55 protein-coding genes and 1 tRNA gene (2 of these 56 only partly in view) are annotated in these 55,521 nt (G+C 70.7%); 30 read left to right on the top strand and 26 right to left on the bottom strand.

Translation table 11 applies throughout. The features are described from left to right. Both ACFZA2_RS06150 and ACFZA2_RS06145 read left to right on the top strand, forming a co-directional pair. Positions 1-78, top strand: the final stretch of a protein-coding gene (locus ACFZA2_RS06150; protein WP_391402058.1) for a magnesium and cobalt transport protein CorA. The gene continues 921 nt to the left of window position 1, outside the view; only the last 78 of its 999 coding nucleotides appear in the window; its start codon lies off the left edge, out of view; its stop codon occupies positions 76-78. A gap of 127 nt (positions 79-205) precedes the next feature. Further along, positions 206-1,672, top strand: coding sequence for an amino acid permease (locus tag ACFZA2_RS06145; protein WP_391403394.1), 1,467 nt, complete (start codon positions 206-208; stop codon positions 1,670-1,672). Positions 1,673-1,850: 178 nt separating this feature from the next. Here ACFZA2_RS06145 and ACFZA2_RS06140 read toward each other — a convergent pair whose 3' ends face one another. After that, positions 1,851-3,158 carry a cytochrome P450 gene (locus ACFZA2_RS06140; protein WP_391402055.1) on the bottom strand — a complete coding sequence of 436 codons (1,308 nt, stop codon included), beginning with the start codon at positions 3,156-3,158 and terminating at the stop codon, positions 1,851-1,853. Positions 3,159-3,333: 175 nt separating this feature from the next. Here ACFZA2_RS06140 and ACFZA2_RS06135 point away from each other — a divergent pair, with 175 nt between their 5' ends. After that, complete coding sequence (locus ACFZA2_RS06135; RefSeq protein WP_391402052.1) at positions 3,334-3,723, top strand: ester cyclase; 390 nt, start codon at positions 3,334-3,336, stop codon at positions 3,721-3,723. Between the two features lie 21 nt (positions 3,724-3,744). Here the strand turns inward: ACFZA2_RS06135 and ACFZA2_RS06130 are convergent, their stop codons facing one another. Then, positions 3,745-4,458 carry a TetR/AcrR family transcriptional regulator C-terminal domain-containing protein gene (locus tag ACFZA2_RS06130; RefSeq protein WP_391402049.1) on the bottom strand — a complete coding sequence of 238 codons (714 nt, stop codon included), beginning with the start codon at positions 4,456-4,458 and terminating at the stop codon, positions 3,745-3,747. Positions 4,459-4,749: 291 nt separating this feature from the next. Here ACFZA2_RS06130 and ACFZA2_RS06125 point away from each other — a divergent pair, with 291 nt between their 5' ends. Then, positions 4,750-5,031 carry a hypothetical protein gene (locus ACFZA2_RS06125; protein WP_391402047.1) on the top strand — a complete coding sequence of 94 codons (282 nt, stop codon included), beginning with the start codon at positions 4,750-4,752 and terminating at the stop codon, positions 5,029-5,031. Continuing rightward, positions 5,028-5,465, top strand: coding sequence for a BLUF domain-containing protein (locus tag ACFZA2_RS06120; protein ID WP_391402044.1), 438 nt, complete (start codon positions 5,028-5,030; stop codon positions 5,463-5,465). The genes ACFZA2_RS06125 and ACFZA2_RS06120 overlap by 4 nt, the downstream gene beginning before the upstream one ends. 118 nt (positions 5,466-5,583) lie before the next feature. Here ACFZA2_RS06120 and ACFZA2_RS06115 read toward each other — a convergent pair whose 3' ends face one another. Together ACFZA2_RS06115 and ACFZA2_RS06110 are read right to left on the bottom strand one after the other, a co-directional pair. After that, entirely contained in the window at positions 5,584-6,282 is a 699-nt protein-coding gene (locus ACFZA2_RS06115) for an SGNH/GDSL hydrolase family protein (protein ID WP_391402041.1), read from the bottom strand. Positions 6,283-6,286: 4 nt separating this feature from the next. Further along, positions 6,287-6,877 (bottom strand): YdeI family protein, encoded by a 591-nt coding sequence (locus ACFZA2_RS06110; protein WP_391402038.1) that lies wholly within the window; start codon positions 6,875-6,877, stop codon positions 6,287-6,289. 124 nt (positions 6,878-7,001) lie between these two features. On the opposite strand from ACFZA2_RS06110, the gene ACFZA2_RS06105 reads away from it, so the two are divergent. The 3 genes from ACFZA2_RS06105 (at position 7,002) to ACFZA2_RS06095 (ending at position 8,927) form a co-directional block, all read left to right on the top strand. Further along, positions 7,002-7,364: a hypothetical protein gene (locus ACFZA2_RS06105; RefSeq protein ID WP_391402035.1), complete on the top strand. Its 363-nt coding sequence runs from the start codon at positions 7,002-7,004 to the stop codon at positions 7,362-7,364. Between the two features lie 227 nt (positions 7,365-7,591). After that, a complete protein-coding gene (locus ACFZA2_RS06100) occupies positions 7,592-8,353 on the top strand; it encodes an SDR family NAD(P)-dependent oxidoreductase (RefSeq protein WP_391402032.1) in 762 nt (253 codons plus the stop codon). A 40-nt stretch (positions 8,354-8,393) separates the two neighbouring features. Next, positions 8,394-8,927, top strand: coding sequence for a cysteine hydrolase family protein (locus ACFZA2_RS06095; RefSeq protein ID WP_363388689.1), 534 nt, complete (start codon positions 8,394-8,396; stop codon positions 8,925-8,927). 18 nt (positions 8,928-8,945) lie between these two features. Here ACFZA2_RS06095 and ACFZA2_RS06090 read toward each other — a convergent pair whose 3' ends face one another. Further along, the gene (locus tag ACFZA2_RS06090) at positions 8,946-9,665 is read right to left on the bottom strand and encodes a hypothetical protein (RefSeq protein ID WP_391402028.1); all 720 of its coding nucleotides are present in this window, start codon (positions 9,663-9,665) and stop codon (positions 8,946-8,948) included. Positions 9,666-9,811: 146 nt separating this feature from the next. Next, positions 9,812-9,885 (bottom strand) — tRNA-Gly (locus ACFZA2_RS06085). A 201-nt stretch (positions 9,886-10,086) separates the two neighbouring features. On the opposite strand from ACFZA2_RS06085, the gene dcd reads away from it, so the two are divergent. Beyond that, positions 10,087-10,692 carry a dCTP deaminase gene (gene dcd / locus ACFZA2_RS06080; protein ID WP_316003872.1) on the top strand — a complete coding sequence of 202 codons (606 nt, stop codon included), beginning with the start codon at positions 10,087-10,089 and terminating at the stop codon, positions 10,690-10,692. A gap of 146 nt (positions 10,693-10,838) precedes the next feature. Here the strand turns inward: dcd and ACFZA2_RS06075 are convergent, their stop codons facing one another. Next, positions 10,839-11,738 carry a MarR family winged helix-turn-helix transcriptional regulator gene (locus tag ACFZA2_RS06075; RefSeq protein ID WP_391402025.1) on the bottom strand — a complete coding sequence of 300 codons (900 nt, stop codon included), beginning with the start codon at positions 11,736-11,738 and terminating at the stop codon, positions 10,839-10,841. Between the two features lie 106 nt (positions 11,739-11,844). Here ACFZA2_RS06075 and ACFZA2_RS06070 point away from each other — a divergent pair, with 106 nt between their 5' ends. Beyond that, a complete protein-coding gene (locus tag ACFZA2_RS06070) occupies positions 11,845-12,354 on the top strand; it encodes a MarR family winged helix-turn-helix transcriptional regulator (RefSeq protein WP_391402022.1) in 510 nt (169 codons plus the stop codon). Between the two features lie 16 nt (positions 12,355-12,370). On the opposite strand, the gene ACFZA2_RS06065 is transcribed toward ACFZA2_RS06070, so the two are convergent. Next, positions 12,371-13,741, bottom strand: a complete 1,371-nt coding sequence (locus ACFZA2_RS06065; RefSeq protein ID WP_363578166.1) for an MFS transporter — start codon at positions 13,739-13,741, stop codon at positions 12,371-12,373. Between the two features lie 126 nt (positions 13,742-13,867). Between ACFZA2_RS06065 and ACFZA2_RS06060 the strand changes: the two genes are divergently transcribed. The 5 genes from ACFZA2_RS06060 (at position 13,868) to ACFZA2_RS06040 (ending at position 20,007) form a co-directional block, all read left to right on the top strand. Beyond that, positions 13,868-15,619 (top strand): DEAD/DEAH box helicase, encoded by a 1,752-nt coding sequence (locus tag ACFZA2_RS06060; protein ID WP_391402019.1) that lies wholly within the window; start codon positions 13,868-13,870, stop codon positions 15,617-15,619. Positions 15,620-15,981: 362 nt separating this feature from the next. Next, the gene (gene dnaK, locus ACFZA2_RS06055) at positions 15,982-17,853 is read left to right on the top strand and encodes a molecular chaperone DnaK (protein ID WP_076672979.1); all 1,872 of its coding nucleotides are present in this window, start codon (positions 15,982-15,984) and stop codon (positions 17,851-17,853) included. A gap of 9 nt (positions 17,854-17,862) precedes the next feature. Next, on the top strand, positions 17,863-18,477 hold the full coding sequence (locus ACFZA2_RS06050; RefSeq protein WP_391402015.1) for a nucleotide exchange factor GrpE: 615 nt from the start codon (positions 17,863-17,865) through the stop codon (positions 18,475-18,477). Between the two features lie 11 nt (positions 18,478-18,488). Further along, positions 18,489-19,472, top strand: coding sequence for a DnaJ C-terminal domain-containing protein (locus ACFZA2_RS06045; protein ID WP_391402012.1), 984 nt, complete (start codon positions 18,489-18,491; stop codon positions 19,470-19,472). 91 nt (positions 19,473-19,563) lie between these two features. Next, on the top strand, positions 19,564-20,007 hold the full coding sequence (locus ACFZA2_RS06040) for a heat shock protein transcriptional repressor HspR (protein ID WP_391402009.1): 444 nt from the start codon (positions 19,564-19,566) through the stop codon (positions 20,005-20,007). Positions 20,008-20,230: 223 nt separating this feature from the next. On the opposite strand, the gene ACFZA2_RS06035 is transcribed toward ACFZA2_RS06040, so the two are convergent. Further along, the gene (locus ACFZA2_RS06035) at positions 20,231-20,824 is read right to left on the bottom strand and encodes a hypothetical protein (RefSeq protein ID WP_391402006.1); all 594 of its coding nucleotides are present in this window, start codon (positions 20,822-20,824) and stop codon (positions 20,231-20,233) included. A 160-nt stretch (positions 20,825-20,984) separates the two neighbouring features. On the opposite strand from ACFZA2_RS06035, the gene ACFZA2_RS06030 reads away from it, so the two are divergent. The 4 genes from ACFZA2_RS06030 (at position 20,985) to ACFZA2_RS06015 (ending at position 27,666) form a co-directional block, all read left to right on the top strand. Next, positions 20,985-22,712 (top strand): ABC transporter ATP-binding protein, encoded by a 1,728-nt coding sequence (locus ACFZA2_RS06030; protein ID WP_315994264.1) that lies wholly within the window; start codon positions 20,985-20,987, stop codon positions 22,710-22,712. Continuing rightward, the gene (locus ACFZA2_RS06025; protein WP_391402001.1) at positions 22,709-24,871 is read left to right on the top strand and encodes an ABC transporter ATP-binding protein; all 2,163 of its coding nucleotides are present in this window, start codon (positions 22,709-22,711) and stop codon (positions 24,869-24,871) included. Before ACFZA2_RS06030 ends, ACFZA2_RS06025 begins: the two co-directional genes overlap by 4 nt. A 253-nt stretch (positions 24,872-25,124) precedes the next feature. Beyond that, the gene (locus ACFZA2_RS06020) at positions 25,125-26,366 is read left to right on the top strand and encodes a glycosyltransferase (RefSeq protein WP_391401998.1); all 1,242 of its coding nucleotides are present in this window, start codon (positions 25,125-25,127) and stop codon (positions 26,364-26,366) included. 4 nt (positions 26,367-26,370) lie between these two features. Beyond that, positions 26,371-27,666: a glycosyltransferase gene (locus ACFZA2_RS06015; RefSeq protein WP_391401995.1), complete on the top strand. Its 1,296-nt coding sequence runs from the start codon at positions 26,371-26,373 to the stop codon at positions 27,664-27,666. A 254-nt stretch (positions 27,667-27,920) separates the two neighbouring features. Here the strand turns inward: ACFZA2_RS06015 and ACFZA2_RS06010 are convergent, their stop codons facing one another. Then, positions 27,921-28,196: a hypothetical protein gene (locus tag ACFZA2_RS06010; protein ID WP_391401992.1), complete on the bottom strand. Its 276-nt coding sequence runs from the start codon at positions 28,194-28,196 to the stop codon at positions 27,921-27,923. A gap of 87 nt (positions 28,197-28,283) precedes the next feature. Here ACFZA2_RS06010 and ACFZA2_RS06005 point away from each other — a divergent pair, with 87 nt between their 5' ends. Both ACFZA2_RS06005 and ACFZA2_RS06000 read left to right on the top strand, forming a co-directional pair. Further along, the gene (locus tag ACFZA2_RS06005; RefSeq protein WP_391401989.1) at positions 28,284-29,282 is read left to right on the top strand and encodes a GlxA family transcriptional regulator; all 999 of its coding nucleotides are present in this window, start codon (positions 28,284-28,286) and stop codon (positions 29,280-29,282) included. A gap of 336 nt (positions 29,283-29,618) precedes the next feature. Beyond that, complete coding sequence (locus tag ACFZA2_RS06000; RefSeq protein ID WP_391401986.1) at positions 29,619-31,823, top strand: ATP-dependent Clp protease ATP-binding subunit; 2,205 nt, start codon at positions 29,619-29,621, stop codon at positions 31,821-31,823. Positions 31,824-31,891: 68 nt separating this feature from the next. Here ACFZA2_RS06000 and ACFZA2_RS05995 read toward each other — a convergent pair whose 3' ends face one another. The 3 genes from ACFZA2_RS05995 to ACFZA2_RS05985 form a co-directional block, all read right to left on the bottom strand. Further along, positions 31,892-32,512, bottom strand: coding sequence for a YdcF family protein (locus ACFZA2_RS05995; RefSeq protein ID WP_391401983.1), 621 nt, complete (start codon positions 32,510-32,512; stop codon positions 31,892-31,894). A gap of 200 nt (positions 32,513-32,712) precedes the next feature. Next, positions 32,713-33,297, bottom strand: coding sequence for a nitroreductase family protein (locus tag ACFZA2_RS05990; RefSeq protein ID WP_391401981.1), 585 nt, complete (start codon positions 33,295-33,297; stop codon positions 32,713-32,715). 95 nt (positions 33,298-33,392) lie between these two features. Then, on the bottom strand, positions 33,393-34,760 hold the full coding sequence (locus ACFZA2_RS05985) for a glucose-6-phosphate dehydrogenase (protein WP_391401978.1): 1,368 nt from the start codon (positions 34,758-34,760) through the stop codon (positions 33,393-33,395). Between the two features lie 114 nt (positions 34,761-34,874). On the opposite strand from ACFZA2_RS05985, the gene ACFZA2_RS05980 reads away from it, so the two are divergent. The 3 genes from ACFZA2_RS05980 (at position 34,875) to ACFZA2_RS05970 (ending at position 37,878) form a co-directional block, all read left to right on the top strand. Further along, entirely contained in the window at positions 34,875-36,647 is a 1,773-nt protein-coding gene (locus ACFZA2_RS05980; protein WP_391401975.1) for a glycoside hydrolase family 15 protein, read from the top strand. 135 nt (positions 36,648-36,782) lie between these two features. Continuing rightward, positions 36,783-37,481, top strand: coding sequence for a hypothetical protein (locus ACFZA2_RS05975; protein WP_391401972.1), 699 nt, complete (start codon positions 36,783-36,785; stop codon positions 37,479-37,481). Positions 37,482-37,497: 16 nt separating this feature from the next. After that, positions 37,498-37,878 carry a VOC family protein gene (locus tag ACFZA2_RS05970; RefSeq protein ID WP_315994275.1) on the top strand — a complete coding sequence of 127 codons (381 nt, stop codon included), beginning with the start codon at positions 37,498-37,500 and terminating at the stop codon, positions 37,876-37,878. 66 nt (positions 37,879-37,944) lie between these two features. Here ACFZA2_RS05970 and ACFZA2_RS05965 read toward each other — a convergent pair whose 3' ends face one another. The 4 genes from ACFZA2_RS05965 to ACFZA2_RS05950 form a co-directional block, all read right to left on the bottom strand. Beyond that, the gene (locus ACFZA2_RS05965; protein ID WP_391401969.1) at positions 37,945-39,060 is read right to left on the bottom strand and encodes an ABC transporter permease; all 1,116 of its coding nucleotides are present in this window, start codon (positions 39,058-39,060) and stop codon (positions 37,945-37,947) included. Next, the gene (locus tag ACFZA2_RS05960; protein ID WP_315994277.1) at positions 39,057-39,941 is read right to left on the bottom strand and encodes an ATP-binding cassette domain-containing protein; all 885 of its coding nucleotides are present in this window, start codon (positions 39,939-39,941) and stop codon (positions 39,057-39,059) included. The genes ACFZA2_RS05965 and ACFZA2_RS05960 overlap by 4 nt, the downstream gene beginning before the upstream one ends. A 178-nt stretch (positions 39,942-40,119) precedes the next feature. Then, on the bottom strand, positions 40,120-40,788 hold the full coding sequence (locus ACFZA2_RS05955; RefSeq protein WP_391401966.1) for a response regulator: 669 nt from the start codon (positions 40,786-40,788) through the stop codon (positions 40,120-40,122). Continuing rightward, positions 40,781-42,040: a sensor histidine kinase gene (locus tag ACFZA2_RS05950; RefSeq protein ID WP_391401963.1), complete on the bottom strand. Its 1,260-nt coding sequence runs from the start codon at positions 42,038-42,040 to the stop codon at positions 40,781-40,783. Before ACFZA2_RS05950 ends, ACFZA2_RS05955 begins: the two co-directional genes overlap by 8 nt. 147 nt (positions 42,041-42,187) lie before the next feature. Here ACFZA2_RS05950 and ACFZA2_RS05945 point away from each other — a divergent pair, with 147 nt between their 5' ends. Continuing rightward, on the top strand, positions 42,188-42,760 hold the full coding sequence (locus ACFZA2_RS05945) for an NADPH-dependent FMN reductase (protein WP_391401960.1): 573 nt from the start codon (positions 42,188-42,190) through the stop codon (positions 42,758-42,760). Positions 42,761-42,892: 132 nt separating this feature from the next. Here ACFZA2_RS05945 and ACFZA2_RS05940 read toward each other — a convergent pair whose 3' ends face one another. The 3 genes from ACFZA2_RS05940 to ACFZA2_RS05930 all read right to left on the bottom strand — a co-directional run bounded on the left by ACFZA2_RS05940 (position 42,893) and on the right by ACFZA2_RS05930 (position 45,544). Then, the gene (locus tag ACFZA2_RS05940; protein WP_391401958.1) at positions 42,893-44,140 is read right to left on the bottom strand and encodes an RNA polymerase sigma factor; all 1,248 of its coding nucleotides are present in this window, start codon (positions 44,138-44,140) and stop codon (positions 42,893-42,895) included. Then, positions 44,137-44,562 (bottom strand): YciI family protein, encoded by a 426-nt coding sequence (locus ACFZA2_RS05935; protein WP_315994282.1) that lies wholly within the window; start codon positions 44,560-44,562, stop codon positions 44,137-44,139. The genes ACFZA2_RS05940 and ACFZA2_RS05935 overlap by 4 nt, the downstream gene beginning before the upstream one ends. 136 nt (positions 44,563-44,698) lie before the next feature. Beyond that, positions 44,699-45,544, bottom strand: coding sequence for an exodeoxyribonuclease III (locus ACFZA2_RS05930; protein ID WP_391403389.1), 846 nt, complete (start codon positions 45,542-45,544; stop codon positions 44,699-44,701). 82 nt (positions 45,545-45,626) lie between these two features. On the opposite strand from ACFZA2_RS05930, the gene pyrE reads away from it, so the two are divergent. Further along, on the top strand, positions 45,627-46,205 hold the full coding sequence (gene pyrE / locus ACFZA2_RS05925) for an orotate phosphoribosyltransferase (protein WP_391401954.1): 579 nt from the start codon (positions 45,627-45,629) through the stop codon (positions 46,203-46,205). Between the two features lie 151 nt (positions 46,206-46,356). Here the strand turns inward: pyrE and ACFZA2_RS05920 are convergent, their stop codons facing one another. From ACFZA2_RS05920 to ACFZA2_RS05910, 3 genes are all read right to left on the bottom strand, one after another. Beyond that, entirely contained in the window at positions 46,357-46,500 is a 144-nt protein-coding gene (locus tag ACFZA2_RS05920; protein ID WP_315994285.1) for a hypothetical protein, read from the bottom strand. Between the two features lie 23 nt (positions 46,501-46,523). Continuing rightward, positions 46,524-47,354: an HAD-IIA family hydrolase gene (locus ACFZA2_RS05915; RefSeq protein ID WP_315994286.1), complete on the bottom strand. Its 831-nt coding sequence runs from the start codon at positions 47,352-47,354 to the stop codon at positions 46,524-46,526. 100 nt (positions 47,355-47,454) lie between these two features. Next, complete coding sequence (locus ACFZA2_RS05910) at positions 47,455-47,625, bottom strand: CsbD family protein (RefSeq protein WP_094734410.1); 171 nt, start codon at positions 47,623-47,625, stop codon at positions 47,455-47,457. Positions 47,626-47,815: 190 nt separating this feature from the next. Here ACFZA2_RS05910 and ACFZA2_RS05905 point away from each other — a divergent pair, with 190 nt between their 5' ends. Both ACFZA2_RS05905 and ACFZA2_RS05900 read left to right on the top strand, forming a co-directional pair. Next, complete coding sequence (locus ACFZA2_RS05905; protein ID WP_363388755.1) at positions 47,816-48,763, top strand: SDR family NAD(P)-dependent oxidoreductase; 948 nt, start codon at positions 47,816-47,818, stop codon at positions 48,761-48,763. A gap of 42 nt (positions 48,764-48,805) precedes the next feature. Continuing rightward, positions 48,806-51,676 (top strand): HAD-IC family P-type ATPase, encoded by a 2,871-nt coding sequence (locus ACFZA2_RS05900; RefSeq protein WP_391401949.1) that lies wholly within the window; start codon positions 48,806-48,808, stop codon positions 51,674-51,676. 45 nt (positions 51,677-51,721) lie between these two features. Here ACFZA2_RS05900 and ACFZA2_RS05895 read toward each other — a convergent pair whose 3' ends face one another. After that, positions 51,722-52,357 carry a metal-dependent transcriptional regulator gene (locus ACFZA2_RS05895; protein ID WP_391401946.1) on the bottom strand — a complete coding sequence of 212 codons (636 nt, stop codon included), beginning with the start codon at positions 52,355-52,357 and terminating at the stop codon, positions 51,722-51,724. 9 nt (positions 52,358-52,366) lie between these two features. Then, the gene (locus tag ACFZA2_RS05890) at positions 52,367-53,725 is read right to left on the bottom strand and encodes an Nramp family divalent metal transporter (protein ID WP_391401943.1); all 1,359 of its coding nucleotides are present in this window, start codon (positions 53,723-53,725) and stop codon (positions 52,367-52,369) included. Positions 53,726-53,899: 174 nt separating this feature from the next. Between ACFZA2_RS05890 and ACFZA2_RS05885 the strand changes: the two genes are divergently transcribed. Together ACFZA2_RS05885 and ACFZA2_RS05880 are read left to right on the top strand one after the other, a co-directional pair. Then, the gene (locus ACFZA2_RS05885; protein ID WP_391401941.1) at positions 53,900-54,652 is read left to right on the top strand and encodes a TrmH family RNA methyltransferase; all 753 of its coding nucleotides are present in this window, start codon (positions 53,900-53,902) and stop codon (positions 54,650-54,652) included. Positions 54,653-54,672: 20 nt separating this feature from the next. Next, positions 54,673-55,083: a RidA family protein gene (locus ACFZA2_RS05880; RefSeq protein ID WP_391401937.1), complete on the top strand. Its 411-nt coding sequence runs from the start codon at positions 54,673-54,675 to the stop codon at positions 55,081-55,083. Between the two features lie 67 nt (positions 55,084-55,150). On the opposite strand, the gene ACFZA2_RS05875 is transcribed toward ACFZA2_RS05880, so the two are convergent. Then, on the bottom strand, positions 55,151-55,521 hold the final stretch of the coding sequence (locus tag ACFZA2_RS05875; protein WP_391401934.1) for an MATE family efflux transporter. It continues 958 nt past the right edge of the window; the window shows 371 of its 1,329 coding nt (coding positions 959-1,329); the start codon falls outside the window, past its right edge; the stop codon is at positions 55,151-55,153.

Raw genomic sequence — 55,521 nt, 5'->3', positions numbered from 1 at the left:
TACCCGATGGCGCTCGGCCTCATGGCGGCGACCTCCTTCGGGCTCTGGCTGACGTTCAAGCGCAAGCACTGGCTCTGATCCCGAGCGGGCGAAGACGGCTGTGGATGCCGCGCTTCGCGGCGCGCTTCCTGGACAGTCGCTGCGCGAATCGCACGATGGGTAGGTGACTGACACCACCCCGGGCTCCGGCGACGCGGCCGCACCGATCCACACCTCGACCGTGCAGCTCGAGGACAGCGGATATCACAAGCGACTGACCTCTCGTCAGGTGCAGATGATCGCCATCGGCGGCGCCATCGGCACGGGACTCTTCCTCGGCGCCGGCGGACGTCTCGCCCAGGCGGGACCCGCGATCGTTCTGTCGTACGCCGTCTGCGGTCTGTTCGCGTTCTTCATCCTGCGCGCGCTCGGCGAGCTCGTGCTCCACCGGCCGACCTCGGGCTCGTTCGTCTCGTACGCGCGCGAGTTCTTCGGAGAGAAGGCCGCGTTCGTCTCGGGCTGGTTCTACTGGATCAACTGGGCCACGACCACGATGGTCGACATCACCGCCGCCGCGCTGTACATGAACTTCTTCGGCAAGTACGTGCCGTGGATCGCCGCGGTCCCGCAGTGGGCGTGGGCGTTGGCCGCGCTCGTCACCGTGCTCGCCGTCAACCTCGTCTCGGTGAAGGTGTTCGGAGAGCTCGAGTTCTGGTTCGCGCTCATCAAGGTCGCCGCCCTCGTGGCCTTCCTGCTCGTCGGCATCTACTTCGTCGTCTTCGGCACCCCCACGGGCGCGCCCACCGGCTTCTCGCTGATCGCCGACAACGGCGGTTTCTTCCCCAACGGCATCCTTCCCGCGATCATCCTCATGCAGGGCGTCGTCTTCGCGTACGCGTCGATCGAGCTCATCGGCACCGCCGCGGGCGAGACGAAGAACCCCGAGAAGGTCATGCCGCGCGCGATCAACTCGGTGATCATCCGCGTCGCGGTGTTCTACGTCGGTTCGGTGCTGCTGCTGTCGCTGCTGCTGCCGTTCACCGCGTACTCGAAGGACGAGAGCCCGTTCGTGACCTTCTTCGCCTCGATCGGCGTACCCGGGGTCGACGTCATCATGAACCTCGTCGTGCTGACGGCGGCGCTGTCGTCGTTGAACGCCGGTCTCTACTCCACCGGGCGCATCCTGCGCTCGATGGCCGTCGCGGGGTCCGCGCCGAAGTTCGCCGCCCGCATGAACAAGGCGGGCGTGCCCTACGGCGGCATCGCCATCACCGCGTTCGTGGCCCTCTTCGGGGTGGTGATCAACTACGTCAATCCCAGCGACGCGTTCGAGACCGTGCTGAACGTGGCCGCGGTCGGCATCCTGGTCACCTGGGCGACCATCATCGTGTGCCAGATGCGTCTGAAGCAGCTCGCCGACCGGGGCGAGCTCGTACGCCCCTCGTTCCGGCTGTTCTGGGCGCCGTACACGGGATACCTGACCCTGGTGTTCCTGGCCGTGGTGCTCGTGCTGGTGTTCGTCGATTCGCCGGCGACGCTCGTCGTGGCCGTCGTCGCGAGCCTGCTGATCACCGCGGGCTGGTTCGCCTGCCGCAAGCGCATCGCCGAGCTCGCCGCCGAGCGCGAGGGCTACACGGGCACGGTGCCGGTGGTGCCGAGCCCGTTCCCGCAGCCGCGCGACAAGAAGGACTGAGCCGGCGGCTCTCCCTCTTCGGCTCGTGGGTACGCGCTACAGCCCGAGCGGCGTCGCCGGGTGCGTTCCGCGGGCTGAGCCGCGGCATCCGTGTCGTGAGGACAGGGGATGCCACCGCGACAGGCCGCCTCTCCGCTGATCGCCCTGTTCTCGCGGTGCAGCCTGTCCCCGTGACGAGTCAGCCCCGGTGGAACGGGCAGCCCGACGGCGCGTCCGCGCGGCGCACGCGACCGCCGGAGCGCGGCTTCGTCGGCATCCGTCGCCGGTTCACGTCGAGACCGCGGCCCGAGATGCGCAGGCGCGGGTCGCTGAGCACGGCGATGGCTGCCGCGAGCCCGGCGATCGCGAGCTTCTCGCCCGGGCAGCGGTGGCCGGTGCGCACGTCGGCACCGCCGTGGGGGACGAAAGCGCGGATGGCCTCGTAGTCGTCGATACCGACGAAGCGCTCCGGGTCGAAGGAGGAGGGGCGCTCCCACTCGCGGGTGTCGGTGTCGGTGCCGAGGATGTCGAGCACGACCCGACCGCCCTTCGCCACGCGCTGCCCGTCGAGCTCGACATCGGTCTCGGCCCACGCCGGCAGCATCGGCACGAAGGGCGCGGTGCGGCGGATCTCCTGCGCGAAGGCCGTCGCAAGCTCCCCGCCGACGAGCGATCCGCGCTCCGCGGTCTCGGCGGCGATGCGCTCGCGCCACTCCGGGCGGTCGTGCAGCTCCTTCGCGGCGAACGCGACGAAACGCGAGACCGCGATCATCGGGCGGAAGCTGTTCTGCAGCTCGATGCCGGCGCGCTTCGCGGGCAGCAGGTCGCCGGAGCGGTCGCGGTGCCACGCCCAGGCGTGCAGGGCGGTGCCCTCGGCGGGGTCGAGCGTGCCCTCGCGCACGGCGTCGACGAGATCCGCGGCATGGCGGTCGGACCAGCGGCGGTTGGCCAGGGCCAGCAGGAACTCGGGTGAGTACGGCACACCGAAGCCGTCGACGATCTGCGCCTGACGCTTCGCCCACCGCGTCTGCGCCGCCGCCGTGCCCGGGATGCCGGCCCACCGCATGATCGCGCGCGCCAGTGCGCCCACGGCGGCGTCGTACGCCGACCGGTCGCCGCCGCCGACCCAGGCGTCGAGTTCGCCCTGCCACTGCCGCTCGAGCTCGGGCAGGAGGCGCGCGACCTCGGCGTCGTCGTAGAGCACGTCGACGAACGTCGCCTTGCGGTGGCGGTGCTCGTCGCCGTCGAGGCTGTGGACCGAGCCGTGACCGAACAGCGACTCCTGGATGAACGCGGGCATCGCCCCGTGCCGACGCGTGCGGGACTCGTCGTAGAAGAGCGCCACGCCCTCTTCGCCCCGCACGAAGAGCGCCTCGCGCCCGAGCAGGCGGAACGGGACGGCACGGGCGCCGCGGTCGGCGCGCCGCCAGAGGTGCGCGCCGAAGCCGTAGCCGCGCACGAGGAGCGAGAGCGAGTCGTCGCGGAGAAGGGCGAGGGGGGATGCCATGTCCCCACGGTTCCATGCCGGCGGGGAGATCGTGGAGGGGGCGGCGCGCGCCCGGTCGGTGTGTTAGTCGTGCCGCGCGGCGATGCCCTCCACCTCTGGATGCCCTGCGCCGCGCGTCGCGGCCGTCGCGGCATCCGCGGGCCGGTGAGAAGTGGCCGCCACCGATAATGGATCGATGGAACCGTGGGAGATGCGGGAGTGGTTCGCCGACTTCCTCGAGGCGCTGAACCGTCACGACATCGAGCGGGTCCGTGAGTTCCTGCACCCGAGCGTGCGACGCGCGCACCTGCCCGCGGGGGCCGATGCGTGGATCGCCGACTACGCGAACCTGCTGCACGGCTTTCCCGACTGGCAGTGGAAGCGCATTCAGCTCCTCGTCGAGGACGACCGCCTGGCCGTGCATCTGCGGGGCGGGGGGAGTCACACCGGTGCGTACGCGTTCGTCGCGCCGACGCGTACGCGCGTGAGCATCGCGTCGTTCGCGATGTACCGGGTGCAGCACGGACTGATCGTCGAGGCCACCGGCACCGACGACGTCGCGCAGATCCGCTCCGCGATCGCCTGAGCGAGGCCCGGGGCGGGGGCCTTACTGCGACAGCTCTCGATCGAGGCGGTCCAGCAGGGATTCGAGCGAGACTTCGAACTCCTCCTCGGCGCGATCTTCGCTGAGCAGAGCCCGCAGGTGGCGGACGGTGGGGGCGTCGGCGAGCGTGGCGTCGCCGTCGTGGGCCGGGATGTCGGCGTTCCCCTCGTCGAGCGGCTCCTCCACGGGCCCCGTCTCCGCCCCGCGGACGGCGGACTCCAGCAGCAGCTGGCCGAGGAGGAAGCTGCTGAACGCCCGATAGGCGCTCACGGCCTGGTCGTCGGTGAAACCCTGAGCGAGGAGCGTCGAGAGGAAGATCTCCACGACCTCGACGCTGCGCAGCGGAGGCCGCAGCCAAGGGGCGGCCGGATGCCGTGTGGCGACGAGCGGGAAGGCCCGCGGGTGTTCGACGGCGATGCGCCGCACCTCGTGCGCGGTGATCTGCAGGAAGCTCTGCCACTGCTGCGTCGAGGCGTCCTGGAGGGCCGTCATGAGGTCGCGCATCAGGAGGCGCACGATCGCCTCGAGCAGGTCTTCCTTGCCGTTGACGTAGCGGTAGAGCGACATCGCCTCGACATCGAGCTCCTGCGCCAAGGTGCGCATCGACAGGCCCGTCGCGCCCCGATCGTCGATCTGCGCGAGAGCGGTGGTGACGATGAGGTCGCGGCTGAGTCGGCGCACGCTCGAACGCGGTACGTTCCGCGCATCTGGGGTCATCGCATCCACCTCCGGGCGTTCAGTTTGACACCCCGGGAGGGCGCGAGATGCCGCTTCGAACAGGGGGAGCAGCGGATGCCGTCGGCTTACGGTGTAAGCAAATTTTCCCGATCGGCGGCATTTTCTCCGTCCAGCCGGGACCGGAGCGGTGATCGGGGCCCGCGCGTTCGGCATCCGCGCGGAAGGGGCGGAGACGCGTAGCGCGATCTGTCAAGGGCGGATGGGTGTCGGAGGGCCCGGGTACGGTCGCTGGTGCCCGGCGCGTCATCCCGGGCGGAAGGAGCGGTGAGCATGGTGTCTCCCGACCGCCCCGGTGCCGGCGTCATCTGGGCCCGCGTCGAAGAGGGCTTCCATGTCGGCAGCCGAAAGGGCATGTTCCTCGGCTACATCGACCGTCAGGCCGACGGGGGCTACCTCGCTTTCGACGGCTCGTCGCGCGTCGTCGGCCGATTCCGCACCCTCACGGCGGCGATGGCCGCGGTGACCAACGGCCAACCCCCACAGGACGAGGTCATCACCCTTCGGCAGGTTCGCGTCCCGGCGCCCCGCGCCATCGAGGAGGACACCGCATGAGCGCTCCGCTGACCGCCGTCTCATACGTCAGTCGGGCCGTCGACACCTTCGATGACGCCCGTCTCGCCGAACTCCTCGGCCAGAGTCGCCGCTCGAACCACGAGCACGACCTGTCGGGCATGCTGCTCTACCGCCGCGGGCGGTTCTTCCAGGTGCTGGAGGGTCCGAAGGACGCTGTGGACGAGCTGATGGCGAAGATCCGTCGCGATCCGCGCCACGATGAGATTCGGGTGCTGCTGACCGAGGAGATCGAGGAGCGCCGCTTCGAGGAATGGACGATGGGGTACGAACCCATCACCGCGCCCGCGACGCCGGCGCCCGAGGGGTTCCGTGACACGTTCGACGACCTCGAGTCCGACGACGACGAGGCGAGCATCCGCGCGGTCCGCGAACTGACCGTCTGGTTCCGCGCCCGCACGGCCGCGCCCGCCTGAGCTCCCCGAGGGGCAGCCCCGAGCTTCAGGGCCCGAGACCCCGGTCCGGGGCGCATTCCGGCGTTCGGGGCGCGAATCGCACGCCCCGAACGGAAGATCGCGCCACGGAGCTCGGCGATCAGAGCGGCGGATCCAGAGCGCGGAGCGCGGCATCCATCCGCTCCGCCATGACGGCGTAGCCGATGTCGTTCGGGTGCAGACCGTCGCCCGCCATCCAGCTGACCTGCGCGGTGGCGTCGTGCCCCTCGAGCCAGCGGCTGGCACCGCTGATGTGATCGGCACCGATGCGTGCCGCAGCGTCTTCGACCCATCCGGCGATGACGTCGACCGAGGCCGGCCTGTCGTCGGTGTACCAGAACGGCTCGACGACGACGATGCGTGCGTCGGGCAGTCCCTCGCGCAGACGGGTCAGGTCGCTGTCGATCGTCGCGCGGATGTCGTCGGCGCGCGTGTCGTAGCTGAAGGTGTCGTTGAGGCCCATGGTCACGAACACGATGTCGGGGTCGTCGGCGATCACGAGCGCGGGGATGTCGTCGAGTCCTCCGAGCATCGAGTCGCGGCGGTTCACGAAGCCGAGGCCGTTCTCGCTGCGGTTGATCTCCTGCCACCCCCGTTCGGCCGACACGATCGTCGACCAGCGCTTCTCCGACGAGCTCGCACCGGTACCGCGCGTGTACGAGTCGCCGTAGAACGACACCACCGGACCGTCGGCCGGAATGGCGGCGGACGACGCGGTCGGGCTCGGGTCGGCGCAGGCGACGAGGCCGAGGATCAGGGATGCCGCGAGCACGACACCGAGAGACCGTCGCACGCGCATGAGGTCATTGTCCTCCGGGCGTGGGTCGCTCGGTCGGTTCCACCGCGAGAGACGCGACATGACGAGCGATCCGGGCCGCGCGGGCGGCGTCGGTCGTGGCCGTGACGACCGGGTGCAGCACGGAGTAGCGCTCCGCCTTGGTGAGCGCGGCGAACGCGCGAGCGGCCGCCGGCACGGCATCCAAGGCCGCCTGCAGGTCGGCGGGCACCTCGATCGTGGCGGATCCGGCGTAGGCGCGATCCCAGCGTCCGTCCGCCTGCGCGCGGGCGATCTCGTCGGCGCCGCGCGGTCGCATCCGGCCCTCTTCGATCAGGCGCGCGACGATGTCGACGTTGCGCGCCGACCACATCGACCGCGCGCGCCGAGGGGTGAAGTGCTGGCGGAAGGTCGCGGCATCCCTCGACTGCTTGCGCCCGTCGATCCACCCGCTGCACAGCGCCTCGTCGAGGGCCTGGGCGTAGGTGAGGGTAGTGGGCGAGGTCGTACCCTTCTTGGCGAGCACGAGCCACACCCCGTCGCCCTCGCTCTCGTGAGCGTCGAGCCAGGCGCGCCAGGCTGCGACGTCGTCGACGGTCAGCTCGGGTGCGTCGGTCATGGTCTCGGCTCCTTCCGCGATGCTTCGGACCCTAGCGCCACCCTCCGACACCGCGCCCCTATCGGATGGGCGGTGCGGGGGCAAGCGACCCCCGCGGCGTCGACGCTGCCCCCAACATGAGGGAATGCGATGTGTGACGTACGCCGGCGAGACCGTGACCACGACCGACGACGTGGCGGAGGCGCTCGTGCAGCTCACCGCGTCGATCGCCGCCGACGGGCAGGCGGAGGCGGTCAGCATCCCGATCGTGACCGAGGCGGGCGACATCGAGGAAGCCGAACTCGTCATCGGCGTCGGGAACGACGTGCTCAGCGCCCCGGCGCACGACTGGACGGGCGAGGAGCCAGACTTCTCCTGGGCCGCCGAGGAGCTGCGTCAGCACAAGCGCTTCCCCCAGGCGCCGGCCATCGCGCACGAGCAGACCATCGACACCGATAACCCCGACGCGTTCTGGGACCCCGACCTCGACGGCTTCACCCGCGCCTGATCGCCGCCGGCCGTGAGTCGGTCCGCGGCGCGCGGCGCTGAGGCGACCCCCGCACCCTCGGGGGGAGCTCGTCAACCCCACCTCCGCCCCCGACCGCAGACGTAGCGTGGGCCCTCCACACCGGAAGCGACCGGTCATCGCCCCGGTGTGCGAGCCCCGGACAGTCCGGGTGGCACCGCCGTTTCGCGTGTGCCGCCCGGACGCTCGGCGTCCCGCAGGATGGACGTATGCAGCACTCCCTCGTCACCGGCGCGTCGCGCGGAATCGGTCGGGCCATCGCGATCGCCCTCAGCGAGAGGGGCGACCGCGTCGCCGTGCACTACGGGTCCGATCGGGATGCCGCGGAGCAGACGCTCGCCCTCCTGCACGGTGACGGGCATGTCCTCGTAAGCGGCGATCTCTCCGACCCCGCCATCGCACAGCGCGTGGTCGACGAGGTGCTCACGGCGTTCGGACGCATCGACGTGCTCGTGAACAACGCGGCGATCGCCCCGAGCTCCGAGACCTCGCATCCGATCGACACCGTCGACTACGCGACCTGGCACCAGACGTGGGAGCGCATGGTCGAGGTCGACCTGCGCGCTCCCGCCAACATGACCTACCTGGTCGCGCGGTCGCTGATCGACCGTGGTCTGCCCGGTGCGGTCGTGAACGTCGGCTCGCGCGGAGCGTTCCGCGGCGAGCCCGAGTTCCCTGCCTACGGCGCCGCCAAGGCAGGGCTCCACGCGATGGGCCAATCGCTCGCGGTCGCCCTCGCCCCGCACGGCATCGCCGTCACCAGCGTCGCCCCCGGCTTCGTGGGCACCGACAGGCAGCAGCAGAAATTGGACGGGCCCGCCGGAGACGGCATCCGGGATCAGAGTCCGTTCGGCCGTGTCGCCACTCCCGAAGAAGTGGCGGATGCCGTGGTCTACCTCAGCTCGCCGCGCTCGCAGTGGGCCTCGGGCGCCATCCTCGACCTGAACGGCGCCTCGCACCTGCGCAGTTGAACCGGCGCCCGGTCGCCGCGGCGGTGAGAGGGTGGAGGGCATGCAGCCCGTCCTCGTGATCATCGACATCCAGCGCGACTACTTCCCCGGAGGCCGTCACCCCCTGGTGAACCCGGATGCCGCGGCCGAGGCCGCCGCACGCGTGCTGACCCGGCAGCGTGACCTCGGGGCGCCCGTCATCCACGTGCGGCACGAAAGCCCCGCCGGCGGCGGCTTCCTCGAGGTGGACACCGATGGAGCCGAGATCGACCCCCGCGTCGCCCCCGAGCCCGGCGAGACGGTGATCGTGAAGCACGCGCCGAATTCCTTCGTCGGCACCGACCTGCACGAGCGCCTGCGCGAGCTCGGCGCGCGCGAGCTGCTCGTGGTCGGCATGATGACGAGCATGTGCGTGGATGCCACCGTCCGCGCCGCCATCGACCTCGGTTACGCCGTCACGGTCGTCGGCGACGCCTGCGCCGCCCCCGATCTCGCCTACGGCGGAGTCGAGGTGTCCGGCGAGGCCGTGCACGCGGCGTTCCTCGCCGCGTTGGGTGGGGCGGGAGCGCGGGTCGTGAGCGAAGCCGCCGCCTGACCGGGTGGATGACACTCGTCAGGACCGGTCGCGAAGCGTGTAGAGGCGGACGCTTTCCGACAGCCGTCGCGTGTCGAACCGGCTGAGGAGGATGTCGTTCATCTTCGCCGTGGACGGTTGGCCGATGACGACCCACGTGTCCGGATCCACTTGGGCGGTGACGTCGGCGGAACCGCACTGGGCGCCGGCGCCGTCGCCCGCACTCGAGAACACGACCACGAGGCACACCTCGCCGGGGACGTCGGGCTGACGCCCGACGTAGACGAGTCCGTTCTCGGTGCTCGCGACGAAGCGGACGGACGCGGGATCGAGCAGGCCCACCGTCTCGGGGAACGGCAGCCTGTCCTCGGAGGTCGCGGCGTAGCTCAGTTCGGGGATGTCGCCGCCGGCGCGCGGCGGGGTGAACGTCGCGCCGATGACCGCGCCGCCCACCAGCCCGGCGACCGCCGCGAGGAGCGGGATGACGGCTGTGCGACGTTCCACGGCAAGGGCCAGGCGACGACGGCGCGGTGAGGTCGGACCGGGCTCTGTGCTCTGCTCCGCCGCGGCCGGATCGGGCTCGTCGTCATCCGTCCGCGTGTACTCCTCGGTCGGCGCGGGGTCGGTCTCGGGCTGTATCCGCGCGCGGTCGTCCAGCTCACGGAGGCGGTCCACGAGCGCCTGGTCCGTGGTCGCGCCCTTGGCGTAGACGCGCGCATACAGGCGCGTGCGTTCCTCCCGCTCGGCGTCGCTCAGCATGGTCCCACCCTGCCGCATGGGTGGGTGGTCTCGGGCGAGGCGCCGGCGCACGAGGCTTCCTGCGGCGTGGGCCCCACGCGACCTCGTTTCGGACGGCACCCACGCGAAAGGCCCGCCCCACCGCCTGCGGCGGTGAGTCGGGCCTGTGGAGGGGCTGACGGGAATCGAACCCGCGCTGTCTGCTTGGGAAGCAGAAGTTCTGCCATTGAACTACAGCCCCGTGCGCCTCGCGGCGACCCGGCCAGCATAACAGCGTCTCCGGCGGCATCCCTCCGCCGTCGAGGACCCCGGCGCGGTCTCATCGTCGTCGAAATGACCCGCGTCTGCCGAGATGACTCGCCCGACACGCTCATTTCGGGTCTTCTCGGTCGTCGCGTGTCATCTCGGCAGGAGTCGGGACCGACCCCCCTAGGCTGATCCCGTGCTGCTCTCCGATCGCGACATCCGGGCCCACCTCGACGACGGCCGCCTGGGCCTCGATCCCTACGACCCCGCGATGGTGCAGCCCTCGAGCGTGGATGTGCGTCTCGACCGGTACTTCCGGTTGTTCGACAACCACAAGTACCCCTTCATCGATCCGGCCGAGGATCAGCCCGAGCTCACGCGCCTCATCGAGGTCGAACCCGACGAGCCGTTCATCCTCCACCCGGGTGAATTCGCGCTCGGGTCGACGTTCGAGCGCGTCACCCTCCCCGACGACGTCGCTGCGCGGCTCGAGGGCAAGTCCTCGCTCGGACGCCTGGGCCTGCTCACCCACTCCACCGCCGGCTTCATCGACCCGGGCTTCTCGGGACACGTGACCCTCGAGCTCTCGAACGTCGCGACCCTGCCCATCAAGCTGTGGCCGGGCATGAAGATCGGGCAGGTCTGCTACTTCCGCCTGACGTCGCCCGCCGAGAACCCCTACGGCTCCGGCCCTTATGGCAACCGCTACCAGGGCCAGCGCGGTCCGACCGCGTCGCGCTCGGCGCTCAACTTCCACCGCACCGACGTCGGCACGACCGACGCGGGGTCGGCCGGCCGCTGACCCGCGCGAGAACGGCCCCGTCGAGGAGACCTCGAGGGGGCCGTTCTGTCGCACTTCCCGGGGATGGCGCGTGCGGTGATGAACGCTGTTCCCGGGTAGAACGCCTCGTGAGCGCGTTTTTACCCACGAAGAGCGTTTATGCGAGCTCACGCGGACGGTGACGTGTCACCGGATGCCGACGCGTCACCGGATGCCGACGCTTCGCGGCCGCGGCGGAAACCGGCGTCGAACCCGCGTTCGTAGGCGCGCTGCGCCGACCGACGGTCGTGGTGACCGTGCCCGCGGTGGTGTCCGTGCTCGTGACCGGAGCCGTCACGGCGCGGGTCGCACCCGCGGCCGCGACCGGCCCGATGGTGCTCGCCGCGGCCCGCGGTGCCGAGGTGCCCGTGACCGGCGTCTTCGTGACCCGTCTCGCCGTGCGCGGAGCTGTGACGACCGTGTGCGCCCCGCCCGGCGTCGCCGGACGCGAAGCCGCGGTCGCCGTGCGCGAAGCCGCGCCCGTCGCGCTCGCCGTGCTCTCGCGGCCCGAACGGGTGCGGGTCCGCACCGAAGCGGGGGCCGAAGCCGCGCATCCCGGGCCCGAAGCCGCGTCCGAAGGGGCCGAAGCCGCGACCGGCGCCGGGTGCCGCAGGTCCGAAGTGGGGAGAGGTCTCACCCTCGTCGAGGCCGAGGGCGGCCGACACCGCATCGAGGGCGGTCGTCAGGTGCTCGAGCTCCTCGGCCGGAATCTCGGCGAGCAGCGCCGCGCGGGCGGCATCCACCCGGGCGAGAACCGCGCGGCCCTCGTCGGTGAGCGTCCACCCCGTGTCGCCACGGGCGATCCAGCCCTCGGCGACGAGCGAGCCGATGCGCTTCCCGCCGCGGGCGAGGCGCGCGGCGATCCACGGTGCGTCGACGCGACCGTCGACGGCACTGAGCAGGAACACGGTCTTGGGATGGATGCCGCTGTCGCGCAGCTGCGCGAAGAGGCGGTGGTGCAGCGCGTGGCCGACCGTCGTGAGGCGGTGGGCGAGGCTGCGGGGGTCCAGAGGTGTGGAGGTGTTCATGGGGGTCCTTTCGTCGGCGGTCGATCCGCCATTACATGTCACATGACAACAGATGTACTGTGACATGTATTCCCGATGCTTGTCAAGCGACATGTAAAGTCGAGGGATGGCATCCGACCCCGCCGACGACATCGCTGCGGCGCTCGCGCGCTTACGCGGTCGGCGCCCGCGCCCGCCTTTCCCGCCCGATGCGCACCACCACCCGCACGGTGGGCACGGCGGAGGTCCGTGGGGTCGTGGCGCGCCGCCGTGGGCCGATCCGGCGCGAGGACGCTTCGGGGGTCCCGCGCGACTGCGTCTGCTCGATGCTCTCGTCGCGGCATCCGGTCCGCTGTCGGTGAGCGAGATCGCCGAGGCGGTCGGCGTGGATCAGCCCCGGGCGTCGCGCCTGGTGCAGCAGGCCGAGCAGATGGGGCTGGTCGCGCGCGAGCCCGACCCCGACGACGCGCGCCGCACGCGCGTGCGCCTCACCGCCGAGGGGGAGGGGCTCGTCTCCGGCTTCCGCGGCCGGCGGCGGGATGCCGTGCGCTCCGCGCTCGAATCCTTCACCGACGCCGAGCGCGCGGAGTTCGCCCGCCTGTTGGCGAAGTTCGCCGACGCCTGGCCGAGCGACTGAGCCGGCGGCATCCGCGTCAGCGGATCACGGCCGCCGTGGTCTTCACCGGCAGCATCAGCAGCAGTCCGGCCCCGAGGATCAGCACGATGCCGAGGATGCCGAGGCGAGTGTCGCCCGTGATGCCGACGAAGAGCGCGAACAGGCCCGGGGCCAGGAACGACACCGCGCGACCGGTCGTGGCGTAGAGACCGAAGATCTCGCCCTCGCGTCCCTCGGGCGCCACGCGCGCGAGGAACGACCGGCTCGCCGACTGCACCGGTCCCACGAAGGCGCACAGACCCAGGCCGACGATCCAGAAGCCGGTCTGCGACGTTCCGATGAAGAGCATCGTCGTGCCGAGCACGATCAAGCAGACCAGGGATGCCAGGATCACGCGCTTCGGGCCGAACAGGTCGTCGAAGCGCCCGGCGACGAAGGTGCTGATGCCCGCCACGACGTTGGCTGCGACGGCGAAGTAGAGCACTTCGGTCGAGCTGAACCCGAAGACCTGGGCCGCGATGATCGCGCCGAACGTGAACACCCCCGTGAGGCCGTCGCGGAAGACGGCGCTCGCGACGAGGAACAGCAGCACCTGGCGGCTGTCGCGCCAGAGCGAGCGGAGCGTCCCCCACAACACGACGTACGAGCGGAAGAAGCCGACGCGCACCCGGCGCCGCTGGGCCGGGATCTCGGGCACCCGAACGAGGACCGGGATTGCGAACACCGCGTACCAGGCGGCGGATGCCAGGATCGCCAGCCGGATGTTCAGACCACCGTCCTTGCTCACGGCGAGCAGGCCGCCGGCATCCGGATCTGCGAAGCTCTGGATGAAGAGCACCAGCAGAAGCAGGAGGAGGACGATTCCGCCGACGTAGCCCATGCCCCAGCCGAAGCCCGAGACGCGGCCGATGTTCTCGCGCGTGGAGACCTGCGTGAGCATCGCGTAGTAGTTGACGCTCGCGAACTCGAAGAACACGTTGCCGACGGCGAGCAGTGTCGCGCCGAGGATCAGGTACGCGGGGGTGCCTTCCACGAAGAACATCGCCGCCATGGCGAGCACCACGACACCGGTATTGATGCCGAGCCACAGCTTGCGGCGACCCGTGCCGTCGGAGCGCTGACCAAGTACGGGGGCCACGAGGGCGACGACGATGCCCGCGATCATGAGGGCGACGCCGACGAGGCTGGCGTTGTCGGCGAGGGCGCGCACGAGCGCGGGGTTCGTGTCGTCGCCCCCGGCGGCGGAGACGACGGCCGGGTCGACGAAGAGCGAGCTGGCGAGATAGGTGCTGAAGACGAACGTCGTGACGACGGCGTTGAACGCCGCCGAGCCCCAGTCCCACAGGGCCCATGCCAGCACGGGACGTCGGCCGGCGGCAGGGGCGGAGGCGGTGCCGGGCGCGGACATGTCGGTCACGGTAGGGCCCTTCGGTGAACGCCGGGTGCCCCGGCACGACGCGGCAACGACGACGTCGCGCGGGTTCAGGCTAGACCCCGGCCCGCGCTCGGGCGCGCAGGAGACTACCGTGGAGTCATGGCATCCGAAACCCCCGTCGACTCTGCTGAGGCCGAGACCTCCCCCGAAAAGCTCACCTTCGCCGACCTGGGACTGGATGCCGCTGTGCTCAAGGCCCTGAAGGACGTGGGTTACGAGACCCCTTCCGCGATCCAGGCGGCCACCATCCCCGTGCTGCTGCAGGGTCGCGACGTCGTGGGCCTCGCCCAGACCGGAACCGGCAAGACCGCGGCCTTCGCGCTCCCGGTGCTGTCGCAGATGGAGACCGGCCACAAGAACCCGCAGGCCCTCGTGCTCGCTCCCACCCGCGAGCTCGCGCTGCAGGTGTGCGAGGCGTTCGAGAAGTACGCGGCGCACATCAAGGGCGTCTCGGTGCTCCCCGTCTACGGCGGACAGGGCTACGGCCAGCAGCTGTCGGCCCTGCGTCGCGGTGTCGACGTGATCGTCGGAACCCCCGGTCGCATCATGGACCACCTCGACAAGGGCACCCTCGACCTCAGCGAGCTGAAGTTCCTCGTGCTCGACGAGGCCGACGAGATGCTCAAGATGGGCTTCGCGGAGGACGTCGAGACGATCCTCGCCGACACCCCCTCGACCAAGCAGGTCGCGCTGTTCTCGGCCACCATGCCGGCGCAGATCCGCCGCATCTCGGCGCAGTATCTCAACGACCCCGAAGAGATCACGGTCAAGACCAAGACCACGACCTCGGCGAACATCACCCAGCGCTACCTCGTGGTGTCGTACCAGCAGAAGATCGACGCTCTCACGCGCATCCTCGAGGTCGAGAACTTCGAGGGCATGATCGTGTTCACCCGCACGAAGAACGAGACCGAGACGGTCGCCGAGAAGCTCCGCGCCCGCGGCTACACGGCCGCCGCGATCAACGGCGACATCGCCCAGGTGCAGCGCGAGCGGACGGTCAACCAGCTGAAGTCGGGCAAGCTCGACATCCTCGTCGCCACCGACGTCGCCGCGCGCGGTCTCGACGTCGAGCGCATCAGCCACGTCGTCAACTACGACCTGCCGATCGACACCGAGTCGTACGTGCACCGCATCGGCCGCACCGGTCGCGCGGGCCGCACGGGAGACGCGATCAGCTTCGTCACGCCGCGTGAGCGCCGCATGCTCACCGCGATCGAGAAGGCCACGCGTCAGCCGCTGACCGAGATGTCGCTGCCGAGCGTCGACGACGTCAACGCCACGCGTCTCACCCGCTTCGACGACGCCATCACGACCGCCCTCGAGGACACCGCCGCGATCGCGACCTTCCGCGACGTCGTCGCCCACTACGTCGCGCACCACGACGTGCCCGAGGCCGACGTGGCCGCAGCTCTCGCCGTGGTCGCCCAGGGCGACACGCCGCTGCTGCTCGAGGAGGAGACGATCCAGCAGCCGCGCTTCGACCGGGACCGCGATCGCGACCGCCCTGCTCGTGAGGGCGGAGACCGCGGCGATCGCCGCAGCGGCGGCGGACGCTTCGCGACGTACCGCATCGCCGTGGGGCGTCGCCAGCGCGTGGAGCCGCGCCAGATCGTGGGTGCGCTCGCGAACGAGGGCGGCCTGCGCCGCAACGATTTCGGCGCGATCCAGATCCGCCAGGACTTCTCGCTCGTCGAGCTGCCCGCCGACCTCTCGCGCGACACGATCGACCGCCTCGCCGACACCCGCATCTCGGGCCAGCTCATCGACCTGCGCCTCGATCAGGGCGGACGCTCCGCCAAGCGCAGCGACCGGCCGCAGCGCCGGTCGTTCGACCGCGACCGCGACTGAGCCTCCGCCCGGCCGCCGCGCCGGGCTCACGGCATCCGTTCGACGCCCCCGCCGACCTCCGGGTCGCGGGGGCGTCGTGGTCGCTGGGCACCAGTTCCAGGTTTGGGGCGCGTTTCTGCGTTTGGGGCGTGGTATTTCGCGCCCCAGACGGAGGAATGCGCCCCAAAACGGTATATAGGGGTGGGGTGGTGGGCGATGATCCGGAAGCCGTGACATCAGAAGTTGAGCCAATTCATATCAAGTCACCTTGACCTCCCGGCGGGGGTTCGATAACCTTGAGTCATCGCGGCTCAACCCGCGCAGAGACTTTCACCAGAACCCCGAGTGCGGCATCGGCCGTGCTCACAAGCAAGGAGACACATATGCCCCGTGCAGTGGGAATCGACCTCGGTACGACCAACTCCGTCGTGAGCGTGCTCGAGGGTGGCGAGCCCAAGGTCATCGCCAACGCCGAGGGTTTCCGTACGACCCCCTCGGTCGTCGCGTACACCAAGGACGGCGAGGTGCTCGTCGGTGAGACCGCCAAGCGCCAGGCCGTCACCAACGTCGACCGCACCATCTCGAGCGTCAAGCGCCACATGGGCACCACGTGGAGCTTCGATGTCGACGGCAAGAAGTGGACGCCGCAGGAGATCTCGGCCCGCATCCTGCAGAAGCTCAAGCGCGACGCCGAGGAGTACCTCGGCGACAGCGTGACGGATGCCGTCATCACGGTCCCCGCGTACTTCAACGACGCCGAGCGCCAGGCCACCAAGGAGGCCGGTGAGATCGCGGGCCTCAACGTGCTGCGCATCATCAACGAGCCCACCGCCGCGGCCCTCGCGTACGGCCTCGACAAGGGCAAGGAAGACGAGCTCATCCTGGTCTTCGACCTCGGTGGCGGAACGTTCGACGTCTCGCTGCTCGAGGTGGGCAAGGACGACGACTTCTCGACCATCCAGGTGCGCGCCACCTCCGGTGACAACCGCCTCGGTGGAGACGACTGGGACCAGCGCGTCGTCGACTACCTCATCAAGCAGTTCAAGGACACCACCGGTGTCGACGTCTCGGGCGACAAGATCGCTCTGCAGCGTCTGAAGGAAGCGGCCGAGCAGGCGAAGAAGGAGCTGTCGAGCTCGACCTCGACCTCCATCAACCTGCCGTACCTGTCGCTCACCGACTCGGGCCCCGTGTCGCTGAGCGAAACCCTCTCCCGCGCGAAGTTCGAGGACCTCACCAAGGACCTCCTCGACCGCACGCGCAAGCCCTTCTCCGACGTCATCCGCGAAGCCGGCGTGAAGGTCGACGACATCGCGCACGTGGTGCTCGTCGGCGGCTCGACCCGCATGCCCGCGGTCGCCGAGCTGGTGAAGAAGGAGACCGGGAAGGATGCCAACAAGGGCGTCAACCCCGACGAGGTCGTGGCCGTGGGTGCAGCCCTGCAGGCCGGTGTCCTCAAGGGTGAGCGCAAGGACGTCCTCCTCATCGACGTCACCCCCCTGAGCCTCGGCATCGAGACCAAGGGCGGCATCATGACCAAGCTCATCGAGCGCAACACCGCCATCCCGACCAAGCGCAGCGAGACCTTCACCACCGCCGACGACAACCAGCCGTCGGTTGCGATCCAGGTCTTCCAGGGCGAGCGCGAGTTCACCCGCGACAACAAGCCGCTCGGCACCTTCGAGCTCACCGGCATCGCCCCGGCTCCCCGCGGCATCCCGCAGGTCGAGGTCACCTTCGACATCGACGCGAACGGCATCGTGCACGTTTCGGCGAAGGACAAGGGCACCGGCAAGGAGCAGTCGATGACCATCACGGGCGGCTCGTCGCTGCCCAAGGAGGACATCGAGCGCATGGTGCGCGAGGCTGAGGAGAACGCGGCGGAGGACAAGAAGCGCCGCGAGTCCGCCGAGACCCGCAACCAGGCCGAGACGCTCTCGTACTCGATCGAGAAGCTGATCAAGGAGAACGAGGACAAGCTCCCCGCCGAGGTCAAGACCGAGGTGCAGGGCGATGTCGACGCGCTCAAGACGGCTCTCGCCGGTGACGACGACGACGCGGTCAAGACCGCGTTCGACAAGCTGAACGCCAGCCAGGGCAAGCTCGGCGAGGCCATCTACGCCTCGTCGCAGGCCGCCGGTGAGCCCGCCGACCCCAACGTGGGTCAGCCGGGCAACGGCGAGACGCCGAACCCCGAGGAAGACGTCATCGACGCCGAGGTCGTCGACGACGAGAACCCCGACGAGAAGAAGTAAGCAGAGAACATGGCACACAAGGACGACGAACAGCCCACGGGCTCGGGCGCCGGTCCTGACGAGACGGGGCCGGAGGAGAACACCTCCGGCCCCGCGCCGTCGGGCGAGCAGTCCGAGACGCCGGAACCGGATGCCGAGGGCCTGACCATCGACGACATCCTCGGGGCCGAGCAGACGCCCGAGGCCGCCGCAGAGGGGGCGGGCTCCGACAAGGAGGCCTCGCTACTGATCGACCTCAAGCGCCTGCAGGCCGAGTACGCCAACTACCGTCGGCGAACCGAGGAGCAGCGCGAGCGCGAGATCGAGCGCGCCAAGGGCGAGGCCGTCAAGGGCCTGCTGCCCGTCATGGACGACCTCGACCGCGCCGCCAAGCACGGCGACCTCGTCGAGGGCAGCCCCCTTGCCGCGATCGGCGACAAGGTGCGAGCCGTGGCCGAGCGCCTCGGCGTGGTGTCGTACGGCGCCGTCGGCGACGTGTTCGACCCCCAGCAGCACGAGGCGATCTTCCAGGCGCCGACCCCCGGTGTGACCGAGACGACGATCCTCGAGGTCGTCGAGGTCGGCTACCGCCTCGGTTCGGTCGAGCTGCGACCGGCCAAGGTAGTCGTCGCCGTGCCGGCCTAAGAGGAGGACGCATGGCGAGTCAGGACTGGTTCGACAAGGACTTCTACAAGGTCCTCGGTGTCGACAAGAGCGTCAGCGCTGCCGATCTGAAGAAGACGTATCGCAAGCTCGCGCGCCAGTACCACCCCGACTCGAACCCGGGTGACGCGAAAGCCGAGGCGAAGTTCAAGGAGATCAGCGAGGCCTATTCGGTGCTCAACGACCCCGAGCAGCGCGAGGAGTACGACCAGATCCGGGCCATGGGCTCGGGGGCGCGCTTCTCCGCTCCGGGGGCGAGCGGCGGCGGCGGTTTCGACGACGTCTTCAGTCGGTTCGGTCAGGGTCGCGGTCAGCCCCAGGGCGGCTTCGACGACTTCTTCTCGATGTTCGACCAGCAGGGCGGCGGGGGCTTCGGCTCCGGACGCTTCGGTCAGACGACGGGAGGGTTCCGCGGTTTCGGCGGCCCCCAGCGCGGGTCCGATGTGACGGCGCGGACGACGATCGACTTCGTCACCGCGGCGAAGGGAGAGACCATCACCCTGCAGGGCGAGGACAACGTCCCGTTCAAGGTGAAGATCCCGGCCGGCGTCTCGGACGGGCAGAAGATCCGACTCCGCGGTCGCGGACGCAAGTCCCCCGACGGCGGCGAGAGCGGAGACATCGTCGTGACGGTGGCGGTGCGCCCGCACCCCGTGTTCACGCGCGACGGCCTCAACCTGCGGGTGACGGTCCCCGTCACCTTCACCGAGGCGGCTCTCGGCGCCACGATCGAGGTGCCCACGCTGGGCGGCGAGACCGTTCGCCTGCGCGTGGCCCCGGGAACCCCCTCGGGTCGCGTGCTGCGCGTCAAAGGCCGCGGGATCGCGACCGCCAAGGGCACCGGCGACCTGCTCGCCGAGGTCCAGGTGGCCGTGCCCGCACACCTCGACGATGCGGCCCGCGAAGCCCTCGAGCGCTACCAGGCGCTCGAACCGAAAGAGAACCCCCGCGCCGACCTGATGGCCAAAGCGCGGTAGACACACGCGCGTCGCCATGGTTCTCGGCATCCGATGAGTCAGGATGCCGAGAACCCGGTGCCGCACCCGCCACGACGGAAGAAGGTGAGACGTGGCTGAGAGAGAGATCGACGAGGACGCCCCGATCTTCGCCATCGCCGCCGCGGCGGAGCTGTCGAACATGCACCCGCAGACGTTGCGACAGTACGACCGTCTCGGTCTCGTGGTGCCCGCGCGCACCCAGGGCGGATCGCGGCGGTACTCCAGCCGTCACGTGCAGCAGCTGCGCGAGGTCGCGCGGCTCTCCGGTGAGGGCATGAGCCTCCCCGCCATCGCGCGCCTGCTCGCTCTTGAGGAGCGCGTGCACGAGTTGGCACGTCGTGTGAACGACCTCGAGCGACAGCTCTCGGCCGAGCGGCAGTCGCGCCCCGGTGCGCGCGTCTTCGCGGCGGGCGCGACCGGCTCGGTCGTGACGTTGCGCCACGGCGCGCGCGTCCGCCGGGCGACCGACGTCGTGCTCTGGCGCCCGTTGGGCCCGTTCGATCACGAAGACTGAGACCGAGTCGCTCGCCTGCGCCGCGGAGGTCCCTGAGCCTGTCGAAGGGACCGGACCTCGCGCATCGCCCGCGCCGCGGAGGTCGCTGAGCTCGTCGAAAGGACTGGACCTCGCGCATCGTCTGCGCGGCGGAGGTTCCTGAGCCTGTCGAAGGGACCGGAACGCCGCGCGTGCCCGGTGGCTACGGCGGACGTGCCGACCCCTCCCGTGGGTCGCTGCCCGATCAGGCCGGATCGATGCGCAGCACGGTCGGCGACTCCCCGACCTGCAGGTCGTCGACCACGCGCAGCGTGCGTGCGACGTCATCCACCGCGCCGATGATGGTGCCGAAGCGCTGGCGGTCGGCGCAGACCGCGGTGACGGTGACGAAGTGCGAGCCGGTGTCCCACGTGTACGTCGCGAACGGCGGGGTCTTCGGGTCGGCGGGCAGGGGCATCGCGAGCTTCTCGCCGACGCCGAGGTGAGGGTTCCGGAACGACTCGGTGTCGTCGTACTCCATGGGCATCATGGCGCGAGCGGTGCGCAGCTGCGGCGTCGCCTCCTGCAGTTGCGCCATCACCACCAGCAGCTCCGGGTCGCTCTTCCACACCCACACCAGCACGCGCCCGGCGGCGCGGCGCATCAGCAGCGGGGCCGCCTGGCTGAGGATCCAGGCGAAGGCGCCGCCGCCCGGACGCGGTGTCGCTCCCGTCGCCTGGTTCGCCTGGCTCAGCAGCATGCCGATCGCCGCCTTGCGGTGGCGGCGGCCACGGAATCCGAGGGAGCCGGTCACCGGCACCCAGAGGTCGGCGGGGGCGTCGGCCTGCAGTCGGGACATGCCCCACAGCCTACGAGCCGCCTCCTGGGAGAGGGATGCCGAGTGCCGGCGTTCGCGAGCAGAGAACGCTCCCACGCGGGAAAGCCTCGCCGATGTCGGAGGTCGGTGCCAGGCTGGAACCGCGGTCATCGCGATCGCACTCGAACACCCGGAGGGTCCCGTGCTCGGCAAACTCCTCATGCGTTATCTGTCGCGGTATCGATGGCTGCTCGTCGCCATCCTCGTCTTCCAAGCTGCGTCCGCCCTGGCGACGCTCTACCTGCCGCGCCTCAACGCCGACATCATCAACCTCGGTGTCGCGCAGGGCGACACGGGGTTCATCTGGTCGCGCGGCGCCCTCATGCTCGTCATCTCCCTCGGCCAGATCGTGGCATCCGTCATCGCCACGTACTTCGCGGCGCGTGCCGCCATGGCCGCCGGCCGCGACATCCGGCGCGACGTCTTCGAGCGCGTGAGCGGATTCTCGGAGCGCGAGCTGTCGCAGTTCGGCGCGGGCTCTCTGATCACCCGCAACACCAATGACGTCCAGCAGGTGCAGATGCTGGCGATGATGGGCGCCACCATGCTCGTCAGCGCCCCGCTCCTCGCGGTCGGCGGGGTCATCATGGCCCTCCAGCAGGACGTCGGGCTCAGCTGGCTGATCGCCGTCGCGGTGCCCGTGCTGCTCATCGCGGCGGGGCTCATCATCGCTCGCATGGTGCCCCTGTTCCGCAGCTATCAGTCCAAGCTCGACGGCGTGAACCGGGTCATGCGCGAGCAGCTGACGGGGGTGCGCGTGGTCCGCGCTTTCGTGCGCGAGCGCATCGAAGAAGAGCGCTTCCGCCGCGCGAACACCGACATCCTCGTGGTGGGCCGCAAGGTCGGCTCCCTCTTCGTGCTGCTGTTCCCGCTGGCCATGCTCGTGCTGAACGTGACCGTCGTGGGGGTGATCTGGTTCGGCGGCATCCAGGTCGATGCCGGCGGAGTCGAGATCGGCACCCTCTTCGCGTTCATCCAGTACGTCGCGCAGATCCTCGGCGGCGTGTTGATGGCGAGCTTCATGACCGTGATGATCCCTCGCGCCGCCGTGTCGGCCGAGCGCATCGGCGAGGTCCTCGACAGCCGTTCGACCCTGCAGCGCCCCGAGAACCCGGTCAGCGTCTTCGCCGAGGCCGGCGCGGTGGAGTTCGACGACGTGTCGTTCGCCTACCCGGGCGCCGAGGCGCCGGTCGTGGCGGGTGTGACCTTCCGAGCGGCCCCCGGCGAGACCGTGGCCATCGTCGGATCGACGGGAGCGGGCAAGACCACCCTCGTGTCCCTGATCCCGCGCCTGTTCGACGTCACGGGCGGTGCGGTGCGCGTCGGCGGGGTCGACGTGCGCGAGGCCGACCTCGACGAGCTGTGGAAGGGCATCGGTCTCGTGCCGCAGAGACCCTTCCTCTTCAGCGGCACCGTGGCCTCCAACCTGCGATTCGGGCGCGAAGACGCCACCGACGACGAATTGTGGCACGCCCTCGAGATCGCGCAGGGCCGCGACTTCGTCGAGGCGATGGACGGAAAGCTCGAGGGGCGCATCGCCCAGGGCGGCACCAACGTCTCGGGCGGTCAGCGCCAGCGTCTCGCGATCGCGCGGGCGATCGTGCATCGGCCGCGCGTGCTGGTCTTCGACGACTCGTTCTCGGCGCTCGACCTCACCACCGACGCGCGCTTGCGGGCCGCACTCTGGCAGGAGCTGCCGGAGGTGACGAAGATCGTCGTCGCGCAACGCGTGTCCACCATCACCGGGGCCGACCGGATCGTCGTCCTCGAAGACGGGCGCATGGCCGGACTCGGCACGCACGACGAGCTGTTGCGCACGAGTCCCACGTACCGAGAGATCGTCGAATCGCAGCTCGGGGTGGAAGCATGAGCGCGCCCGACGCCCTCACCGACGAAGACCGCGCCGAGCTCGAGCTCGCCGAGCAGGCGCGACAGAACTCCGGCGACTGGAACAGCGTCGCGCCCGGCAAGGCCGCTGCCTTCGGCCCGAGCTTCCGACGCCTGATCGGTCTGCTGCGTCCCTCCGCGTGGGCGTTCGCCCTCGTCTCCGCTCTGGGAGCTCTCGGGGTGGTGCTCGCCGTCCTGGCCCCGCGTGTGCTGGGAGACGCCACCAACATCATCTTCGAGGGCGTCGTCTCGCGCGGGCTGGGAGAGGCCTTCCCCGCCGGCACATCCAAGGAGGCCGTCGTTGAGGCGCTGCGCGCATCGGGGCAGACCGACATCGCCAACATCGTCTCCGCGATGAACGGCTTCCAGGTCGGCGCGGGCGTCGACTTCGACGCGCTGCGCATCGTGATCGTCACCGTGCTGGCGATCTACGTCGGGTCGTCGCTGCTGTCGTGGATCCAGGGCTACGTCATCAACGTCATCATGGTGCGCACGATGTGGCGCCTCCGCGAAGACGTCGAGGCGAAGATCAACCGTCTGCCGCTGTCGTACTTCGACAAGGTCCAACGCGGCGAGCTGATCTCGCGCGTGACGAACGACATCGACAACATCACCCAGACCATGCAGCAGTCGCTCTCGAGCGCGCTGACCTCGGTGCTGACGGTCGTGGGTGTGCTCATCATGATGTTCACGATCTCCTGGCAGCTCGCGCTCGTGGCCCTGGTGTCGCTGCCGCTCATGGCGGTCATCTTCGGCGTGATCGGCCCGAAATCGCAGAAGGCGTTCGGCGAGCAGTGGAAGAAGGTCGGCCGTCTGAACGCCCGCGTCGAGGAGTCGTTCTCGGGGCACGCGCTGGTCAAGGTCTACGGGCGGGAGAAGGACGCCCGCGAGAAGTTCGAGGTCGAGAACGAGGAGCTCTATCAGGCGAGCTTCAAGGCGCAGTTCCTCTCGGGCATGATCATGCCGGGCATGATGTTCGTCGGAAACCTCACGTACGTCGGCATCGCCGTGCTCGGTGGCCTCATGGTGGCGGGCGGGCAGATCCGACTCGGCGATGTGCAGGCCTTCATCCAGTACTCGCAGCAGTTCACGCAGCCGCTGTCGCAGCTGGGCGGTATGGCGGCCGTCGTGCAGTCCGGAACCGCCTCGGCTGAGCGCGTGTTCGCCCTCCTCGACGCCGACGAGCAGGAGGCCGACGCGGCCGACGCGCCCGCAGCCCCCGAGGGTCGCGGCGTCATCGAGTTCCAGAACGTGCGTTTCTCCTACACGCCCGAGCGGCCCCTCATCACCGACCTGTCGTTCCGTGTCGAGCCCGGGCAGACCGTCGCGATCGTCGGACCCACCGGGGCGGGCAAGACCACCCTGGTCAACCTCATCATGCGCTTCTACGAGCTCGACGGAGGCCGCATCCTGCTCGACGGCCAGGACATCGCCGAGCTGCGTCGCGACGACGTGCGCTCCCGCACCGGAATGGTGCTGCAGGACCCGTGGCTGTTCGCGGGATCGATCCGCGACAACATCCGCTACGGCCGCGAGAGCGCGACTGACGACGAGATCGTCGAGGCGGCGGTGGCGACGCGTGTCGACCAGTTCGTGCACTCTCTCCCCGAGGGATACGACACCGTCCTCGACGAGGATGCCGCCAATGTCTCGGCCGGCGAGAAGCAGCTCATCACCATCGCGCGAGCGTTCGTGGCGCGGCCGTCGGTGCTGATCCTCGACGAGGCGACCTCGTCCGTCGACACGCGCACCGAGCTGCTGCTGCAGCAGGCGATGGCCGCGCTGCGCGAGGGTCGCACCTCGTTCGTCATCGCCCACCGCCTCTCCACGATCCGCGACGCCGACCTCATCCTCGTGATGGAGCACGGCGACATCGTCGAGAAGGGCACGCACGACGAGCTCATCGCCGCGCAGGGCGCGTATTACCGGCTCTACCGGTCGCAGTTCGAACAGGCCGCGGCCGACCTCGACACAGCGGGAACGGAACAGGAACACCCGGGCGAGCAGCGGCACGCGCGGATCACCGGCGAGAGCGAGGTAGTGTCGGCGATGGCGGCCGCGGCATCCGAGGTGGTGGTCCCGGCGGGTGTCGACGGGCCGCCGCGGCCGGCGAACGGTTCCCCGTCGCCGGAGGGGCGCTGACAGCGGCCCGTCGTGCGTCGCGGGCGCGGACCCGCGCCGTGCGACCCCCGGGCATCGAGGGGCGCGGGCATCGAAGGGCGCGGGCTTCCGGCCGTCGACGATCCGACTCACCCGGCGCCCGCCTGTGAACGGCTCCCGGGCGGCGGAAACCCGCCCGGGTACAGTGGATGACACGTTCACCGCTGTGAACCGCGCAGTTGCGCACCGCTCCATCCCAGCGACCTTTCCGCCGCACAGATAGGCCTCACCACACGTGACCACTCCTGCGACGCCCGCCGACACCCCCGCGCCCGCCGCCGAGTCACCCGGCTCGTCCGCGTCCGCCGACCGTCCGCTGAAGATCCTCATCGGCGCCGACACCTTCCTGCCCCACGTGAACGGCGCCGCCCGGTTCGCCGAGCGCCTCGCGGCGGGTCTCGTCGCGCGGGGCCACGACGTGCACGTCGCCGCCCCGAGCGTCGGCCACAGCAACGCGGGCACCGCGATCGAGACGATCGAGGGTCAGCCGATGATGATGCACCGGCTGCCGGCCTACCGCTTCCTGCCGCACGACTGGATCACCTACGTGCTGCCGTGGCGCTCGAAGCACTACGCCCGCATCGTGCTCGACGAGGTCAAGCCCGACGTCGTGCACATCCAGTCGCACATCGTGATCGGTCGCGGTCTCGCCCGCGAGGCACGCAAGCGCGGCATCCCGGTCGTGGCGACGAACCACGTGATGGCCGAGAACATCCTCGACTTCACCACGCTTCCCGACTGGCTCGATCGCGTCCTCGTCAAGCTCGCGTGGGCTGACGCGGAGCGCACCTTCAAGATGACGCGCGCCGTGACCACTCCCACGCGCAAGGCGGCCGACTTCCTCGAGGCGACGATCGACATCGACGGCGTCATCCCGATCTCGTGCGGAATCGACCGCTCGAACTACCGCCCCGACCTGACCCCGCGTGAGGCGAATCGCATCCTCTTCGTCGGTCGACTCACCACCGAGAAGCACATCGACGTGGTGCTGGCGGCGCTGGCGAAGCTCGATCCCGCGCTCGACGTCACCTTCGACGTCGTCGGCGGCGGCGACCAGCGTGCCAAGCTCGAGGCGCTGGCCGATCAGCTCGGTGTGGCCGAGCGCGTCACGTTCCACGGGCACGCGTCCGACGACGAGCTCCGCGACCTGTACTCGCGCGCCAGCGTCTTCGCCATCGCCTCGATCGCGGAACTGCAGTCGATCGCGACGATGGAGGCCATGGCATCCGGTCTGCCGATCGTGGCCGCCGACGCCGTCGCCCTCCCGCACCTCGTGCACGAGGGTGAGAACGGCTACCTCTTCACGCCGGGCGACTCCGACGAGCTCGCCGCGCGCCTGACCGATGTGCTCACCGCGTCGCCCGAGGAGCGTCTGCGCATGCAGCAGGCGTCCCTCGACGCCGTCGCCGTGCACGACATCACCCGCACCCTCGACACCTTCGAAGCGCTGTATCGCGGCCGCCCGCTGCCGGAGTGACCGCGTGCACGTGGTGATGTTCGCCGACCAGCACCTCGAGTCGCTGGGCGGGGCGCAGGTGTCGATGCGACTGCAGAAACGGTTCCTCGAACGCGCCGGTCACCTCGTGACGGTCGTCGCTCCGCGCCTGCATCGTCCGGCATCCGACGATCCGGCGTATCTCGACCTCCCGTCGATCGCGATCACCCCCGACCGCGAGTACGCGCTCACGTGGCCCGGTGCGCGCACGGATCGATTCCTGGATGCCGAGATGGGCGCGCGGCTGCCCGCCGACGTCGTGCACGTGCAAGCCGACTTCTGGGGCGCCTTCGTCGGCCACCGCTTCGCCGCGCGACACGGCCTGCCGGTGGTGCACACGATGCACAATCGCGTCGACGTGGGGATCGAGGCGACGGCGCCTTTTCCGGGGCTGGTGCTGCGTGTGCTCAATGCCTGGGCGCGTCGAGCGCTGCCGGCCGCGGGGGCTCCCTTCGCCGCCCGACCGCTCGCCACCCGCAGAGGCGAAGGGTCCTCGCCGGATGCCGGTGAGGGGCGGCGAGCTCCGCGCGATCCCGCGAGCTCCGGCGCCCCGGCGTCGCGCGTCGACGGATGGGCGTTCCTGCACCGCCTCGCGCGACTGTCGCGCGCGGTCACGGCACCGTCCGCGCACTTCGCCCGCCGCCTGGAGCAGCATGGGGTGGCTCCCTCGGTCGACGTCATCTGGAACGGCATCGACGACGACGTGCTCGACGCCGCCCTGGCCTTCGGTCCCTCCGCGCGCCGCCCCGGTCGTCCGCGCTTCGTGTGGCTCGGGCGCATGAGCCCCGAGAAACGTCTGCTCCCCTTCCTCGAAGCCGTCGTGGCCTCCGGAATCGATGCCGAGGTCGAGATCATCGGCGGGGGCGCGCAGCTGAAGGCCGCGCGGCGTCTCGTCGAGCGCGAACACCCCACCGCCGACGTGACCTTCGCGGGACGACTGCCCTATGCCGAGACCCTCGCCCGTCTCGCCGGCGCCGATGCGGTGGTGCAGACCTCCATCGGCTTCGAGACCCAGGGCATGACGGTCTTCGAGGCCGCCTCGCTGGGGACGCCCGCCGTGGTCAGTGACCCCGACATCGCCGCCGAGCTCGGTGGGGGGACCTGGACCGTCGCGGATGCCACGGTCCCGGCACTCGCGGAGTCTCTCCGCCGCGCCGCCGCCGATATCGCCGCGGGTACGCCCGTGCGACCCGAGCCGTCGATCGCGGAGCGCTTCCGTCAGTCGTCCCGCACCGCGGCGATGGTCGCCGTGTACGAACGGGCCGTGGCCGCGGGCCGCTGACGCGTCTCTGCGGCCGGCGTCGGGGCTCGTCGCCGCGGACCGAGCCGGGCTTCTGTGCGGCGCCGGGGTGCAGCGGGTCGTTCGCATGCGCCGTCGCCGGTGGATCGGGCGCCGGCGGCGGGGCGCGGTGTGCACGGTGGCGGGGTTGGAGCGACACGCCGGGGTGTGGCTTCCGGGGGTCGACGTGTCGGGGGTTCGGCCCGCCGTCGTTCTGTCGGACGTCCGGGAATCGGCGGGAAAGAACCGGACGCCGGTCAGGCCAGGCGACCGCCGGTCCGCGGGACGGCGATCGTCGCCGTCACGGGCTTCGCCGGCTGCGCGACTTCCGTCGCAGGCGCCGGCTGCCCGACTGCCGTCGCGGGCTTCAGCGGCTGCCCGACCTTCGTCGTGGGTAGGGCGTCGGCTCGCTCGGTCGCAGCGAGGCGCGAGGGGTCGGTGGGGATACGGCCGTAGCCGTCGGTACGGATGAGCCAGAGGGTGCCGATGATTCCGGCGAGCGACAGGAGGCCGAGAGCGATGAAGTAAGCCATGGCAGGAAAGCTACGGGTAGAGGAATCGTGCCCGCGAGTGGCATGATGGACGCACATCGCAAGATTTCTGCCACTTCGGAGGTGCGCATGCGCTCGGTCGCCGTCGTCGTCCAACCCGGGTTCGCCCCGTTCGAGTTCGGTCTCGCCTGCGAAGCCTTCGGTCTCGACCGCAGTGACGACGGCATCCCGAACTTCGACTTCCGCATCGTGGCCCCCGACCCGGGCGCCGTGTCGTCCAACATCGGCTTCTCGATCAACGTCGAGCACGGCCTGGATGCCGCGGATGACGTCGACATCCTCGTGCTCGCGCCGATCCCACGTTCGCAGTGGGACCACGTGGATGAGCGGGTCATCGAAGTCGTCCGCGCCGCGCACGCCCGCGGCGCGTGGCTTCTCAGCGTGTGCAGCGGATCGTTCGTGATCGCGGCATCCGGGGTGCTCGACGGCAGACGCGCGACCACGCACTGGCGCTATGCCGACACGATGGCGCGCATGTATCCGCAGATCGACGTGGATCCCGACGTGCTGTACGTGCAATCGGACAACATCATCACGAGCGCCGGGACGGCGGCGGGGCTCGACGCCTGTCTGCACCTGCTCCGGCAGGAGCTGGGCTCCGAACTCGCCAACCGCATCGCGCGGCGCATGGTCGTCGCCCCCCAGCGCGACGGCGGCCAGGCGCAGTTCATCGCCTCTCCCATCCCGGTCGACGCCTCGCTCTCGCTCGCCCCGGTCACCGAATGGATGCTGCAGAACCTGGATGCCGAACTGTCGGTCGATCGGCTCGCGGCGCGCGCCCACATGTCTCCCCGCACCTTCGCCCGGCGGTTCAAGGCCGACCTCGGCGCCACCCCCGCGGCATGGCTCGCGCGCCAGCGCCTGCTGCATGCGCAGCGACTCCTGGAAGAGACCGACCTCGGGCTCGACCGCATCGCCGCCGAGTGCGGCTTCGGGTCGGCCGCGGTGCTGCGGCAGAACTTCGCCCGCACGATGGGTCTGACGCCGACGGCGTACCGCGCCCGTTTCTCGTGCACAGGGGCCGAGGTTTCGGCATCCGTCCCGGAGCTGGAGGCGATCCCGGCCTGACCGGTCGCCCCCCCCGCCCCCGCCCCCGGGGCCGCCCGCACCGCACGGGGCCTGCCGGTTCGAAGTGCGTCGAGATGACCCCTCTCTACCGAGATCACGCGACGCCGGCGCGAAAAGCGGGCGATCTCGTGAACGTGGCGTGCTTTCGGTTCCCGGGGTGAGCCGCGGGCGCGCGGGGCGGACGGTGAGGGCTCGGATGGCCGGAGCTCCGCCCTCGCCGTACCGGCGCGAAGGGCCGTGGCGCGCGGGAGTCGTGGCATCCATTGCCCTCCTGAGGACGCGCTGCTAAACTTGAGTCAACGCAACTCAACTTTGCGACAGACTTCAGGAGAACACATGAACGCCACGCAACAGCCGGGGCAGGAGGACGCGCGCAGCGCCCTCGAGCAATTCGGCATCAACCTCACCGACCGGGCCCGCCAGGGCAAGCTCGACCCCGTGATCGGGCGCGACGGAGAGATCCGCCGCGTCAGCCAGGTGCTCACCCGGCGCACCAAGAACAACCCCGTGCTCATCGGCGAACCCGGCGTCGGCAAGACCGCCGTGGTCGAGGGGCTGGCTCAGCGCATCGTCGCGGGCGACGTCGCCGAGAGCCTCAAGAACAAAGAACTCGTCTCGCTCGACATCTCGGCGCTCGTCGCCGGAGCGATGTACCGCGGCCAGTTCGAGGAGCGGCTGAAGAGCGTCCTCAAGGAGATCACCGAGTCCGACGGACGCATCATCACGTTCATCGACGAGCTGCACGTGCTCATGGGTGCGGGCGGAGGCGAGGGGTCGGTCGCGGCCAGCAACATGCTCAAGCCGATGCTCGCCCGCGGTGAACTGCGCCTGATCGGCGCGACCACGTTGGACGAGTACCGCGAGTTCATCGAGAAGGATGCCGCCCTCGAGCGCCGCTTCCAGCAGGTCTACGTTGGAGAGCCCACGGTCGAAGACACCGTCGCGATCCTCCGCGGCCTCAAGGAGCGCTACGAGGCGCACCACAAGGTCGCGATCGCCGATGCGGCGCTGGTCGCCGCGGCATCCCTGTCCAACCGCTACATCCCCTCGCGTCAGCTGCCCGACAAGGCCATCGACCTGATCGACGAAGCGGCATCCCGTCTGCGCATGGAGATCGACTCGGCCCCGCTCGAGATCGACGAGCTGCGCCGGCATGTCGACCGGCTCAAGCTCGAGGAGCTCGCGCTGAAGAAGGAGAAGGACGCCGCCTCGAAGGAGCGGCTCGCGACGCTCCGCGAGACCCTCGCCGCCGAGCAGGCCAAGCTCGACGAGCTGCAGGCCCGGTGGGAGCGCGAGCGTGCCTCGCTCAACCGCGTCGGCGACCTCAAGACCCGGCTCGACGCCGCCCGCGTGGATGCCGAACGCGCCCAGCGCGAGGGAAACCTCGAGCGCGCCTCGCGGCTGCTGTACGCCGAGATCCCGGCGCTCGAGCGCGAGCTGATGACCGCCGAGCGCGAGGACCCCGCGGGTGACCGCATGGTGAACGAGCAGGTGACCGACGAAGACATCGCGGCCGTCATCGCCGCGTGGACCGGAATCCCGGTCGGCCGTCTGCTGCAGGGCGAGACCGAGAAGCTGCTCCACCTCGAGCGCGAGCTCGGCAAGCGTCTGATCGGGCAGAAGGATGCTGTGAAGGCCGTCTCCGACGCCGTCCGTCGTTCGCGCGCCGGTATCAGCGACCCGAACCGCCCGGTCGGGTCCTTCCTGTTCCTCGGCCCTACGGGCGTCGGCAAGACGGAGCTGGCGAAGTCGCTGGCCGACTTCCTCTTCGACGACGAGCACGCCATGGTGCGCATCGACATGTCGGAGTACGGCGAGAAGCACTCCGTCTCGCGCTTGGTCGGTGCCCCTCCGGGGTACGTCGGGTATGAGGCCGGTGGCCAGCTCACCGAGGCCGTACGTCGTCGCCCCTACAGCGTCGTGCTGCTGGATGAGGTCGAGAAGGCGCACCCCGAGGTGTTCGACGTCCTGCTGCAGGTCATGGACGACGGTCGCCTGACCGACGGTCAGGGCCGCACGGTCGATTTCACCAATGTCATCCTGATCCTCACCAGCAATCTCGGCTCGCCGATCCTCATCGACCCGACGCTGTCGATGGATGCCAAGCGCGACCAGGTGCAGGCGCTCGTGCGCCAAGCCTTCAAGCCCGAATTCGTGAACCGTCTCGACGACATCGTGATCTTCCAGGCCCTGAGCCAGGACGACCTCGCCCAGATCGTCGAACTCGCGGTCGACGCGCTGCACAAGCGGCTGCGCGAGCGCCGGCTCACCCTCGCCGTCACCCCCGACGCGCGGTCGTGGCTCGCCGAGCGCGGGTACGACCCGGTGTACGGCGCCCGGCCGCTGCGCCGGCTCATCCAGTCCGAGATCCAGGACCGCCTCGCGATGGCGATCCTCGCCGGCACCGTGCGCGACGGCGACGTCGTCCGGGTCGACGTGGCCAGCGACGGCGAGTCGCTCATGCTGGCGAGCGCCGGCCCCGCGGCCGACGACACCGACGACACCGGCGACGACGTGATCGAGGCCGAGATCGTGGAGTAGGCGGAAGGTCGCGAGAGGGGGGGGGATGCCACGCTCAGCGCGTGGCATCCCCCCTCTTCATGCGGGGGTCAGGGGCAGGGCGTCAGCCAGGCTTTGGCGAACGCCGCGCTCTGGTACGCGTACTGGAACACCCAGTCGAACAGCGTCATGTCGGTGTCGACGCCCACCACGGTGACATCGGCGGCGGAGCACTTCGCGAAGATGTACCGGGTTCGGGCCACGTGCGGCGTGAACGTGACGACCACGGTCTTGCCCGACTCGTGCGTCGCGTCGTAGCGATCGAGGAGTCGGCTCTCGCCGGCGGTGGTGAACGGGTCGGGCGTCTCGCAGGTGACCCCGCGCCGGCCGCAGACGTCCAGAGCCGCGGCATCGAAGCGGGCCTCGCCGTGACCCGTGCCGGAGTCGGACACGGAGATCAGCAGCGGAACGGGTCGATCCGCACCGCGCAGCGTGCGGGCGAGGTCGAGCCGCTCCTGCTGGGGCGGCCCGATGACGTAGACGAGGCTCGCGTCGCCCGGGTCGCCGGGCGGGGGGAAGACGAACACCGGGAGTCCCGCGATCGCGATCAGGAAGATCGTGGACCCCAGGGCCAGGGCGAGTCGGCGCGCGCGTCGACCCGGGAGCAGCGAGGCGACGATGCGTCGGCGTGGTCGTGCGGTGCCGATGCCGGAGGAGGGGGAGGTCGTCACCTCCGCGAGGGTAGACGGCCGGCCCCTGCGCGGGCTCGCGCGTCCGCGCGCTCGTCCGCGGGTGAGGCGGGCCGTGGCCGTGGAATCCGCGGGCCCCCGGTGACCGCCGCGGAAACGCCGTCCGTCCCCGTCCCGTGGATGACGGGCCGGGGGCGGACGGATGCCGTGGGCCGGCGGGGCGCGGCGGACGCCGCGGGGCCTCAGGCGTCGAGCAGCAGCGACTCGGCGAGCGGACGACGCACGCGGGGCGCGGATTCGCGCGAGCGGACGGCCTCATCAGCGGCATCGAGGTCGCCGAAGGCGCCGACGGCGATCACGGTCACCGGCGTGAAGCGCTCCTCGATGCCGAACGCGGTGCGCAGGTCGTCGGGGGAGAAGCCGCCCATGGTGTGGGTGGCGAGGCCGCGGGCGTGCGCCTCGACCGTGAAGAAGGCGGCCGTCTGACCGGCGTCGTACGTCGCCCACGGGCGGGCGTTGCCCTCCTCGTCGGCGGTCTCGGCGAGGATGACGAGCAGCGCCCCGGCGGCCGGCGCCCAGCCCTGGTTGAAACCGACGAGCGAGCCCACGATCTGCGCGTGCGCGTCGGTTCCGCGGCGGGCGAGCAGGAAGCGCCACGGCTGCGAGTTGTTGGCCGACGGCGACCAGCGAGCAGCCTCGAGGGCGGCGCGCAGGGCGCCTTCGTCGATCGGGGCCTCCGCGTCGAAGACACGGGTGCTCCAGCGCTCGGCGAGGACGTCGAGGATCGGGACGTCGGTCTGGGCGGTGCGGTCGAGAACGTGGGACATGGGGACTCCTGAGGGTGAGAACGTTGCGGGGGCTCCGTTGACCCAGTCCATCGAACGCCGTCGAGCCCCCCGATGTTCCCGTGTGACGGAGAAAGTCACAGCCCCCAGGACGCCGGACCCGCGGTGCCCGCCGGGTACTCGTCGAGCGGCACCTCGTCCGCGCGCCACGCGTCGATGACCGGCTGCACGATGCGCCAGCACTGCTCGGCGGCGTCGCCGCGGACGGCGAGCATCGCATCACCGTCCAGGATTCCGGAGAGCACCTCTCCGTAGGCCTTCAGGCCGCCCTCGCCCAGGTCGGCTCCCAGGGTCACGCGCTCGAGCTCGAGCGGGTCGTCGGCACCGTTGACGTTCAGTCCGAGACTCATGGTGTCGGGGCCGAGCGAGAACGTCATCACCGTCGGGTCGCTCTCGCCGATGAAGCCGTGGGGGAGGTGGCGCACGGGCTTGAACGTGACGGTCACGGCCGGGTCGCCGGCATCCGGTCCGAGGGCCTTGCCCGAGCGCAGCACGATCGGGACGCCCTCCCAGCGGGCCGTGCGCACCTCGACGGTCATCTCGGCGAGGGTCTCGGTCTGTCGCGACGCCTCGACGCCGGGCTCGTCGGCGTAGGAGGTGAAGTGCCGGTCGCCGATCGTCCCTTCGGTGTAGCGGGCGCGGCGGGAACTCTTCACCGGGTCGTCGCCCCACACGTGGGTCGCGCGCAGCACCGCCGAGGTGGCATCCCGCAGGTCGAGCTGGTCGAGCGAGGACGGCGGTTCCATCGTGACGAACGCCATCACCTGCAGCAGGTGGCTCTGGATCATGTCGACCAGCGCGCCCGCGCGGTCGTAGTAGCCGGCGCGCCCCTCGAGTCCGAGCTTCTCGGGGAAGTCGACCGTAACGGATGCGATGTCGTCGGCCGACCACACGCTCTCGATGAGGCGGTTGGCGAAGCGGACGCCGAGCAGGTTCAGCACCGTCGACCGCCCCAGGAAGTGGTCGATGCGGAAGACCTGGTCCTCCGGAACGAGCTTCGCGACCTGCTGGTTGAGCGCGTGGGCGCTCGCCTCGTCGGTGCCGAACGGCTTCTCGAGGGCCAGGACGGTCCCCTCGGGGATCGTCACGTCGGCGAGGGCGACGCACGCCTTCTCGGCGACCGCCGGGGGGACGGCGAAGTACAGCGCGGGTCGGCCCTCCGCGGCATCCAGGAGCTTCTGGAGGTCCGCGGCCCGGGTGATGTCCACCTGGCTGTAGGTCGTCTCGGCCACCTTCTCGAAGGCCTCCTCGGCGCCCATCGTCGCGAACGACGCCCGCACGGTGTCGCGCCAGTGGTCATCGGTCCAGTCCTCCATGCCGGCGCCGTGCAACCGGACCGAGCGCCCCGGTTCGCGCGTGAGCAGCTGGCCGAGGGCCGGCAGGAGCAGTCGAGAGGTGAGGTCGCCCGAAGCGCCCAGGATGATCAGGGTGGTGTCCGCCGCCATGCGGCCACCGTAGCGCCCCGTACCGACGCCGACAGGGTGCTTGCAGCCGGCACAGGGATGCCACTATCGAGATGCTCTGCCGCGGTGCCGGTGCCACCTGACATGATCACGAGGGTGACGACTCCGATCGAGGATTACGCCGTCCTCAGCAACTGCCGCTCCGCCGCCCTGGTGTCCCGCGAGGGGAGCGTCGACTGGCTCTGCCTGCCCCGGTACGACAGCGGGTCGATGTTCGGCGCCCTGCTGGGCGACGAGTCGCACGGGGCCTGGTCGCTGCGCCCGAGCGATCCGGATGCCACCGCGACGCGCCACTACGACGGCGACACGTTCGTGCTGGTGACGCGGTGGGAGACGCCGACCGGCGTCGCCGAGGTGCACGACGCCATGCCCGTCGACGAGGGCGTCGAGGCGCTCGTACGGCGCGTGGTGGGGATCTCGGGCGAGGTCGACTTCGTCAGCGAGGTGCGCCTGCGCTTCGACTACGCGCGCGCCGTGCCGTGGGTCCGGCAGATCGGCGCCGGGGGCGAGCACGCTGTCCTGGCGGTGGCGGGGCCGGATGCCGTCGTCCTGCGCGGTCCGCGCCTGATCGCCGTCGACACCGCCCACCGGGCGCTGTGGACCACCGTCGCCGGAGAGAACGTGGACTCGGTGCTGTCGTGGGGGCCGTCGTGGCAGGAGCCCCCCGCGCCCATCGACGTCGATGCCACCCTCAAGCGCACGAGCGAGTGGTGGACGGCGTGGGCGGCGCGCGTCGCGGCATCCGGGGAGCACGCCGAGCTCGTCACGCGGTCGCTGCTCGTGCTGCGGGCGCTGACCCACGCCGAGACCGGCGGCATCGTGGCGGCCGCGACGACGTCGCTGCCCGAGGCCTTCGGCGGGGGACGCAACTGGGACTACCGGTACGTCTGGCTGCGCGACGCCGCCCTCACGCTCACCGCGTACATCGAGCACGGCTTCCTCGAGGCCGCGCACCGGTGGCGCACCTGGCTGCTGCGCGCGATCGCCGGGGATCCCGCCGACGTGCAGATCATGTACGGCATCGCCGGCGAACGCGATCTGCCCGAGCGCGAGCTGACGAGCCTGCCCGGCTACGACGGCGCGAGCCCCGTGCGCATCGGCAACGGCGCAGTCGACCAGTACCAGGCCGACGTGATCGGCGAGGTGATGGTGGCCCTCGACGCCGCGCGCCGCGCGGGCGTCACCGAGACGTCGTTCTCGTGGGGCCTTCAGCGCGCCCTCCTCACGCAGTCGGTGCAGTGGTTCGATCGTGCCGACAACGGCATCTGGGAGATGCGCGGCGACCCGCACTTCTTCACCCACTCGCGCGCGATGGTGTGGGCGGCGTTCGACCGCGGCATCCGGGCCGTCGAAGAGAACGGTCTCGACGGCGACGTCGAGACGTGGCGCACGCTGCGCGACCGGGTCCGTTCCGACATCGACGCGCACGGCGTGCACGCGGGCGGGTGGTTCACGCAGCACTACGACACCGACCAGGTCGACGCGTCGCTGCTGATCCTGCCGCAGGTGGGGTTCTGCGCCTACGACGATCCCCGCATGCTCGCCACCGTCGCACGGATGGAGCAGACGCTCATGCCCGACGGCTGGCTGCTGCGCTACCGCACGACCGGCGTCGACGGTCTCGCGGGCGACGAGCATCCGTTCCTGGCGTGTTCGTTCTGGCTCGTCGGGCAGTACGCCCACAGCGGTCGCCGTGACGACGCCGTCGCCCTCATGCGCCGCCTCACGGCCGTCGCGAACGACATCGGCCTGCTGTCGGAGGAGTACGACCCCCGCGATCGCCGGCAGGCGGGCAACACCCCGCAGGCGTTGTCGCACCTCGCCCTGGTCCTCGCCGCCGACGCGCTGGAGGCCACGGCCGCACGCTGAGCCGCCCCGGTCAGCGGGGAGGTGGCTGAGCCCGTCGAGGCCTCCGGTCCCTTCGGCGACCTCCGGGGCCTCGCGCCGCCTGTCGCCGCGCGGCGAGCCCGCCCCGGCCCCGCCGCGCGGTCGTAGAGTCGTCGCATGGACGAGGACGTCGAGCTGGAGGGGCTGCGCGAGCGGGTCTACGGCGTCGACGGCGCCCGTGCGACGCCCGAGATGATCGCGCGACTCGCGGAGCTCGAAGAACGGCGCCGCGCCGCACCCCCTTCATCCGCCGACGAGGTGCGGGAACCCCGAGGCGGGGACGCCACGACCGCGGACGCAGCGGGAGCGGAGGCGACGCACGCGGAGGCCGGCCCCGCGGCCGGACGTGCTCGTCGGGCGCTGCGATGGGCCGTCGCCGCGGCCGGTGCGGTGGCGCTCGTCGGGCTCGGCATCGCGATCGGCGCGAATCTCGCCCCGCCCGCCGCGTCGGCCGATCCCGCGGCGGCGACCTACCCGGAGCTGACGTTCCCGCAGACGGTGGAAGATGTGATCTCCGCCGACATCCTGCGCGACAGCGGGATCGATCCCTCCAGCACCCGCTACGTCGCGACGGTCAGCGACTTCCGTGTCTACCTCGCCCAGCCCGACGACGGCGACGGCGTGTGCATCGCGACGTTCACGTCATCCGACAATCGCCCGTGGTCGGTGGGCTGCGCCTCCGGAAGCGCCGGTCCGTCGGCCGCGTTCGGAATCGACACCGCCCTGACCGTCGCCGTCGGCGACACCGACCCGACGGCCGTCGAGGGCATCCCCATCCGTCTGTCCGACAGCGTCACGGCGTACGTGGCGCGCTGATGCAAGGAGAACCGACATGTTCCGCCCCGATGGCGCCTTCTCCGGTTTCGCGGTCGACGACCTCGACGCCGCTCATCGCTTCTACGCCGACACGCTCGGCCTGCGGGTGGAGGTGCTCGAGGGGTCAGGCTTCCTGCGCTTGCACCTGGCATCCGGGGGCAGCATCCTCGTCTACGGCAAGCCCCACCACGAGCCGGCGTCGTTCACGGTGTTGAACTTCCCCGTCGCCGACGTCGAGGCGGCCGTCGACGACCTTCGGGCCCGGGGCGTCGAGACCAAGATCTACGACGACGCCGACATCCCCACCGACTCGCGCGGGATCATGCACGAGGGCGGTCCGCTCATCGCGTGGTTCCGCGACCCGGCGGGCAACGTGCTCGCCGTCCTCGAGGAATGACGACGGGCGGGATGGATGCCGAAGCCCTCGGCATCCATCCCGCCGGCGTGACCGGACCCGAACCGGTCAGCCCTTCAGCGCCTCCGCGAGCTTGACGCGGCCCCCCATGCGCAGAAGGGAGTTTCGGTAGATGCGGGACGCGAGTCCGATGGCCGCGACGCACGAGGCGAGGAGGATCAGCAGCGACAGCACGGGCTCCCACCACTGGGCGTCGCCGAGGTACATGCGCAGCGGCATGCCCACGGGGGCGGAGAACGGCACGTACGACATCACGGTGAGCACGACGGGGTTGTCGTTGAAGAAGATCACCAGGAAGTACGGCGCCATGATCAGCATCGTGATCGGCGTCGTGGTGGCCCCGATGTCCTCCTGCCGCGACACCATCGCGGCGGCCGCGGCGAACAGCGCCGCCAGCAGCACGAAGCCGAAGAGGAAGAAGATCGCGAACCACGCGATGGGCGCGCCGAGGGCGTCGAGCACCCCCGCCTGATCGGTCACCGCGAGCCCGATGACCGCGACCGCCGCGAGCAGCACGATCTGCGCCATCGCGAGAATTGTGTTCCCCAGCACCTTGCCCGCCAGCAGGGCCCGCACGGGGATGGCCGAGATCAGGATCTCGACGACGCGCGTCTGCTTCTCCTCGACGACGCTCTGCGCGATCGTGCCGCCGAAGGTCGTCGCGGCGATGAGGAACACGATGCCGAAGGCGAGCGCGATGAAGTACCGCAGGATGTCGGCGGCGTTCGACCCGGGCTCGATGCGGTCGACCGGCGGGGTCTCGCTGAGCATCTGCAGCAGCGTCGAGGGCACGCTGTCCTTGACCACGACGGTGAAGTCGAACGACGCCTCCGACGATCCCGAGACCAGGGCGGCATCCACCGTGCCGTCGGCGACGAGCGCGCGAGCGGCGTCATCGCTGTCGGCGACCGTCACCTCCAGACCGTCGAGGCCCGAGACGGCGCTCTGCGTCTGCGACGTGACGGCGACCGGGATGCCGCTGGCCGCGGCGTTGCCGGCCGTGAACCCGCCCCACAGCACGGAGGCGAGGGCGGCGAGGACGAGCACCGCGGTCGAGATGACGAAGGGCTTGCTCCGCAGCTTGGAGCCGATCTCGCGCTCGGCGACGAGCCAGATGCTCAGCGCCTCACCGGGGGTGCGGCGGGTGGGGGTCGTGGTGCTCACTGGATGACCTCCTTGAAGATCTCGGCCAGGGTCGGACGCTGGGGGGCGAAGCTGGCGACGTCGCCGCGCGAGACGGCACCGTGGAGCACGCGCTGCGCGGTGGTGTCGTCGGCGGTGTCGAACAGGGCGTAGCCGCCGTCGAAGTCGATCACCGTCACTCCGGGCTCGTCGCGCAGCCACCCGGCGTCGCTGCGCGATACCAGTTCGTAGCGATGCGTGGCGTGCTGCGCGCGCAGTTCGTCGCGCGTTCCGGCGGCGCGGATCGTGCCGCCGGCGATGATGACGAGGTCGTCGCACAGGCGCTCGACGACGTCGAGCTGGTGGGAGGAGAACAGCACGGCGGCACCGGCCGCGGCCTTCTCCTGCAGGACGCCCGCCACCACGTCGACCGCGAGGGGGTCGAGGCCCGAGAACGGTTCGTCGAGGATGAGCACCTCGGGCTCGTGCACGAGGGATGCCGCGATCTGCGCGCGCTGCTGATTGCCCAGGGAGAGGGTCTCGACGAGGTCGCCGAGGCGCTCGCCGAGTCCGAGGCGCTCGAGCAGCACGGTCGCCTTCTTCGTGGCGTCGGCCTTCGAAAAGCCGTGCAGGCGGGCGAGGTAGGCGATCTGCTCGGCGACCTTCATCTTGGGGTAGAGCCCGCGCTCCTCCGGCATGTAGCCGAAGCGACGACGGTCGGCGGCGGTGACCGGCGAGCCCGTGAGGGTCACCGAACCGGCGTCCTTGCCGAGCACGCCGAGGGCGATGCGCATGGTGGTGGTCTTGCCGGCGCCGTTGCCGCCGACGAAGCCCGTCAGCCGCCCCGCGGCCACGGTGAAGCCCACGTCGTCGAGCACGCGGCGACCGCCGTAGCTCTTGGTGATGCCGTCCAGTTCGAGCACGGTGCATCCCTTCTTCTCGTTGTCTTCCACGCTAGGGAGGCGGGTGCGGTGGCGCCTCCGCCGCGGGTGGGGTCGTGGCCTCCTCCGTGCGGGGGAGGGAGGTTCCTGAGCACGTCGAAGGGACCGCTCGGGAATCGCGTCCGGAGGTCCCTGAGCTCGTCGAAGGGACCGGTCGCGCTCAGGCCAACCCGTGCCGGTGCGCGAGCACCACGGCCTGCACGCGGTCCCGCGCGCCGAGCTTCTGCAGCACGTTCGACACGTGCGTCTTCACCGTCGCCTCGCCGATGAACAGCCGCGCGGCGATCTCGGCGTTGCTCAGGGCCTCGGCGACGAGCGTCAACACCTCCGCCTCCCGCTCGGTGAGCGGCTCCACGAGAGCGAGCGGGGGAGGAACGGATGCCGCGGGCTCCGGTGCCCCTCCCGGGGCGAAGCGCGCGATGACCCGGCGGGTGACCTCCGGCGCGAGCAGGGCGTCTCCGGCTCCGACGATGCGCACCGCGGAGACGAGCTCCTCCGGCCCCGCGTTCTTCAGCAGGAATCCGCTCGCCCCGGCGGACAGGGCGGCGAACAGGTAGTCGTCGCGGTCGAAGGTCGTGACGATGAGGATCGCGGCATCCGAGTCGGGGTCCGCCGTCAGCAGTCGCGTCGCCTCCAGGCCGTCCATGTCGGGCATTTGCACGTCCATGCAGATCACGTCGGGGCGGAGCTCCGCCGCGGCGGCGATCGCCTCGCGCCCCGTGGCGGCCTCGCCGACGACGCGGAGGTCGTCTTCGAGCGAGAGGATCGTGCGGAACCCCGCACGCATCATCGCGTGATCGTCGACCAGCAGCACCCGCAGCTCAGACATGGGCGACCTCGCTCTCGGCCGCGGGCACGCGGACGCGCACGAGGTACCCGCCTCGCGAGCGCGGGCCGATCTCGATGGTGCCGCCCGACACCGCCGCGCGCTCGCGCATGCCGAGTTGTCCGAGCCCCGGTGTGGCGGAGCCGGAGCGTCCGGTGTTCGCGACCTCGAGTTCGATGGCATCCGGGTCGAACCGGAGGCGCACATCGGCGGTGGCGTGGGGGCCGGCGTGGCGACGCGCGTTCGTGAGCGCCTCCTGGGCGATGCGGTACAGGTTCACCTGCACGAGAGGAGGCGGGTCCTGCGTCGGTTCCCCGATGACGGTGAAGGTGGCGGGAAGTCCCGCGGCGGAAGCCTCGTCGACGAGAGCGGCGATCGAGGTCAAGCCGTGCGTGGTGGGAGCGGTGTCGGGACCGCTGTCGTTCCCGGGCGCCCGCAGCGTCTCGAGCAGCTGGCGCAGCTCGTGGAGCGACGTCCGGGCCGAGTCCTCGATGCCCGCGAGCACCTCGCGCGCCTTCTCGGAGTCCTTCGCCAGAACGGCGCGGGCGACCCCGGCCTGCACACCCATGAGCGACACGTGGTGGGCGACGACGTCGTGCAGCTCGCGGGCGATGCGCACGCGGTCGAGAGCCACCGCTTGGGCCGCGGTCACCTCGCGCTCCGATTCCAGCTCGGCGGTGCGCTCCTCGAGAGAAGCGCGCTCGCGCATCTGCTGGTGGGAACGGTCGCCGAAGTAGTAGGCGCCCCCGAAGAACAGCGCGTTCACGCCGATCATCAGCAGTTGGTATGCGACGAAGGGCGAGAAGGCGCCGACGCGGGAGAACGCTCCCTCGACGTCGGGATCCACCGGCTGCGTCGCGTCTTGGAACATCACCACGAACAGCCACGCGAACATCCCGACGATGATCGCCACGCGGACGATCGTCGCGCGTCGGCGGTTCGGCTCCCACGCGCCCACGGTGTAGAGCGCGATGAACATGGCGATGTTGCCCGCGTACAGCTCGGGGATGCGGAACGTCACGGCGAAGAAATAAGCGACCGACACGACCACCGCCGTGACCGAGGGCCAGCGCCGACGCACGGCGATCGGCACGGCCAGGACGGCAACGTAGACGACGGCGACCGCGAGCGATCCCTGCTCGTCGCCGTAGATGCCGGAGACCGACGACAGAACCGCGCTCAACAGGCCGCCGAGGAACAGGACGACCGCGAGGATCACGTCGCCGCGCTGCTGGGTGCGGGTGAGGCATGCCATCCCTCCACGCTAAGGGGGACCCCCCACACCTGCATCCCCCGCAGGGCGGAGTCAAGCGGGGGCGGAATATAGGTTGGCAGGTGACGCTTGCACGTGAATGCACCTGGGCACAGTCAGTGCGCCCCCGTCAGCACAGAGAGGATCATCGTGACCGACTACACGATCGGCTACATCGTCGGCAGCATCTCCAGCACGTCCATCAACCGCCGCCTGGCCAAGGCGCTCGAGAAGGTGGCGCCCGAGGGCGTGACGCTGAAAGAGATCCCGATCAAGGACCTCCCGTTCTACTCGCCCGACTACGACGGGAACTTCCCCGAGGTCGCGACGGACTTCAAGAACGCGATCCAGGATGCCGACGGCGTCTTCATCGTGACCCCCGAGTACAGCCGCTCCATCCCCGGCGTGCTCAAGAACGCCCTGGACTGGTCCGCCCGCCCCTACGGCGAGGCGTCGTTCAACGACAAGCCCACCGCCGTCATCGGCACGTCGCAGAGCGGCATCGCCACCGCGGCCGGCCAGCAGCACCTGCGCTCGGTGCTCCTGCACTACAACGCGCTCGTCCTGGGCCAGCCCGAGGGCTACATCCAGTCGACCCCCGGCCTGTTCCAGGAGGACGGCACCGTCACGAACGAGGGCACGGCGGAGTTCCTGCGCTCCATCATCGAGGCGCTCGTGACGCTCATCTCGCGCACGGCGCCCGCCGAGGTCCCCGCGGCCTGACGCGCAGTGACGGCGGGGTCGGGTTTCCCCCGGCCCCGCCGCACGTCTCGGTGGCTTCGACAGGCTCAGCCACCTGTGTGGTCGTCGAGGTCCCTGAGCCTGTCGAAGGGACCGGGAGTCGCAGGCCACGAGTCAGGGCGCCAGCGCCTCGGCCTTCCGCCGGAGCAGCGCTGCCTCGCGCTCGTTGCGGGTGAGGTCCGCCGCGTTCAGGAGTTCGTCGTGCGCTTCGCGCGTGCGTCCCAGCCGTGCCAATAGCTCGCCGCGCACCGACGGGATCAAGTGCGACCCCTTCAGCGCGCCGGCGGCGGCGAGACCGTCGGCGATCGCGAGTCCTTCGAGAGGCCCGGATGCCATCGACACCGCCACGGCGCGATTGAGTTCGACGACGGGACTCGGGGCCACCCGGCCGAGCACCTCGTACAGCAGGGCGATGCGATCCCACTCCGTCGCGTCGACGCTCACCGCTTCGGCGTGACAGAGCGCGATCGCGGCCTGCAGCTGGTAGGGCCCGCGCCCGCGCCCGATCGCATCGGCGCGGGCCAGCAGCGCCGACCCGCGGGCGATCGCCGAGCGATCCCAGCGCCGCCGGTCCTGATCGGCGAGGAGCACGGCATCCCCGTTCGCATCCACGCGGGCCGCGAAGCGCGACGCCTGAAGCTCCATGAGGGCGCCGAGTCCCAGCACCTCGGGCTCGCGGGGGAGCAGCCGTGCCAGGACGCGCCCGAGACGGATCGCCTCGTGCGCGAGCTCCGTCCGCAGGACCGCGTCGCCGGACGTGGCGGCGTAGCCCTCGGTGAAGATGAGGTAGATCACGCTCAGGACGGCGCGGAGCCGGGTCGGCCACTCCGCCGGGTCCGGCACCTCGAACGGCACCCGCGCGGCGCTCAGCGCCTTCTTCGCGCGGACGATCCGCTGCTGCATCGTCGGTATCGGAACGAGGAACAGCCGGGCGATCGCTTCTGAGCCGAGGCCGCCGACGACCTTCAAGGTCAACGCCACCTGCGCCTCCGGAGCGAGCACGGGATGACACGCGGCGAACACCAGACGCAGCACATCGTCGTCGATCGGATGCCATTCGGCATCCGTCATCTCGTCATCGCCCGCGCCGATCAGCCGGTACTTCTCGCTGAGGTTCCGCGCCCGCCGCCAGTCGTCGATCGCCCGTCGCTTCGCGACCGCGGTCAGCCAGGCGCCGGGGTGGGCCGGAACGCCGTCGCGAGGCCACTGCGCGAGCGCCTCGGCGACGGCATCCTGAGCCAGATCCTCCGCGGTCGGGAGGTCTCCCACCACGCGCGCGAGCGTCGCGACGATGCGGGCGCCTTCGATGCGCCAGATCGCCGCGACGCGCAGCGCGACGTCGGCGACGGGGTCGGGGCTCACCGGGAGGACTGCTCCTCGCGCCAGCCCTCCTCCTTCTGGATGTAGGCGTTGTCGGCGAACGCGGCGAAGTCCGTCTCGTCGGTCACGCGACGCACCTCGAGCGTGTTGCCCGCGATGAGCGGCGCGCGCCGCGCCCACTCGACGGCCTCGTCCTTCGACGACACCTCGATGATCCAGAAGCCGTTGAACAGCTCGTGCGTCTCGCCGTAGGGGCCGTCGGTGACGACGGGCTCCTCGCCGCCGAAGGCCACGGTGAAGTTCTGACTCATGTCCTCGGCCAGACCGTCTCCGGCGACCAGCACGCCGGCGGTCATCATCGCCTCGTTGTAGGCGCCCATGTCGTTGATGACCTGCTCGAACGGGATCCGCTTGTACGCCGCGTACGCCTCGTCGGTGCCGCGCATGATCAGCATGTACTTCATCGTGGACTCTTCTCGTCGGTGCTCTCTCGAGCGATCTGAGGGGAGCGAATGCCTGCCCCTACTATCGCGTCGAACGGCACCGAGCGGAATCGACAGGGTGAGGGAAAAAATTTCCCGGATGCCGTCGGCCCGGCGATCAGCCGAAGATCATCGGCAGATCGTCGTCGTCGTCGGCACCCGACAGGTCGAGGTCGGCGACGACGGGGACGTGGTCGCTGGGCACTTCGCCCTTGCGTTCGTCGCGGTGGATCTCGGCGCCGTGGACGGCGTCGGCGAACGCCTGCGACCCGAGGATGAAGTCGATGCGCAGACCCTCGTTGCGGGGGAAACGCAACTGCTTGTAGTCCCAGTAGGTGTAGCCGGTGGGGATGAGCGGGCGCACGACGTCCGTCAGCCCCGCGGTCTCGAAGGCGGCGAAGGCGGCGCGCTCGGGAGGGGACACGTGGGTGGTCGCGCCCTCCACGACGGTGGGGTCGCCGTTGTCGTCATCGGTGGGGGCGATGTTGAAGTCGCCGGTCAGGGCGAGCGGCAGGTCGGGGCTCTTCTCGAGAGTGTCGGCTGTGTACTGGCGCAGCTTGTCGAGCCAGTCGAGCTTGTAGACGTAGTGGGGGTCGTCGAGCCCGCGCCCGTTGGGCACGTACAGACTCCACACGCGCACGCCGTTCACGGTCGCCCCGATCGCGCGGGCCTCCTGGGGCAGGTCGGGCCCCTCTTTGCCCTTCTCGAACCCGGGCATGCCGGGGAAGCCGATCTCGACGTCGTCGAGCGGCTCGCGGCTCGCGATCGCGACGCCGTTCCACTGGTTCAGGCCGTGAGCGGCGACGTGGTACCCGGCCTCTTCGAAGGCCGCGTACGGGAACTGCTCCGTCTTGCACTTGATCTCCTGCATCGCCAGCACGTCGATGTGCTCGCGAACGCAGAACTCGACGGTGCGGGTCACACGAGCGCGGATGGAGTTGACGTTCCAGGTGGCCAGGCGCATGGCATCCAGCCTACTTTCGTGGACCGACGTCGCCGGCCGCAGGACTCCGGCGTGATCCATGTGGAGCAATAGACTCGACGCCGTGACCACCGCCTCTACGCCCGAGCTCGAAGCCGACCGCCAGGCCCTCATCGGCCTCATCAACGCCGAGGCGGTGTTCCACGGCGACTTCACCCTCTCGAGCGGCAAGAAGGCGACGTACTACGTCGACATGCGCAAGCTCACGCTCGACCACCGCGCTGCTCCCCCGATCGGGCGCCTCGTGCTCGACCTCGTGAAGGACCTCGACGGCGTCGTCGCCGTGGGCGGTCTGACGCTGGGCGCCGACCCGATCGCCAACGCCGTCATGCACGAGTCCGTGCACGCCGGTACTCCGCTCGACGCGTTCGTCGTGCGCAAGGAGCCGAAGGACCACGGCCGGGGTCGTCAGATCGAAGGCGCCGACGTGAAGGGCAAGCGCGTCGTCGTGGTCGAAGACACCTCGACGACCGGTCAGTCGGCGCTCAAGGCCGTCGAGGCGCTGCGTCGCGAGGGCGCCGACGTCGTCGCCGTCGCCGTGATCGTCGACCGCAAGACCGGCGCGCAGGCCGCGATCGAGGCGGAGGGCCTGCAGTGGCTGGCATCCATCGATCTCGACGACCTGGGGCTGGCGCCGCAGTAAGCGCGACGCGTCACCAGTACAGGCGGGTGCGGCGAGAACAGGCCGATTCCGCGCGGATCGTCCTGTCGCGGTGACCTGCCCTGTCGTCGTGACGGGCGGGGGGTGGATGCCGCCCCTCGACTCACCACCTCGAACGGTGCGACCGCCGTGCTCAGGGCGCGCCGTCTCCCGGCCCGTCGAACGGATCGCGGCGTCCGCCCCCGCGCCGTGACCGCCGCCACTGCACGATGAACGCCACGAGCGTGCCGGCGGTGATGAAGAAGGCCGTGATCAACCACAGCGTTCGATCGTCCATGCGTCGTCCTCTCGATGGCGGGGTCAGAGCCCGGCTTCGAGTCCGTCTTCCCCGTCGGCCAATTCGGTCTCGAGGGGCTCGTCGCGCACGAGCTCTGCCACCGAGCCGAGGATCTCATCGGGACGGAAGGGATAGCGCTCGATCTCGCGCTGGTCGCTGATGCCGGTCATCACGAGCACCGTGTGCAGCCCGGCCTCGATGCCGGCGACGATGTCGGTGTCCATGCGGTCGCCGATCATGCCCGTGTTCTCGCTGTGGGCGCCGATGCGGTTGAGCGCCGAGCGGAACATCATCGGGTTCGGTTTGCCCACGATGTAGGGCTCCTTGCCGGTGGCCTTGGTGATGAGCGCCGCGATCGCCCCGGTCGCCGGGAGCACGCCCTCGGTCGAGGGGCCGGTGGCATCCGGGTTGGTCGCGATGAAGCGCGCACCGCCGCGGATGAAGCGGATGGCCTTGGTGATGGCCTCGAAGGAGTAGTTGCGGGTCTCGCCGACCACGACGTAGTCGGGGGTCGTCTCGGTCATGATGAACCCCGCCTCGTGGAGCGCGGTGGTGAGGCCTGCTTCGCCGATGACGAAGGCGGAGCCGCCCGGCATCTGCGACCGGAGGAAGTCGGCGGTGGCCAGGGCCGAGGTCCAGATCGACGACTCCGGCACCTCGAGGCCGGACGCGCGCAGCCGAGCGCTCAGATCGCGCGGCGTGAAGATGGAGTTGTTCGTCAGCACGAGGAACGGCGTGCCCTCGGATCGCCACTGGGCGAGCAGCTCCGAGGCGCCCGCGATGGGGGTGTTCTCATGGACGAGCACGCCGTCCATGTCGGTGAGCCAGCACTCGATGTCGCCACGGGTCCGCATGCGGCCCAGCCTAGACCCGGCCCCGTACGCGCCCTCCGGAACGCACGAGGGCGGGCGCGATCACGAGGATCGCGACCCGCCCGCCCGCGGTGGCGGCGAGTTACTTGAAGGTGTCCTTCACGTTCTCGCCGGCCTTCTTGGCATCCGCCTCGACCTGGTCGGCCTTGCCCTCGGCGGCGAGCTTGTCGTTGTCGGTCGCGTTGCCGATGGCTTCCTTCGCCTTGCCCACGATGTCCTGAGCGGCGTTCTTGATCTTGTCGTCCAGACCCATGATCTGACTCCTTCTCGATGTGACGGCGTCGGCGGCGGGGTGTTCGTCGCGACGGAGCGGGGTGCTCACGAGGGAGACGGCGCCCGCGGACGATTCGTCACGTCGATTCCGAAAAAAGTTCCGGGATGCCGATATTCCCCGAACGGAATGGACCCGTGACGTGGGCGCCCGATCTCGTTAGGGTCGAAGGGTGACGCGCCGTGACTGGGACCCCGAGAACCTTCCCGATCTCTCCGGGCGCTCCTATCTCGTCACCGGCGCGACCCGCGGTCTTGGGTTCTTCGCGTGCGAGCAGCTCGCCGCGGCGGGTGCCCACGTGCTGCTGACCGGCCGCAACCCCCACAGTCTCTCCGCCGCCAAGGCGGCGGTGAAGCGTTCGACCCCGGATGCCGCGATCGAGACGCTCCTGCTCGACACCAGCAACATGGGGTCGGTGCGTGCCGCCGCGGCGACGGCGCGGGCGCGCGGGCGCCTCGACGGGCTGCTGCTGAACGCCGGCGTGGTCCATCCGCCGAAGCAGCGCGAGACCGTCGGCGGACACGAACTCGTGTTCGCGACCAACGTGCTGGGCCACTTCGCCCTGGCCGGCGAGCTCCTCAAGCCGCTCGCGACCGCCCGCGGGCGGATGGTCTGGGTGGGGAGCATGTCGACCTCCCTCTGGCGGCACCTGCCCACCGACCCCGAGCTGCGCGAGGGCTACACGCCCTGGAAGGCGTACGTGCAGTCGAAGGCCGCGACGACCGCCCTCGCCCTCGAGGCCGACAAGATGCTGCGGGCCCACGGCGTGCCGGTCGAGAGCCTCGTCGCGCACCCGGGCTACTCCACGAGCGGGCGGACGCGCGGGGTGCGGGGCGTGAACGAGCCGAGCCGGCTCACGCGATTCGTCGACAACCTGCAGGCGCCCATCACCCAGTCCAAGGAGCAGGGCGCGTGGGCGCTCGTGCGTGCTCTCGTCGATCCCCACGCCGAGGGCGGCTCGATGTACGGCCCGGCGCTCGTCGCACGCGGCGCGCCGCGGCGGGCGACTCCTGCCCGGGGCACGCGGCGAGGAGATCTGGGCACCGAGCTGTGGCGCGCCTGCGAGACCGCCACGCACGTGAAGTGGCCGTTCGAGAGGGCTCGGCGAGCGGCATCCTGAACCGGCCCGCGCAGTGTCGGCGGGGGGCTCTACAGTGAGCGCATGGAGCAGGCGACGAGCGACGACCGCGCAGACCTCGACGTCGCCGGACTGAGCGCGGCCGACGTCGCCGAACGGGTGGCGTCGGGGCAGACCAACGCCTTCACGGCCGACACCAGCCGGAGCGCGTGGAACATCGTGCGCGCCAACGTCTTCACGCTCTTCAACGGGATCGTCGGGGCGTGCTTCGTCGTGCTGTTGCTGTTGGGTCGCTGGCAAGACGCGCTGTTCGGGGTCGCTGCGCTCTCGAACGCCGTGATCGGATGCGTGCAGGAGTTCCGCGCCAAGGCCGCGCTCGACCGCCTCGCCCTGCTGAACGCGCCCCGCGCCCGGGTCCGGCGCGACGGCGCGGAGGCCGAGATCGCGCCGCCGGAGGTGGTGCGCGGCGACGTCCTCGTGCTGCGCGCGGGCGATCAGATCGCCGCCGATGCGGTGGTGGTGGCGTCCCGCGGTCTGCAGATCGACGAGTCGATGCTCACCGGCGAGTCGGATGCCGTCGACAAACGCGTCGACGACGAGGTGCTGTCGGGGTCGATCGTGGTGGCCGGCGAAGGCGCGGCACGCGTCGCCCGCGTGGGCGCCGAGTCGTATGCGAACACCTTCGCCGCGGAGGCGAAGCGCTTCCAGCTCGTCTCGAGCGAGCTGCGCACCTCGATCGACCGCGTCCTGCGATGGGTCGGTTGGGGAATCGGGCCGATCGGACTGCTGGTCCTGAACGCGCAGATGATGGTGGCCGGAGGCTGGGTGCAGGCCTGGCAGCAGGGCACGTGGTCGCAGGCGGTCGTGAACACCATCGCCGCCCTCACCGCCATGATCCCGCTCGGGCTCGTGCTCATGACCTCGATCGCCTTCGCGGTCGGTGCGGCGCGGCTCGCCGGGCAGAAGGTGCTCGTCAACGAACTGCCCGCGGTCGAGGGGCTCGCCCGGGTCGACGTGATCTGCCTCGACAAGACCGGCACTCTCACCGCGGGCGAGATCCGCTTCGACGACGCGCTCGCCCTATCGGAGGCGACCGGCTGGACCGACGTGCTGGCCTGGTACGGGGCCGCCCCCGACGCGAACGCGACGGCGAGGTGCCTGCGCGAGCCGTTCCCCGTGGGTGTGGTGCTCACAGCGGCCCGGCGGATCCCGTTCTCATCGGCGCGGAAGTGGAGTGCGGTGTCGTTCGACGGCGGCGGCGGCGTTGATGGCACCTGGGTGCTCGGCGCGCCCGAGATGGTGTTCGGCGACGCCGCGACCGATGCGGGCGGCGAACTGGGCGCCGCGGTCACGCGGCTGGCTTCGTCCGGTCGACGCACCCTCGTGCTGGGGCATGCGGGCACGCCGCTCACCGACGCCGACGTCGATGCGGAGCGGTTGCCGGCGGGTGTCGCGGCCGTCGCGGTGCTGACCTTCGTCGAGGCGGTGCGTCCGGATGCCGCCGAGGCCCTGGCGTACTTCCGCGATCAGGGCGTCGGCGTGCGCGTCATCTCGGGCGACAATCCCCGCACGGTGGCGGCCATCGCACGAGAGGTCGGCCTCGACGTCGACGAGGGGTACGACGCACGTCGGTTGCCCGCCGACGACGACGAGCTGGGCGCCGTGCTCGAGCAGCACACCGTCTTCGGCCGTGTCACGCCCGACCAGAAGAAGCGCATGGTCACCGCGCTGCAGGCGCGCGGGCACGTCGTGGCCATGACCGGCGACGGCGTCAACGACGCCCTCGCCATCAAGACGGCCGACATCGGTATCGCGATGAACTCGGGTGCGGCGGCGACGAAGGCCGTGGCGCGCCTCGTGCTCCTCGACGGGCGCTTCTCGCACCTGCCGTCGGTGGTCGCGGAGGGGCGCCAGGTGATCGCCAACATCGAGCGCGTCTCGATGCTGTTCCTGACCAAGACCGTCTACGCGACGGGGCTCGCGGTGCTGTTCGGCGTCCTCGTGATGGAGTTCCCGTTCCTGCCGCGGCAGTTGTCGATCACCGATGGTCTGACCATCGGCATCCCGGCGTTCTTCCTGGCGCTGCTGCCGAACGCGCAGCGGTACGTGCCGGGGTTCCTCCGCCGCTCTCTCAGCTTCGCCATCCCCGCGGGTCTCGTCATCGCCGTCTCCCTCACCGTCTACACGCGCGTGGCGATGCAGATCGGTCTGGCGACGGCGCCGTTGCGCACGGGCGCGACGATCATCCTCGCGATCGTCGCGATCTGGGTGCTCACGGTGTTGTCGCGTCCGGTCACGCGCGTGAAGGTGGTGGTGATCGGCGCGATGTTCATCGCGCTCACCGCGATCTTCACCGTGCCGCCGTTGGGGGAGTTCTTCCAACTGCAGGATCCGGGCGACGACGGTGCGACCCTGGTCACACTCGTGGTCGTGCTCGCGCTCGGAGCGATCGAAGCGGTGCGGTTCGCGCACCGACGGTTCGTGCGACGCTCTCTGGCCGACGTGTCCGCTGGTGCGGGCGGGGTCGCCGACGAGGTGCGCCGCCGACCCGCGGTGGTCACGGCGGCCATCGTGCTCGTCTACGTCGGCGGACTGCTCAACACCGCTCTGGGCATCGTCGTCCTGCTGGCGCGCTACGCCGTGATGCCCGATCTCGTGCTGCCGGTCTCGCTCGTGGGCGCGGCGACCGTGCTGCTGGGACTGCTCACGATCGCCGGTGGGTCGGCGCTTTCGCGGGGCAGTTCCCTTGCTCGCACGCTGCTGACGGTCTACCTCGCCGTCCTGGTCGCACTGCAGGCGGCGGCGATGGCGTTGACCGAACTCGACCCGATCCTCGTCGTCGCCCTCGTCGCCGCACTGGCCGTCATCGCGAGTATGTGGGTGCCCGCGCGGGCCCGGCGATGGTTCCGCGGTGACGCGGCGTCCCTGCCCGCGGCAGGTCGCGTCAGCAGGTGAGCCGGACCACCCCGACGGCGGCCGCGCCTTCCCCCGCCGGCGGTCTCAGCGAGTGAGCCAGACCGACCCGTCGGCTCCGACCGGCAGCGACATCTCCACGCCGTCCGCGCGCACCACGCCCTCGGAGACGACCTCGAGCTCGTGGCCGACGTCGATCCCGCGATCGACGAGCGCACGCAGCAGCTCGGGATCCCGGTCGCTCACCCTGAGCACCCGGCCCGCGTGGCCCACCGGAGCCTCCGCCAGCAGGATGAAGGGCTCGCGGTGCACCGCGCCCTCGGCATCCGGGATCGCATCTCCGTGCGGGTCGAAGCGGGGGCGCCCCAGGCGCTCGTCGATGCCCTCGAGCAGCCGGTCGCTGAGAGCGTGCTCGAGTACCTCGGCCTCGTCGTGCACCTCATCCCACGCGTAGGCGAACTCGCGCACGAGCCACGTCTCGATGAGGCGGTGACGGCGGATCACGCCGGCGGCGCGGCGCTGCCCGGCGGCGGTGAGCGACACGGGTCCGTACGGCCGGTGGGTGACCAGTCCCTGGGCGGCGAGCTTCTTCACCATCTCGGTGACGCTCGAGGGGGCGAGGCTCAACACACCGGCGAGCTGCGAGGGCGTGATCGGGGAGTCCTGCCACTCGGTGTGGTGGTAGATCGCCTTGAGATAGTCGTCTGCCACGGGCGATTCCACGCCGTCAGCCTATCCGCCGGTGAAGACGAGCCACAGGAGGACGACGTTGAGCGTGATGAGGAACCCGGATGCCAGCACCCCGGCGACCGTGGTCGCGCGGCGATTGCGGTACCGGCCCAGGACGTCGGAGCGCGCGGTCAGGGCGACCAGCGGCACCAGGGCGAACGGGATGCCGAACGACAGCACCACCTGGCTGAGCACGAGGGCGAGGGTGGGATCGACGCCGAGTGCGAGGATCGCCAGCGCGGGGACGAGGGTGACGAGACGCCGGACGACGAGGGGGATGCGCGCCCGCAGCAGTCCGTGCATGATCTCGGCGCCGGCATAGGCGCCGACCGAGGTCGAGGCGAGGCCGCTCGCGAGCAGCCCGACGGCGAACAGCGTCGCGACCAGGGGGCCGAGCCCGTCGCGGAGCGCCGCGTAGGCGCCCTCGAGGCTGTCGGTGCCGTCGACGCCGGCGAGGTTGGCGGCGGCGAGGAGCAGGATCGCGAGGTTGACCGTGCCGGCGACGGCGAGCGCGATCGAGACGTCCCACCGGGTGGCCCGGAGCAGCCTCGGGGTCGAGATGCCGCGTGCGTGCTCCAGCGCCGCGCGCGAGGCCGACGTCCCCGTCGCCGGGGGGCCGTCGGCGCCGGCTCCCGCCGAGCGTGCGGATGCCGTGTGCCCGACCTGCGCGACGGTCGCGGAATTCGGGGCGAAGCGGTCGCGGGCGAGTGCCGAGTGCGCGTAGATGGCGTGCGGCATGATCGTGGCGCCGAGGATGGAGGCGGCCAACAGCACCGAGTTCGTGCCCTCGAAGCGCGGCACGAGACCGGCGGCGACCCCCGCCGCATCGGGAGGCGCGATCAGCAGGCCGAACGAGAAGCCGACGGCGATGATCACGAGCATCCCGATGAGCACGGTCTCGAAGGCGCGCGCCCCGCGGCGCGTCTGGACGAGCAGCAGACCCATCGACACCACGCCGGTGATCGCTCCTCCCCACACCAGGGGGATGCCGAACAGCAGATGGAGCGCCACGGCCCCGCCGATGACCTCGGCGACGTCGGTGGCCATCGCCACCGCCTCGGCCTGCAGCCAGTACAGTCGCCGCCCCCAGGGGTGGTGCATCCGGCGGCCGAGGATCTGCGGGAGGCTCTCGCCGGTGACGATGCCGAGCTTGGCGGAGAGGTACTGGATCAGCCACGCCATGACGTTGCCGAGCACCACCACCCACACGAGCAGGTAGCCGAAGGCGGCGCCCGCGGTCATGTTGCTGGCGACGTTGCCGGGGTCGAGGTACGCCACTCCCGCGACCATCGCCGGGCCGAGCAGCCAGAGGGCGCGCCCCGGAGCGTGGCGGCGGGCCACGGCATCCTCTGTTTTCGGCATGCCGAAACCTTACTGACTTTTCGGGTGCCCGAAAACTCCTCGACGCGTCCCCGGAGCACGCGACCGGCGCGGGATCACCGGTTCGACCGTCATCGCCGGCGCGTGCTCTCGTACCGTTCGTATGCTCTCGACCGCCGAATCGTGCGGGGCGTCGACCGCGGATAGCCTGGATCGGTGACGGATGCCGACGACCCGACGCCGGCGCTCGACCCCCGGCCTGCGGAGGGGGACGCGCCGTCTCCGGCGCGCGACCCGCGGGTCCCGACCCGGGACGCGCCGACCTCGACGCACGACACGGAGGTACCCGCCCCGGGCGAACAGACTCCGACGCACGGGGTCGGGCCGTGGCCCGGCGGCCCCGACGCGTGGCCCGACGACCCGCGCTACGACCCCGAGCTGCTCGCGGACGGCGATCGCCGCAACGTCGTCGACGGCTACCGCTACTGGAGCATGGACGCCATCGTCGCGGACCTGGACGCCAAACGGCATCCGTTCCACGTCGCGATCGAGAACTGGCAGCACGACCTCAACATCGGCACCATCGTGCGCAGCGCCAACGCGTTCCTCGCGGCCGAGGTGCACATCATCGGCAGGCGCCGATGGAACCGCCGCGGCGCCATGGTGACCGACCGGTACCAGCACGTGCGCCATCACGAGGACGTCGCGGCGTTCGTCACGTGGGCGCGCGAGACGGGCCTGCCGGTGATCGCGGTCGACAACGTCGACGGGTCGGTCCCGATCGATCGGGCCGACCTGCCGGAGGCGTGCGTGCTGCTGTTCGGACAGGAGGGGCCGGGGCTCTCGCCCGAGGCGATCGACGCGGCGACCGGTGTCGTCGAGATCACGCAGTACGGCTCGACCCGGTCGATCAACGCGGCCTCCGCCGCCGCGGTGATCATGTACGAGTGGTGCCGCCGCTGGGCCTAGCGGCGTGCGAGGGTGGGGGGATGCCGAAGGCCGTCACCCTCATCCGTTCGGCGTCGCTGTCGGGCGTCGCCGAATACGCCTACGCGGCGACCGCTCCCGCCGAGGCTCGTCTCATCTTCCTGGCCGGCTCCTGCCCCCTGGCCGCGGATGGCACGACGGTCGGGGTCGGCGACGTCCGCGCGCAGGCGGCCCGGTGCGTCGAGAACCTCGAGACCGCGCTCGCCGACGCCGGGGCGCAGCTCACCGACGTGATCAGCACGCGTGTGCTCGTGGCATCCGCTCGGCAGGACGATCTCGTGGCGGCGTGGGAGGTCGTGCGCGACGCGTTCGGGTCGCACGATGTGCCGAGCACGCTGATGGGGGTCACCGTGCTGGGCTACGACGATCAGCTCGTCGAGCTCGAGGCGATCGCCGCGGTCGTCGACGACTGAGGCCCGCGGAGGGCGCATCGTCGTGGCCGGTGGCACCCGGCTCCGAAGGGGCGCCCGCGGTGACGGGTCAGCCGCCCGCGGTCATCCACGTCCGACCGCGCACGCGGAGGCCGAGGGTGAGCGCGCGAGCGATCATGTAGACGCCGAAGAACGCGGCGGCGAGCCACGTGAGTCCCGCGGGGCCCCCGCCGGCGAACAGCGCGACGAGGACGAGAGCCGGCGCGTAGGGGACGAGGTTGAGCAGGCCCGCGAGCGCCAGATACCGGGCGTCTCCCGCGCCGATCAGCACGCCGTCGAGCACGAAGACGAAGCCGGCGAGCGGCTGCGCCACGGCCAGCACGATTAGAGCGGGTTGGACGAGGGCGGCGATCTCGGCGTCGCCGGTGAAGAGGAGTCCAATCACGCCCGAGGCCGCGGCGAGCACGGCGCCCACGCCGA

Origin of the sequence: Microbacterium sp. NPDC007973, assembly GCF_042958465.1 — a bacterium.
Lineage (GTDB): Bacteria > Actinomycetota > Actinomycetes > Actinomycetales > Microbacteriaceae > Microbacterium > Microbacterium galbum.
Note: the sequence above shows the minus strand (reverse complement) of the source record. Positions and strands in the feature narration are given on the sequence as shown.

Coding starts and splice junctions, on each gene's coding strand:
- ACFZA2_RS06140 (WP_391402055.1), bottom strand. CDS start 3,158: ATGGCATCCCCCCTCGCCCTTCTCCGCGACGACTCGCTCTCGCTCCTC.
- ACFZA2_RS06135 (WP_391402052.1), top strand. CDS start 3,334: ATGGAACCGTGGGAGATGCGGGAGTGGTTCGCCGACTTCCTCGAGGCG.
- ACFZA2_RS06130 (WP_391402049.1), bottom strand. CDS start 4,458: ATGACCCCAGATGCGCGGAACGTACCGCGTTCGAGCGTGCGCCGACTC.
- ACFZA2_RS06125 (WP_391402047.1), top strand. CDS start 4,750: ATGGTGTCTCCCGACCGCCCCGGTGCCGGCGTCATCTGGGCCCGCGTC.
- ACFZA2_RS06120 (WP_391402044.1), top strand. CDS start 5,028: ATGAGCGCTCCGCTGACCGCCGTCTCATACGTCAGTCGGGCCGTCGAC.
- ACFZA2_RS06115 (WP_391402041.1), bottom strand. CDS start 6,282: ATGCGCGTGCGACGGTCTCTCGGTGTCGTGCTCGCGGCATCCCTGATC.
- ACFZA2_RS06110 (WP_391402038.1), bottom strand. CDS start 6,877: ATGACCGACGCACCCGAGCTGACCGTCGACGACGTCGCAGCCTGGCGC.
- ACFZA2_RS06105 (WP_391402035.1), top strand. CDS start 7,002: ATGCGATGTGTGACGTACGCCGGCGAGACCGTGACCACGACCGACGAC.
- ACFZA2_RS06100 (WP_391402032.1), top strand. CDS start 7,592: ATGCAGCACTCCCTCGTCACCGGCGCGTCGCGCGGAATCGGTCGGGCC.
- ACFZA2_RS06095 (WP_363388689.1), top strand. CDS start 8,394: ATGCAGCCCGTCCTCGTGATCATCGACATCCAGCGCGACTACTTCCCC.
- ACFZA2_RS06090 (WP_391402028.1), bottom strand. CDS start 9,665: ATGCTGAGCGACGCCGAGCGGGAGGAACGCACGCGCCTGTATGCGCGC.
- ACFZA2_RS06075 (WP_391402025.1), bottom strand. CDS start 11,738: ATGAACACCTCCACACCTCTGGACCCCCGCAGCCTCGCCCACCGCCTC.
- ACFZA2_RS06070 (WP_391402022.1), top strand. CDS start 11,845: ATGGCATCCGACCCCGCCGACGACATCGCTGCGGCGCTCGCGCGCTTA.
- ACFZA2_RS06065 (WP_363578166.1), bottom strand. CDS start 13,741: ATGTCCGCGCCCGGCACCGCCTCCGCCCCTGCCGCCGGCCGACGTCCC.
- ACFZA2_RS06060 (WP_391402019.1), top strand. CDS start 13,868: ATGGCATCCGAAACCCCCGTCGACTCTGCTGAGGCCGAGACCTCCCCC.
- dnaK (WP_076672979.1), top strand. CDS start 15,982: ATGCCCCGTGCAGTGGGAATCGACCTCGGTACGACCAACTCCGTCGTG.
- ACFZA2_RS06050 (WP_391402015.1), top strand. CDS start 17,863: ATGGCACACAAGGACGACGAACAGCCCACGGGCTCGGGCGCCGGTCCT.
- ACFZA2_RS06045 (WP_391402012.1), top strand. CDS start 18,489: ATGGCGAGTCAGGACTGGTTCGACAAGGACTTCTACAAGGTCCTCGGT.
- ACFZA2_RS06035 (WP_391402006.1), bottom strand. CDS start 20,824: ATGTCCCGACTGCAGGCCGACGCCCCCGCCGACCTCTGGGTGCCGGTG.
- ACFZA2_RS06025 (WP_391402001.1), top strand. CDS start 22,709: ATGAGCGCGCCCGACGCCCTCACCGACGAAGACCGCGCCGAGCTCGAG.
- ACFZA2_RS06010 (WP_391401992.1), bottom strand. CDS start 28,196: ATGGCTTACTTCATCGCTCTCGGCCTCCTGTCGCTCGCCGGAATCATC.
- ACFZA2_RS06005 (WP_391401989.1), top strand. CDS start 28,284: ATGCGCTCGGTCGCCGTCGTCGTCCAACCCGGGTTCGCCCCGTTCGAG.
- ACFZA2_RS06000 (WP_391401986.1), top strand. CDS start 29,619: ATGAACGCCACGCAACAGCCGGGGCAGGAGGACGCGCGCAGCGCCCTC.
- ACFZA2_RS05990 (WP_391401981.1), bottom strand. CDS start 33,297: ATGTCCCACGTTCTCGACCGCACCGCCCAGACCGACGTCCCGATCCTC.
- ACFZA2_RS05985 (WP_391401978.1), bottom strand. CDS start 34,760: ATGGCGGCGGACACCACCCTGATCATCCTGGGCGCTTCGGGCGACCTC.
- ACFZA2_RS05975 (WP_391401972.1), top strand. CDS start 36,783: ATGGACGAGGACGTCGAGCTGGAGGGGCTGCGCGAGCGGGTCTACGGC.
- ACFZA2_RS05970 (WP_315994275.1), top strand. CDS start 37,498: ATGTTCCGCCCCGATGGCGCCTTCTCCGGTTTCGCGGTCGACGACCTC.
- ACFZA2_RS05955 (WP_391401966.1), bottom strand. CDS start 40,788: ATGTCTGAGCTGCGGGTGCTGCTGGTCGACGATCACGCGATGATGCGT.
- ACFZA2_RS05950 (WP_391401963.1), bottom strand. CDS start 42,040: ATGGCATGCCTCACCCGCACCCAGCAGCGCGGCGACGTGATCCTCGCG.
- ACFZA2_RS05935 (WP_315994282.1), bottom strand. CDS start 44,562: ATGAAGTACATGCTGATCATGCGCGGCACCGACGAGGCGTACGCGGCG.
- ACFZA2_RS05930 (WP_391403389.1), bottom strand. CDS start 45,544: ATGCGCCTGGCCACCTGGAACGTCAACTCCATCCGCGCTCGTGTGACC.
- ACFZA2_RS05920 (WP_315994285.1), bottom strand. CDS start 46,500: ATGGACGATCGAACGCTGTGGTTGATCACGGCCTTCTTCATCACCGCC.
- ACFZA2_RS05915 (WP_315994286.1), bottom strand. CDS start 47,354: ATGCGGACCCGTGGCGACATCGAGTGCTGGCTCACCGACATGGACGGC.
- ACFZA2_RS05910 (WP_094734410.1), bottom strand. CDS start 47,625: ATGGGTCTGGACGACAAGATCAAGAACGCCGCTCAGGACATCGTGGGC.
- ACFZA2_RS05900 (WP_391401949.1), top strand. CDS start 48,806: ATGGAGCAGGCGACGAGCGACGACCGCGCAGACCTCGACGTCGCCGGA.
- ACFZA2_RS05890 (WP_391401943.1), bottom strand. CDS start 53,725: ATGCCGAAAACAGAGGATGCCGTGGCCCGCCGCCACGCTCCGGGGCGC.
- ACFZA2_RS05880 (WP_391401937.1), top strand. CDS start 54,673: ATGCCGAAGGCCGTCACCCTCATCCGTTCGGCGTCGCTGTCGGGCGTC.